The sequence below is a fragment of the Solihabitans fulvus genome, from assembly GCF_008386585.1.
Taxonomy (GTDB): domain Bacteria; phylum Actinomycetota; class Actinomycetes; order Mycobacteriales; family Pseudonocardiaceae; genus Solihabitans; species Solihabitans fulvus.
Genome location: NZ_VUOB01000041.1, coordinates 391616 through 440440 on the forward strand (window position 1 = coordinate 391616; position 48825 = coordinate 440440).

General features: G+C 68.8%; 38 protein-coding genes and 3 riboswitches. Of the genes, 24 read left to right on the top strand and 14 right to left on the bottom strand.

Features of this window, described 5'->3' with window-relative positions:
* Nucleotides 1–380: 380 nt before the first annotated feature.
* Entirely contained in the window at nucleotides 381–542 is a 162-nt protein-coding gene (locus F0L68_RS42585; protein ID WP_188316769.1) for a hypothetical protein, read from the top strand.
* 80 nt (nucleotides 543–622) lie between these two features.
* On the opposite strand, the gene F0L68_RS23670 is transcribed toward F0L68_RS42585, so the two are convergent.
* Complete coding sequence (locus F0L68_RS23670; RefSeq protein ID WP_149851850.1) at nucleotides 623–1012, bottom strand: VOC family protein; 390 nt, start codon at nucleotides 1010–1012, stop codon at nucleotides 623–625.
* A 317-nt stretch (nucleotides 1013–1329) separates the two neighbouring features.
* On the opposite strand from F0L68_RS23670, the gene F0L68_RS23675 reads away from it, so the two are divergent.
* The 3 genes from F0L68_RS23675 to F0L68_RS23685 all read left to right on the top strand — a co-directional run bounded on the left by F0L68_RS23675 (nucleotide 1330) and on the right by F0L68_RS23685 (nucleotide 3266).
* Nucleotides 1330–1818 carry a helix-turn-helix transcriptional regulator gene (locus F0L68_RS23675; protein ID WP_149851851.1) on the top strand — a complete coding sequence of 163 codons (489 nt, stop codon included), beginning with the start codon at nucleotides 1330–1332 and terminating at the stop codon, nucleotides 1816–1818.
* Nucleotides 1819–2117: 299 nt separating this feature from the next.
* The gene (locus tag F0L68_RS23680; protein ID WP_223199061.1) at nucleotides 2118–2609 is read left to right on the top strand and encodes a transcriptional regulator; all 492 of its coding nucleotides are present in this window, start codon (nucleotides 2118–2120) and stop codon (nucleotides 2607–2609) included.
* 351 nt (nucleotides 2610–2960) lie between these two features.
* Nucleotides 2961–3266, top strand: coding sequence for a DUF3817 domain-containing protein (locus F0L68_RS23685; protein ID WP_149851853.1), 306 nt, complete (start codon nucleotides 2961–2963; stop codon nucleotides 3264–3266).
* A 53-nt stretch (nucleotides 3267–3319) separates the two neighbouring features.
* Here F0L68_RS23685 and F0L68_RS23690 read toward each other — a convergent pair whose 3' ends face one another.
* On the bottom strand, nucleotides 3320–3859 hold the full coding sequence (locus tag F0L68_RS23690) for an EF-hand domain-containing protein (RefSeq protein WP_149851854.1): 540 nt from the start codon (nucleotides 3857–3859) through the stop codon (nucleotides 3320–3322).
* 339 nt (nucleotides 3860–4198) lie between these two features.
* Nucleotides 4199–5167: a helix-turn-helix transcriptional regulator gene (locus tag F0L68_RS23695; RefSeq protein WP_149851856.1), complete on the bottom strand. Its 969-nt coding sequence runs from the start codon at nucleotides 5165–5167 to the stop codon at nucleotides 4199–4201.
* 259 nt (nucleotides 5168–5426) lie between these two features.
* Between F0L68_RS23695 and F0L68_RS23700 the strand changes: the two genes are divergently transcribed.
* The 9 genes from F0L68_RS23700 to F0L68_RS23735 all read left to right on the top strand — a co-directional run bounded on the left by F0L68_RS23700 (nucleotide 5427) and on the right by F0L68_RS23735 (nucleotide 20215).
* Nucleotides 5427–6182 carry a G1 family glutamic endopeptidase gene (locus F0L68_RS23700; RefSeq protein WP_149851858.1) on the top strand — a complete coding sequence of 252 codons (756 nt, stop codon included), beginning with the start codon at nucleotides 5427–5429 and terminating at the stop codon, nucleotides 6180–6182.
* 188 nt (nucleotides 6183–6370) lie between these two features.
* Complete coding sequence (locus F0L68_RS23705) at nucleotides 6371–7474, top strand: S1 family peptidase (protein WP_149851860.1); 1104 nt, start codon at nucleotides 6371–6373, stop codon at nucleotides 7472–7474.
* Nucleotides 7475–7778: 304 nt separating this feature from the next.
* On the top strand, nucleotides 7779–9560 hold the full coding sequence (locus F0L68_RS43625) for a hypothetical protein (protein WP_223199062.1): 1782 nt from the start codon (nucleotides 7779–7781) through the stop codon (nucleotides 9558–9560).
* A complete protein-coding gene (locus tag F0L68_RS43630) occupies nucleotides 9557–12142 on the top strand; it encodes a LamG domain-containing protein (protein WP_223199063.1) in 2586 nt (861 codons plus the stop codon). Before F0L68_RS43625 ends, F0L68_RS43630 begins: the two co-directional genes overlap by 4 nt.
* A gap of 313 nt (nucleotides 12143–12455) precedes the next feature.
* Complete coding sequence (locus tag F0L68_RS23715) at nucleotides 12456–13250, top strand: hypothetical protein (RefSeq protein WP_149851862.1); 795 nt, start codon at nucleotides 12456–12458, stop codon at nucleotides 13248–13250.
* A 151-nt stretch (nucleotides 13251–13401) separates the two neighbouring features.
* Complete coding sequence (locus F0L68_RS23720) at nucleotides 13402–13935, top strand: hypothetical protein (RefSeq protein WP_149851864.1); 534 nt, start codon at nucleotides 13402–13404, stop codon at nucleotides 13933–13935.
* Between the two features lie 10 nt (nucleotides 13936–13945).
* Nucleotides 13946–19087, top strand: coding sequence for a polymorphic toxin-type HINT domain-containing protein (locus tag F0L68_RS23725; protein ID WP_188316770.1), 5142 nt, complete (start codon nucleotides 13946–13948; stop codon nucleotides 19085–19087).
* 64 nt (nucleotides 19088–19151) lie between these two features.
* Nucleotides 19152–19727: a hypothetical protein gene (locus F0L68_RS23730; RefSeq protein WP_149851867.1), complete on the top strand. Its 576-nt coding sequence runs from the start codon at nucleotides 19152–19154 to the stop codon at nucleotides 19725–19727.
* A 293-nt stretch (nucleotides 19728–20020) separates the two neighbouring features.
* Entirely contained in the window at nucleotides 20021–20215 is a 195-nt protein-coding gene (locus tag F0L68_RS23735; RefSeq protein ID WP_149851869.1) for a hypothetical protein, read from the top strand.
* 122 nt (nucleotides 20216–20337) lie between these two features.
* Here F0L68_RS23735 and F0L68_RS23740 read toward each other — a convergent pair whose 3' ends face one another.
* Complete coding sequence (locus F0L68_RS23740; protein ID WP_149851871.1) at nucleotides 20338–20823, bottom strand: GbsR/MarR family transcriptional regulator; 486 nt, start codon at nucleotides 20821–20823, stop codon at nucleotides 20338–20340.
* Between the two features lie 100 nt (nucleotides 20824–20923).
* On the opposite strand from F0L68_RS23740, the gene F0L68_RS23745 reads away from it, so the two are divergent.
* Together F0L68_RS23745 and F0L68_RS23750 are read left to right on the top strand one after the other, a co-directional pair.
* Nucleotides 20924–21835, top strand: a complete 912-nt coding sequence (locus F0L68_RS23745; RefSeq protein ID WP_149851872.1) for an ABC transporter ATP-binding protein — start codon at nucleotides 20924–20926, stop codon at nucleotides 21833–21835.
* Nucleotides 21835–23430, top strand: a complete 1596-nt coding sequence (locus tag F0L68_RS23750; protein ID WP_149851874.1) for an ABC transporter permease — start codon at nucleotides 21835–21837, stop codon at nucleotides 23428–23430. The genes F0L68_RS23745 and F0L68_RS23750 overlap by 1 nt, the downstream gene beginning before the upstream one ends.
* A gap of 9 nt (nucleotides 23431–23439) precedes the next feature.
* On the opposite strand, the gene F0L68_RS23755 is transcribed toward F0L68_RS23750, so the two are convergent.
* The 3 genes from F0L68_RS23755 to wecB form a co-directional block, all read right to left on the bottom strand.
* A complete protein-coding gene (locus tag F0L68_RS23755) occupies nucleotides 23440–24063 on the bottom strand; it encodes a hypothetical protein (RefSeq protein WP_223199064.1) in 624 nt (207 codons plus the stop codon).
* A gap of 62 nt (nucleotides 24064–24125) precedes the next feature.
* Nucleotides 24126–25937 (bottom strand): DUF2334 domain-containing protein, encoded by a 1812-nt coding sequence (locus F0L68_RS23760; RefSeq protein WP_149851876.1) that lies wholly within the window; start codon nucleotides 25935–25937, stop codon nucleotides 24126–24128.
* Complete coding sequence (wecB, locus tag F0L68_RS23765; RefSeq protein ID WP_149851878.1) at nucleotides 25904–27106, bottom strand: non-hydrolyzing UDP-N-acetylglucosamine 2-epimerase; 1203 nt, start codon at nucleotides 27104–27106, stop codon at nucleotides 25904–25906. The genes F0L68_RS23760 and wecB overlap by 34 nt, the downstream gene beginning before the upstream one ends.
* Before the next feature lie 583 nt (nucleotides 27107–27689).
* Between wecB and F0L68_RS23770 the strand changes: the two genes are divergently transcribed.
* From F0L68_RS23770 to F0L68_RS23785, 4 genes are all read left to right on the top strand, one after another.
* Nucleotides 27690–28964 (top strand): glycosyltransferase, encoded by a 1275-nt coding sequence (locus F0L68_RS23770; protein ID WP_223199065.1) that lies wholly within the window; start codon nucleotides 27690–27692, stop codon nucleotides 28962–28964.
* Between the two features lie 54 nt (nucleotides 28965–29018).
* Nucleotides 29019–29109, top strand: a riboswitch (glycine riboswitch).
* A 1-nt stretch (nucleotide 29110) separates the two neighbouring features.
* A riboswitch (glycine riboswitch) is annotated at nucleotides 29111–29204 on the top strand.
* Between the two features lie 176 nt (nucleotides 29205–29380).
* Entirely contained in the window at nucleotides 29381–30490 is a 1110-nt protein-coding gene (gcvT, locus tag F0L68_RS23775; protein WP_149851880.1) for a glycine cleavage system aminomethyltransferase GcvT, read from the top strand.
* A gap of 34 nt (nucleotides 30491–30524) precedes the next feature.
* Nucleotides 30525–31790 carry a serine hydroxymethyltransferase gene (gene glyA, locus F0L68_RS23780; RefSeq protein WP_149851881.1) on the top strand — a complete coding sequence of 422 codons (1266 nt, stop codon included), beginning with the start codon at nucleotides 30525–30527 and terminating at the stop codon, nucleotides 31788–31790.
* Between the two features lie 108 nt (nucleotides 31791–31898).
* Entirely contained in the window at nucleotides 31899–32507 is a 609-nt protein-coding gene (locus F0L68_RS23785) for a malonic semialdehyde reductase (protein ID WP_149851883.1), read from the top strand.
* A 125-nt stretch (nucleotides 32508–32632) separates the two neighbouring features.
* On the opposite strand, the gene F0L68_RS23790 is transcribed toward F0L68_RS23785, so the two are convergent.
* Complete coding sequence (locus F0L68_RS23790; protein ID WP_223199066.1) at nucleotides 32633–33646, bottom strand: ribonucleotide-diphosphate reductase subunit beta; 1014 nt, start codon at nucleotides 33644–33646, stop codon at nucleotides 32633–32635.
* Nucleotides 33643–36114, bottom strand: a complete 2472-nt coding sequence (locus F0L68_RS23795; RefSeq protein WP_149851884.1) for a ribonucleoside-diphosphate reductase subunit alpha — start codon at nucleotides 36112–36114, stop codon at nucleotides 33643–33645. The genes F0L68_RS23790 and F0L68_RS23795 overlap by 4 nt, the downstream gene beginning before the upstream one ends.
* A gap of 130 nt (nucleotides 36115–36244) precedes the next feature.
* A riboswitch (cobalamin riboswitch) is annotated at nucleotides 36245–36489 on the bottom strand.
* 105 nt (nucleotides 36490–36594) lie between these two features.
* Between F0L68_RS23795 and F0L68_RS23800 the strand changes: the two genes are divergently transcribed.
* Complete coding sequence (locus F0L68_RS23800) at nucleotides 36595–38682, top strand: S9 family peptidase (protein ID WP_149851886.1); 2088 nt, start codon at nucleotides 36595–36597, stop codon at nucleotides 38680–38682.
* A 75-nt stretch (nucleotides 38683–38757) separates the two neighbouring features.
* Here the strand turns inward: F0L68_RS23800 and F0L68_RS23805 are convergent, their stop codons facing one another.
* The 4 genes from F0L68_RS23805 to F0L68_RS23820 all read right to left on the bottom strand — a co-directional run bounded on the left by F0L68_RS23805 (nucleotide 38758) and on the right by F0L68_RS23820 (nucleotide 42334).
* On the bottom strand, nucleotides 38758–39579 hold the full coding sequence (locus F0L68_RS23805; RefSeq protein ID WP_149851971.1) for a spermidine synthase: 822 nt from the start codon (nucleotides 39577–39579) through the stop codon (nucleotides 38758–38760).
* Between the two features lie 47 nt (nucleotides 39580–39626).
* Nucleotides 39627–40046 carry an adenosylmethionine decarboxylase gene (gene speD, locus F0L68_RS23810; RefSeq protein WP_149851887.1) on the bottom strand — a complete coding sequence of 140 codons (420 nt, stop codon included), beginning with the start codon at nucleotides 40044–40046 and terminating at the stop codon, nucleotides 39627–39629.
* A 43-nt stretch (nucleotides 40047–40089) separates the two neighbouring features.
* Nucleotides 40090–41307 (bottom strand): type III PLP-dependent enzyme, encoded by a 1218-nt coding sequence (locus F0L68_RS23815; protein ID WP_149851889.1) that lies wholly within the window; start codon nucleotides 41305–41307, stop codon nucleotides 40090–40092.
* Between the two features lie 256 nt (nucleotides 41308–41563).
* Nucleotides 41564–42334: an SDR family oxidoreductase gene (locus tag F0L68_RS23820; RefSeq protein ID WP_188316771.1), complete on the bottom strand. Its 771-nt coding sequence runs from the start codon at nucleotides 42332–42334 to the stop codon at nucleotides 41564–41566.
* A 151-nt stretch (nucleotides 42335–42485) separates the two neighbouring features.
* Between F0L68_RS23820 and F0L68_RS23825 the strand changes: the two genes are divergently transcribed.
* From F0L68_RS23825 to pabB, 3 genes are all read left to right on the top strand, one after another.
* Nucleotides 42486–43340: a helix-turn-helix transcriptional regulator gene (locus F0L68_RS23825; protein ID WP_149851890.1), complete on the top strand. Its 855-nt coding sequence runs from the start codon at nucleotides 42486–42488 to the stop codon at nucleotides 43338–43340.
* 61 nt (nucleotides 43341–43401) lie between these two features.
* Nucleotides 43402–45189 carry an MFS transporter gene (locus F0L68_RS23830; RefSeq protein WP_149851891.1) on the top strand — a complete coding sequence of 596 codons (1788 nt, stop codon included), beginning with the start codon at nucleotides 43402–43404 and terminating at the stop codon, nucleotides 45187–45189.
* 38 nt (nucleotides 45190–45227) lie between these two features.
* Nucleotides 45228–47294 (top strand): aminodeoxychorismate synthase component I, encoded by a 2067-nt coding sequence (gene pabB / locus F0L68_RS23835; RefSeq protein WP_149851893.1) that lies wholly within the window; start codon nucleotides 45228–45230, stop codon nucleotides 47292–47294.
* A 103-nt stretch (nucleotides 47295–47397) separates the two neighbouring features.
* Here the strand turns inward: pabB and F0L68_RS23840 are convergent, their stop codons facing one another.
* On the bottom strand, nucleotides 47398–47739 hold the full coding sequence (locus F0L68_RS23840; protein ID WP_149851894.1) for a histone-like nucleoid-structuring protein Lsr2: 342 nt from the start codon (nucleotides 47737–47739) through the stop codon (nucleotides 47398–47400).
* 381 nt (nucleotides 47740–48120) lie between these two features.
* Between F0L68_RS23840 and F0L68_RS23845 the strand changes: the two genes are divergently transcribed.
* Nucleotides 48121–48402 (top strand): metal-sensitive transcriptional regulator, encoded by a 282-nt coding sequence (locus F0L68_RS23845; RefSeq protein WP_149851895.1) that lies wholly within the window; start codon nucleotides 48121–48123, stop codon nucleotides 48400–48402.
* Nucleotides 48403–48825: the final 423 nt, after the last annotated feature.

Sequence of the window (48825 nt, forward strand, 5' to 3'; positions counted from 1 at the left end):
CCCGGCGAACACACGGAGGCCGTGCTGACGGAGGAGCTGGGCATGTCGGCCGAGGACATCGAGAGGCTGCGGACGGCCCGGGTCATCGCCTGAGTCGACCCGGAATCGCCTGAGGCGACCGGGAAAGGGTTCTCGCGCTGGGGATACCTAGATCTTCGACAGTCGCGAGGGCAGTCTTGAGCGGCCGATCGGGTGATCCACGACGTCGCACCCCGTGATCCACGAGGCCCTTTGCCGGGTGTTGACCCCCGCGGGTGCGGCCACTCGTGGGACTCCGGCGTGTTTGCGTCCCACCGGACGGGTGAATGAGGGACCATGTCGGGGACGTGTCTGCCCTGAGGTCGGCACGCCCGGCTTGTGGACCAACGGAGAGGGTTCCCGTGAACACGAAGAAGGTGGTGGTGCTGGCGGTGGTTGCGCTGGCGCTCTTCCTCCTCATCACCCGCCCGCAAGAGTCGGCCAGTGGTGTCCACAACGTGCTGAACGGGCTCAAGCAGGGTGCCGAGGCGATCCTGACGTTCATCAAGAGCCTGTTCGCCTGACCTTCCCCGTCGGCCGGTCACCGCGTCGGTGACCGGCCGTCTCGACTGTGTCGACCGCGCCTGGTCGGTCGACCGGAGCGTCAGTACGACTGGAGTTCGACCAGGTTCCCGTCGGGGTCGCGCAGGTGCGCCGTGCGGATGTTCGGGCCCCACTCCGGGCGGTCGGTCGCCTCGACGACGACCTCGACGCCGTGCGCCCGCAGCGCGGCCAGCCTCGCGTCCACGTCGTCGACCCGCAGCACCAGCATCGTGCGGTCCTGGGCGGGCGCGTCCGCCGGCAGGCCGTCGGTGCCGACCGTGCGCGCCAGGAAGCCCCGGTCTATGAGCACGAAGGCGGCTTCGTCCGCGATGTCGAAGTTCGCGTAGTAGTCCCCGATCACCTTGGTCGGTTCGAAGCCGAGTTGGTCGCGGTAGAACCGGACACACTCCGCGAACCTGGACACCAGCAGTCTCGGGTAGATCGCATCCACGTGCTTGCTCCTTGCCGTCGCGCCGCCGCGTGGCCGGTTTCCCGGCCTGCCAACGGATCTCCGAAAAACAGTGGGATCCTACCCATTATTGGACGGCCCCGCGTTGAGTGGCCGGCCTCGCGGGCACTTGTTGACTCGGCGGTAGCTAGGGGTGACGCAGCGTGAGCGAGACGTACTGTGCTTGGACCTTTCGGGTGGATGTGAGCCTATAACGCCCTGGTAACGGCAGTTACTCGAAAGCTGGGGCTAGCGAGTTGTCGGTGCACCGCAATACGGTGCGCTGCATTGGCTGATCTTCGGCCGACGAGGAGGCATGCATGGTCGAGGACTCCGGGGTCGACGAGCTGCTGAAGCAGTGGGCGGCCGAGCGGTCAGATGACGCCGAGTTGCAGGAGGTGAACCGGATCAAGAACGTGTGGCTCGCCGAAGGGCCGCCCGTGGCTCCGGGGATCCCGGTGCAGCGGGCGCGGGGCGGTGCGCGGGGCCTGGTCAAGGTCGAGTCGGCGGATCCCGCCTACCTGGCTGCGATGCGGCTGCGGGCCCCCGAGGTGCCGGTGGAGCTGCTGGCCGCCGCCGCGAGCTGGTGGCAGTTGGTCGGCGACGTCACCGAGGCGGCGCAGTGGTGGGACGCGGGAATCAGCCCGTTGGACCAGCGCGCGCTCGACTACCGGGCGGCCGGCCTCACGCCGGCGGACCTCGGGCGTCGGCTCGGCCCGATGACGGTGCTCCAGCACCTGCGTCGGGGCAGCGCGGCGGCGTGGTGCGTGGCGAGGCTCCAGCGGCAGCGTCGCGACGGCGTGGCTTGAGTTCGGCGGTACCCAGCTGGTGGTCGGAAGGCTCTGGCAGGGCTCGGCACGGTCGAGCCCGCCGGAACTCGTAGGGATTCCCGTTGTGGCGGGCCGCCGCTTCCCCCGGCGGCTCCAACGGCGCGGATCTGGGCAGGACCGGTCCGGCCGCGCGACTGTGGCGCTGGACACCGGTCACGTCCCACCCCGCGTGGTTGACGCCGTGCGTCGGTCCGGTCACCGCGCAGTCGGCCACTGCGCAGTCGGCGACGGCGCAGTCGGCGACGGCGCGTTCGGGCGGCGGTGTTAGCGTCAGGGACGTGCGCGGCAGTCTGGTCACCCCCAAGCGGCTCATGCTGGCCGCGTTGTGTGCCGTGTGCCTGCTCGCCTGCTGCGGGCTCGCCTGGTGGCAGTGGACCCGGTTCGAGTCCGCCAGCGGCACGTTCCAGAACCTCGGCTATGTGTTGCAGTGGCCCCTGTTCGGGCTGTTCCCCGCGTTCATGGTGTGGCGGATGCGCAGGCTCGCGGCCCAGAACCGGGCCAAGGACCAAGCCGAGGATCAGGCCAGGGATCTGGCCGAGGCTGCCGACAGGGCCGTCGCCGGTCCTGCCGAGTCCAGGGAGAACGCCGAGTCGCGGGAGAACGCCGTAGCGGCCCCCACGGCCTCCGTGTCGAGGCCCGCCGCGCCGTCCAAGGCGATCGCCGCCAGGGCCGCTGTCCGGTCCGTCACGGACGACGAGGACGCGGAGATGGCGGCCTACAACCGCTACCTCGCCGAACTCAACGCGCAGGACGAGCGCCGTGCGGGCTAGGCAGTACACATTGGTGCCCTGCACATCTGCGCGCCACACACCCGCGCACCACACACCCGCGCGCCACACATCTGCGCGCCACACACCTGTGCTCTGCACATCTGTTCGCCACACATCGGCGCGCTCCATACCTGTGCGCCACACATCGGTGCGGCACACACCTGCGCGCGCCACACCTGCGCGCTACATACCTGTGCACCACACACCTGTGCCCTGCACATCTGTGCCGAACCTGTTCGCAGGACACACATTTGCAGGACACACATCTGTACCGCGCGCGTCGTCCTGCCCAGCACAGCAACCAACAGCGCCGGCACGCACCGCGCCGGCCGGAGAAGCGGAGCACAGTCGATGAAGGGTGCGTTGAGCCGGTACCGGGTCATGGCCTACGTGGTCGGAATCGGCCTGCTGGTCCTCGTCCTGGTGGCGATGCCGCTGAAGTACTTCGCCGACGCGCCGCTGCTGGTGCAGATCGTCGGGCCGGTACACGGTCTGCTCTACGCCATCTACCTCGCCCTCACCATCGACCTGGCGCTCAAGTCGCGGTGGTCGATCAAGGGCACGATCCTGGTCGCGCTCGCCGGCACCATCCCGTTCGTGTCCTTCTACGCCGAACGCAAGGTGACCGAGCGGGCGCGCGAGGGCGTTGCCCTGTAGTCGTCCGCTCGGCCGTTGTCGTTTTCAATCGGACTGCTTACCGAATCGGATCGCTAACCGAGCAACGAGCTCGCCCTGTGCTGCGGGTCCTCGCTGAGGAAATAGGCCCGGAATGCGGCGACCAGCTCGTGCACGGACAGTTGACCGTCCTGGTCGACGTCGATCGCCTGGAATGCCTTCTCTGCGTCCGCTTCTGCGGTGCCCAGTGCGATCAGCAGCCGGATTCCTTCGGTCTTTTCGATCACGCCGTCACCGTTGGTGTCCGCGATGTCGACCAAAGCGAGCACGACCGGCTGGAACAGTTGGGTGTAGCCGTCGCTGTGGCCGAGGGTGTGCGCGGTCACCACGACCCGGAACTCCTCGACGCTGATCGGCCGGTAGACGTCTGGGTTGAGCAGGCCAGCCAGGCTGTCCCAGACGTTCAGGAGGTTGTTGATGAGCGTCGCGGCCTTCGGCGAGTCGGGCGACACGCCGAACTGCGCGAGGACGCCCCGAGCGGTGACGAACACGTCGCCCCGCTCGATCCAGCCGTTGTTGTCGTGGTCGAGGGTGTTGAACCGCTTGTCGAGTTTGTCGCTTGTCACAGTGGACATGGTTGAATTCCTAACCAGCTCGTCAAATAAAGGCAGGCATTGGTCACTCGCGGGAGTAGTTGCCCGGATTCGTTCGCAACGCCCGGCGGCAGCGCTGATGCAAGCGCATATCGGAGCTTAATGGAAGGCGTGATGTCGCGTCAGTACTCCATAGGAGTGCGGAGATAACAGGAATGCGGATACGGCAAATGCGCAATCCTATCGGTGGAATCGTTGGGCCGTCCGGTCGGAGAAATGCGTTCGCCGATGGCCGGCGTGCTGCGCGGGGTTGGCAGGCATGGGGCCGGCACCGCACCTATGCCGGAGGATCCGGCGCGTCCCACGTCACTGTGTGCTAGGTCACAGCCAGCCGGACCTGGCCGCCTGGATCCCCGCCTGGAACCGGGTCCGCGCCTCAAGCAGATCCATCAGCATCCGCACCCTGCGCTGCACCGTGCGGATCGACACCCCGAGCTGACGGGCCATGCTCTCGTCGGTGAGCCCGGCCGCCAGCAGCACCAGCAGGTCCCGGTCGAGGTGCTGCGGCAGGACGTCGCCCGGCAGCGCGTGCTGCGGGTCCGGAATCGGCATCGCCCTGCTCCAGTGCAGCTCAAAGGTGGCGACGAGGGCGTCGAGCAGCAACGAGGGGCGGACGATCAGCGCGGACTCCAGCTCGGCGCCCGAGTACATCGGCACGAGCGCCCACCGGCTGTCGACCACGGCGAGCTTGAACGGCAGCTGCGGCAGCATCGCCGACCGCTCGCCCGCCTCCATCAGCGCGCTGATTCGGCTCAGTGCCTCGGCGTCGCGGAACTGCGCGCACTCGTAGATCACCCGCCACACCACTCCCCGCGCGATCAGGTCGAACTCGAACTCGTCGTCCGCCCTGCTGCTCTGCACGTGCGGGGACCGGTCGAAGACCAGCACCTGGTCCTTGGCGCCCGCGCGCATCTGCGACCACGCGCCCGCGATCGCGTCGCGCCCCATCACCACCTCGACCAGCTCGCTGGACCCGGCGCCCTCCTGGCCACGGTGGTAGCTGCGCATCAGCTCGGTGATCCGGAGCCTGGTGCGGCGCAGCTCCTCCTCGCGGCGCTGGAGCAGCGGCTCGACGCCGATGTCCGGGGCGACGGCCGTCCACCGGCCCGAGAGCTCCGCCGTGGTCTGTTCCGCGAGCCCGCGGTCGGCGAGCTCGGCGAGCGCCCTGGTGACGGTGGCGCGGTCCTTCGCCAGCTCGTCGCACAGCTCCCCGGTGGTGCGGCCGGGATGTTGCAGGAGCCGGAGGTACACGCCTTCGGCAAGATGGCTGACGCCAAGGGCTTCCAACATGCGCCGCGCCTCCCGTCCATCGCACGCCGGCCGTCCGGCGCCAGGCTCGTCGGCGCCCGCTAAGCACGCCCGAGAAACGTCCCACTGTCCGTTTTTCGTTGACGTGTTTCGGCCACCTTCGTTAACCCGTCACCTGTGAGCATTCCCCCCTCGGCGTGCTTCTGGCCACGATTCGGTTGCCTCCCAACTACCCGGCCCGCCGCCGTCCCCTGCGATGTCCTCGGCGACGGGTCGCCCTGCGAATGAGGAGCAACAGTCGATGAGCAGCAGAACCGCACGATTCGCCAGGGTGATCGGGCTCGCCTCGGTCGCGTTGGCCTGCCTCACCTTCGTCTCCCCGGCGGCGTCCGCCTCCGGCTACAACTACCGGTCCTACGCGCCGGCCGACGGCGTCTGGGGCGGCTACGTCGCCCAGGGCTCGGGGTTCACCACCATCTCCGGCTCCTGGATCGAGCCGCAGGTGTCCTGCAACTCCGGCAACGACGTGTTCGCGCCGTGGGTCGGCGTGGACGGCTACGGCTCGGAGACCGTCGAGCAGACCGGCGTGGAGACCAACTGCTACAACGGTTCCCCGGCCTACCAGGCGTGGTACGAGATGTACCCGGCGCAGCCGGTGTACTGGAACGACCCAGTTGACGCCGGCGACCACATGACCGGCTCGGTCGTGGACAACGGCGGCGGCAACTACACGTTGACGCTGACCGACGACTCCAAGGGCTGGACCGAGACGACCCAGCAGTACCTCGGCGCGCAGGACGTCAGCGCGGAGGCGGTCATCGAGTCGCCGTCGCAGAGCTACCCGTCGTTCTCGTCGCTCCAGTTCGAGAACGTGACGGTCAACGGCCAGGCGTTCGACGCGTACAACCCGCAGGCGATCACCAGCGGCGGCTACGGTCCCGGCCCGATCAGCAACGGCTCGTTCACCATCACCCCCGGCGGGTTCGGCGCGCACGCCACGCACGCCAAGCACGGCGCGGGCACGCACCAGGGCGCCAGGCCGACGGTCAGGTACTAACCAACAGATCGCCAACTCCTTTAAGTGTTAAGGGCGTATTTGCCGAAGATGTGCCCTTGTGGCCTGCCGATCAGCCCAACAGGCTGGTCGGTAGGCCGGACAAGGACTCCGCCCGGCCCGCGCCGCCGATGCGTCCCTGCAAGCGAATCGGCGGCGTACGCCCCTTTCCCCTGCGAAAGAAGAGTCACATGACCAAGGCACACACCATTCGCTGTCTGGCCGTGCTCGCGGCCACGGCGACCTCGTTCGCGCTGGCGATCCCGGCCGCGAACGCCGCCGATGGCGCCGAGTACTCGCCGAGCGTGCAGCGCGCAGCGGTGAACGCGCTGAGCGCGCACGCCGGCATCGGCGGCGACCAGGCGCTTCGCCATCTCAAGGCACAGCCGGCGATCAAGGCGCTTGGCACGCAGCTGACCAGCAGGCTCGGTGACCGGGCCGCCGGGTTCTTCCTCGACCCGAAGTCGGAGAAGCCCGTGGTGAACGTGCTCGACCCCGCAGCGGCGCAGACCGTGCGCGCGGCCGGCGGCACGGCGAAGGTCGTCCACCACACCAACGCCGACCTCAAGGCGGCCAAGGCGAAGCTCGACCAAGCGGCCGGCGTGCCGAACACGGCGTGGGGTATCGACCCGTCCACCAACCAGGTCGTGCTGACCGTGTCCGACGCCGCCAAGGGCGCCGGGCTGACGTCGCTGCTCGCCACCGCGGCGAGCCTCGGTGACAAGGTGCGGATCAAGCACAGCACCGGCACGATTTCCACGCAGATCGCCGGCGGCGACGAGATCGACGCCCCGCAGTGGATCTGCTCGGCCGGCTTCAACGTGAACCGGGGCGGGCAGAACTACATCATCACCGCGGGCCACTGCACCCAGGGCGGCCCGAGCTGGTCGGGCATCGGCCCGTCGGTCGACTCCAGCTTCCCCGGCACGGACTACGGCCTGATCCAGAACGACTCCGGCGACGCGCCCGGTGTCGTCGACCTGTACAACGGCTCGACCCAGACCATCACCAACGCCGGCGACGCGCAGGTCGGTGAGCAGGTCTGCAAGAGCGGCCGGACCACCAACCTGACCTGCGGCACCGTGCAGGCCCTGAACCAGACCGTCGACTACGGCAACGGCGACGTCGTCAACGGCCTGATCCAGACCGACGTCTACTCCGACCACGGTGACAGCGGTGGCGCCCTGTTCGACGGCGGCACCGCTCTTGGCACGGTCTCCGGCGGCGACTCCACCACGGACTACTTCCAGCCCGTGACCGCGGCCATCGGCGCGTACGGCGTCAGCCTGAACTAGTTCCGCACGGTGTCCGGCCGGACCGTCCCTCGGTCCGGCCGGCCCACCGCAACCCCTCCTTCGTCTGTGATTCACGCCATGGCGGCGGCTGTAACGACACTGTGAGTGATCGAAACCGGAGCTGACGCCCACTCTCTCGCACGCTTCGTGACATTGATCATCACGCCAATGTCCCGCCAAGTGATCCCCTCCTTGTCTTTACGGATTACTCCGTTCGGCCTATATCGAGTTGGGGCTCGGTCGGGAACTCTCACCTGGGTTTACCGGCGGTCCGGTCGTGGTCCGCCCAGGTGAGGGGGGTTTGGTGGGGTCTTCTCGTGCTGTCCGAGGACGGCTGGTCTCGGCGTTGGCCGTGGCCGCGGTGGGGGTGTCGTTCCTGGTTCCGGCGCTGTCCGCGCCGACAGCCATGGCTGCACCCACGGCGCCGCCGGTGAGCGTGCCGGACGAGGCGGCCGACGAGGCCACCGCCGCGAGGTACGCCCACGACGGCCACAAGCAGGTCCGGCTGGCGTCGAAGACCAGCGAGACCTCCGAGACCCTGGCCAACCCCGACGGCTCCTGGACGTTGCGGGAGTACACGCACCCGGTGCGGGTCAAGCAGAACGACGCGTGGACGCCGGTGGACACCACGCTGGTCGCTCGACCTGACGGCGGCATCGCGCCCAGGGCCAGCGCGGTCGACGTCGTGCTCAACCCCGGCGGCAAGGCCTCGGCCGGACTGCCGATCGTGAAGGCGGGCCAGAGCGACAAGGAGGTCGGCCTGATCTGGCCGACCGATCTCCCGACGCCGACGCTGTCGGGCGACACGGCGACCTACGCGGAAGTGCTGCCGGGAGTGGACCTGAAGGTTCAGGCCGTGACCTCCGGGTACACCGAGGCGCTGGTGATCAAGACACCGCAGGCGGCCAAGGATCCGCGCCTCGCGAGTGTGACCTTCGGGCTGCACACGAAGAACACCACGGTGGAGGTCGCCAAGGGGGAGGGCACCGGTAAGCCGTCGTCGCCGACCGCACCCAAGGACGGGTTGGTCGTCAAGGACAACTCCGGTGCGGTGTTGTTCGACGGCAACGCCTCCCGCATGTGGGACTCCAGCGGCACGGGCTCCGACGCGGAGAAGCAGCTGGGGCCCGGTGGCGGTCGCCGGGAGGCGGCGATGGGCGTGCAGACCGGCCCGGACCACGTCACCATCGCCCCGGACCAGGCGTTCCTGGCCGATCCGACGACGAAGTACCCGGTGTCCCTTGACCCGGACACCTGGTGCACCTCGTGCGGCATCGCCCACCACGTCGTGGTGCAGGACGGGTTTCGCGACGCGCACAACTACGACGCGACCAGTGGTGACCTCACCGACCTCAAGGTCGGATACGAAAACTACGACAGGGCCGGCACATCGCGTTCCTACGTCGAGATGAACACCCAGCCGATCTGGGACAAGGTCATCAGCTCGGCGACCTTGAACACGACCCTGCTGCACACCTACACCTGCGACGGCACCAACGACGACGCCACGGAGCTGTGGTCGTCGTGGTCGCTGGACGGCAACACGACGTGGAACAACCAGCCGGGGCTGAACTACTACCTGTCGGCCAACAACTCCTTCAACTGCCACGACGCGCCGAACATGACGGTGCAGTTCGACGCCAAGCAGGTCGCGGTCGACGCGGCGGCCAAGCACTGGGGTCTGAGCGCGTTCATGCTCAGGACCTTCAAGGAACAGGGCAGGGTCAACAGCTGGCGGCGGTTCGGGCTCAACCCCTACCTCCAGGTGTCCTACAACTCCTATCCGAACGCCCCGACGAACCTGACCATGCAGAACGGCGCGCTGGGGTGTGTGCAGGTGCGGGTCGGCCGTGGGTGTTCACCAGGACCCCGCAGCTGGCGGCGCAGATCTCCGATCCTGACGGCGGCTACCTCCAGTCGTTGTTCGCCACGGATGTGGGCACGGCGGGGCAGTCCGGTGGCTACCGCGACAATGACGGGAGCAAACCCAGCTGGGGCACTCCCGGGCCGAACCAGGCTGCCACCGCCTTTTTCACGGTGCCGTCGGGCTGGATTCCCACAGACGGGACCTATCACTGGGCGATGAAGAGCTACGACGGCGCGTTGTGGTCCCCGCCCAGCCCGGTGTGTGAGTTCACTGTGGACAGTGCGACACCGCAGGCGCCGTCGGTCACCATCACTGGCAAGGCTCCGGTCAACCAGGGCGATCCAGTGGGCTTCGGTGTGTCGGTGGGTATGACCACACCGGGGTTCTACGACATCGACCGGTTCATCTACACCACCGACGGGTCGGAACCGCAACCGCAGGGCTCGCCCAGCGTGCCGGCGACCCAGGGCACCGACGGCGGCGGGAATCCGATCGCCACGGCGAGCATCTCGGCGGCCGCGGTGAGCAGCCTACAGAACTACATCAAGGTCAAGGCGGTCAACAAAGCCGGCACTCCTGGCCCGGACAGCACCTGCACCGGTACGGGTCTAGACCCCAAAGAGTGCTTCTACGTGGTGAAGCCCCTCGTGCCCACCACGGGCCTGGTCGCGGCATGGGGTCTTGACGACCAATCCGGGTCAACCGCCGCCGACACCGCCAACACGACCCCGGGCAACACGGGCCTGACCGCGCACCCGGCGACCCTGGTCGGCGGCACGCAGTTCGGGGCGGGCTACAACCACGGCAACTCCTGGACCCATCCCGACGCGACCGGCTACAGCGACGGTGTCAAGGGCGGGTTGACGCTGGATGGCACCAGCGGCTACGCGCAGACCACCGCGCCGGTGATCGACACAACCAAGTCCTTCAGTGTGGCGGCCTGGGTCAAACTCACCGACACAGGCGCCTATCACACCGTGGTGTCGCAGGACAGTTCCGGAGCCAGCGTGCCGATCCTGCATTACTCCAAGGACTCCAACACCTGGGCGATGAGCATGGCCACCGCCGACATCCCCCAGGCTCCCGCGGTGCGGGCGGTCTCGTTCAACCCGCCCGACCTGAACGTGTGGACGCATCTGGTGGGCACCTTCGACGCGTCGACGGGCACGTTGACGCTGTATGTCAACGGCGTCAGGCAGCACACCGCAGTGGCGCCGGGACTGGCCAGCAACGGCCCGACGTTCATCGGCGCGGGCAAGTGGAACAACAACCGCGTGGACTACTTCGCCGGCGCGATCGACGATGTCCAGGTGTGGCAGCGGACGCTGTCCACGCAGGACGCCCATGACCTGTCGGGAACCGCGGTGCCACTGGCGAAGTACAACCTGGCCGAGGGATGCGCGACGGCGTTGACCTCAACCAACTCCCCGGTGCCCTCGCTACAGAGCTACTGGGCGTTCGAGGACGGATCGGGGGCCTCGGTCCACGACTCCAGCATCTATCTCAACGACGCGACCTTGACCGGCGGCTACTCCTGGGCTCCCGGCCACACCGGCGGCGCCGTCCACCTGGACGGCACGACAGGCTTCGCCAAAGCCGGTGGCCCTTCGGTGGACACCTCGAACTCCTTCACCGTGTCGGCGTGGGCGAAACTGGACGACCTGAACGGGTACTACGCGGTGATGGCCCAGGACGGCACGCAGGTGTCAGGCTTCCAGCTGAGGTACTCCAAGGACGTCAACCGGTGGATCTTCGGCATGCCGACCGCCGACGACGGCGGCAAGTCCTACCAGTGGGCCATCGGCTACAGCGCCGGTGTTCCGCAGGTGGGGGCATGGACGTTGGTGACCGGCGTGTTCGACCGGGACGCCATGCAGATCAAGCTGTACGTCAACGGAACGCCGGTGGCGCAGGTGCCGTTCGTCGGCACGCCGTGGAACGCGGCCGGCTCGTTCAGCATCGGCCGCAGCCTGTGGACCGGCCAGAACTCCGGGTTCTTCAAGGGCTCGATCGACCAGGTCCAGGCGTGGGGTCGTGCACTGACCGACGACCAGATCGCCTCGCTGAACGGCAGCACGTACCTCGACACGGTCACCAACACCTCGGCCACTCCCTCCGGTGGCGTGGCGCTGGGTGCCGACCTGGACGCGAACGGGAATCCGGCGGGGTGCGCGGCGAAGTTCGACAAGTCCTGGACCGGCCAGGCCGAGGCGCCGCGCCCGACGAACCTGCGCACCGACCGCTCCTACACGATCGAGGCGTGGGTGAAACACACCTGGACTCCAGCCGATGCGGCGGCGCAGGGCGCGGTGGAGAACGCCGCGCGTGCCGCCGTCGGCGGCAACGACGCCCAGTTCTCGCCGTTCCTGTTGGGATACCGGAGCGTCACGGGTGCCGACGGCAAGCTGCACGGCAAGTGGAGCTTCCTGGTTTCCAGCTCGGCAACTCAGACTGGAGGTTGGACCGCGCTCAGCGACGGTGACGTGGTCGACAACACCTGGGTGCATCTGGTGGGGGTCTACGACGCCGTGACGGGTCGAAGCTCCATGTACGTCAACGGCGTCAGGCAAATATCTTTGTCCCTCAACACCGCCCCCGATGGCAGCGGCGTGGTCGGCTGGAACAGCACCAACGATCTGTTCATCGGCCGGGGTGTGTGGACAGGTCAGCGTTCCGACGTGTGGTACGGCGGCGTCGCCGGAGTCCGCGTGTACGCGGGCGTTCGAGATCCGGACAACATCCGGATCGACAAGAGGGCAGATGATCCAGGATCGCTGTTCGGAATCGGCCACTCCAGCTGACGGATTGGCCCGGTCGCCTGCTGCTCACCGGGCCCGAACGTGCGGTGTGTTCTGCCACGCGCTGTCGTGGCTTCAGACTTCAAGTTGTTGCGTGCGAGGGACGGGACTCATGATGGCTGTGCGGCGTAGGTGGTCGTGGCGTGGGAGATGGGCCAGAACGACGGCTGCGGCAGTGGTGATCACCGTGCTCGGGTCTGCGCAGGTGGCCCTCGCGGTCGCGCCAGCCGCATCCGGGTGGCACGGCCTGGGCTGGGACCTACCGCCGTTGCAGACACCGAAATCCGTAGCCGGCAGTGCGGACAGGCCGGGGGCGGTGCCGCACACAAACACCAAGGACGACGTCCTCACGAAGCCGGCTGCGGTGGCGTGGCCGGGCACGGCCAGCGCGACGGTGGACCTGTCCGCCACCACTGCGGGGAGCAGGCCTCCCGCGCATGCCCCGGCGGGCACGCTCCCTGTCACGATTGCCCGTGGCCACGAGACAGCCACTGACACGATCACGACCCAACACGGCTCCGGCCAGGTGAAGGTCGAGACGGTCGACCACGCACTGGCAGACAGGGCCGGTATCCGGGGCACCCTGCTCCAGGTCACCCCGACTGCCGGCGACACCGAGGGCCCGATCTCCCTCTCGCTGGACTACAGCGCGTTCGCCGCCGCCTACGGTGCGGACTTCGGACAGCGCCTGCACCTCGTGCAGTATCCGGTCTGCGTTCTGTCCACTCCGGACAAACCGGAATGCCGGCAGGCCACGCCCGTTGAGTCGTCCAACACTCCCAAGACCAAGCACGTCACCGGTCAGGTCACCCTTCCTCGGTCGACCAACAGCATGACGACGCACCCGTCAGCGGCGGGTGCCTCGTCCAGCGCGGTCGTCGCTGCGGTGTCGGGCAGCAACGGTGGTGGTGGCGACTTCACCGCGACGAGTCTCGCGCCGACCGGGTCGTGGACCTCGGGTGGTTCCAGCGGCGATTTCGGATACTCCTACCCGATCACACTGCCTGCTGCCCCAGGAGGCAAGGCTCCCGGAGTGTCCCTGGGGTACTCGTCGGGCAGTGTGGACGGGTTGACCTCGGCCACCAACAACCAGCCCCTCCTGGGTCGGTGACGGGTGGGGCCTGTCCACGGGCGGGTTCATCGAGCGGTCCTACAAGCCCTGCTCGCAGGATCTGGGCGGCAACAACGGACAGACCAAGACCGGTGACCAGTGCTGGGCCACCGACAACGCCACGCTGTCCCTGAACGGCAGCAGCCTCCCGTTGGTCAAGGACACCACGACAGGGCTGTGGCACCCCCGCAACGACGACGGCTCCCGCGTGGAGAAGCTGTCCGGTGCGAGCAACGGAACGTACAACGGGGAGTACTGGAAGGTCACCACCACCGACGGCACGCAGTACTTCTTCGGCTGGAACCACCTGCCGGGGTGGCAGAGCGGGAACGCGGAAACGCAGTCCGCGTGGACGGTCCCGGTCTATGGCAACAACCCTGGCGAACCTTGCAACCAGGCCACCTTCGCGGCCTCGTCGTGCACCCAGGGGTGGCGGTGGAACCTGGACTACGTGGTGGACCCGCACAACAACGCGACGGTCTACTACTACCAGCCAGAAACCAACTCCTACGCCCAGAACCTGACCACCACCAGCCCCGGCACCCAGTACACGCGCGGCGGATACCTGCTGCGCATCGAGTACGGCCTCAACACCGGAGTCGGTGGCCTCTATGCGCAGCCGCCCGCGCGGGTCACCTTCGACATCGCCGAGCGCTGTCTGCCCAGTGGTGCGGTCACCTTGTGATCCAGGTCAGTTGTCCAAGGACACCGCCACCTCGTGGCCGGACGTGCCCGTCGACCAGATCTGCGCGCAGGGCACGAACTGCACCAACACTGCGCCAGCCTTCTTCACCCGCAAACGGTTGACCGTCATCACCAGTCAGGTCACCAATGGTTCGGGCGGGTGGAACAGCGTCAACCAGTGGTCGCTCAACCACACCTTCCCCAACACCGGCGACGGCTCCAGCCCCGCACTGTGGCTGGCCTCGGTCACCCACACGGGCTTGGCCGGTGGGTCGATCGCCTTGCCTGCGACCACCTTCAACGGCACGACGATGGCCAACCGAGTCGACGCGACCAGCAACTACACCGCCATCACCCGCAACCGCATCACCTCGGTGGTCAACGAGATGGGCGGCGTCACCGCGATCAACTACTCGGCTCCGGAGTGCGTGCCAGGCACGACCATGCCCGCCAACCCGGAGTCCAATCAGCTGCGATGCTTCCCGACCTACTGGACACCTGGCGGGGCGACCGCTCCGGTATTGGACTGGTTCAACAAGTACGTCGTCACCGACGTCACCGACGACGGCCGCACCAGTCTGTCCCCACAGGTGCGGACTCACTACGACTACCTCGGCGGCGGCGCCTGGCACTACGACGAGAACCTGTTGGGGGACCCGCAGTATCGGACGTGGTCGCAGTGGCGGGGCTACGGCACCGTCAGAACCACCAAGGGCCAGCCCTCCGGTGACCCCTCCGGTCCGCAGACGGTGACGCAGGCGCTGTACCTGCGCGGCATGGACGGTGACACGCTGCCCAACGGCGGCACCCGCAGCGCGTCGGTCACCAACGCCCTCAACGAACAGATCCCCGACTCCAAACAGCTTGTCGGCTACACCAGGGAATCCCTGACCTACTTCGGCACCCAGATCATCGCCGCGACAGTTGACGACCCGTGGATGTCCGCGGCCACCGGCACCGACAGCAACGGCATCGGGTCGTTCCTGACCGGCACGAGCGCGATCCGCTCACGGGTGTGGCTGGCCGCGTCGGGCACCTGGCGCAACACCCGCTCGACCAACGCCTTCAACGGCCAAGGCCTGTTGACCCAGACAGAGGACGACGGCGATGTCGCCGACCCGTCGCAGGCGACCTGCACCCGGTACACCTATGCGCAGAACCCGACCGCGTGGCTGCTGACCTACCGCTCGAAGGTCGAGAAGATCTCGGGCACCTGCGCGAACACCGCGTCCAGCACCACCATCGTGGCGCAGAGCCTGGCGTACTTTGATGGCGCCACGGACTTGGCCAGCCAGCAGCCCAGCAAGGGCGACGTCACCCAGGCACAGACCATCGACACCTGGCCTGCGGCCGGCGGCCCCACCTACCTGACCGGCAGCAGCGGCTACGACCTTTACGGCCGGGCCACCAGCGTGACGGACACATTGGGCCGCACTACCACGACCGCCTACACCCCGACCACAGGCGGCCCCGTCACCCAGATCGCAGTCACGACACCGCAGATCAGCGCCAGCAACACCACCAAGCTGACCTCGACCAAGACCCTGGACCCGGTCTCCGGCGCGTTGGTGACCGCGGTGGACGGCAGCGGGCTGCGCACCGAGGCGACCTACGACGCGCTCGGCCGGCTGAGCGCGGTGTGGAAGCCAGGACAGAACAAGGTGCAGAACTGGCCGGCCAACACGACCTACAGCTACACCGTCAACACGGGCAGCCCGAGCGTGGTCGCCAGCAGCACGCTGCTGTCCCACGGCGACTACGCCACGTCCTACGCGTTGGTCGACGGCCTTGGCCGCACGGTGCAGGCGCAAGCTCCGACCCCGTACGCGCAGGGCGGTCGGCTGGTCACCGATACCCTGTTCGACACCCAGGGTCGCACCTGGAAGACCCACAGTCCGTACTGGAACAACGATTCCGGGCCCAGCGGCACTCTGCTGGTCGTGCAGGACAACGCCGTTCCCAATACCACCGTCGCCAGTTTCGACGGGGCCGGCCGCGCCATCGCTTCGGCCTACCAGCTCTATGGCACCGAGCAATGGCGCACCACCACGACCTACGACGGCGACCGCGTCACCACCGTCCCACCCACCGGTGGCACCGCGATCACGGTCGTGTCCAACGGCCTGAAGCAGAAGACCCAAACGGTGCAGTACAAGGACCCCACCCAGACCGGGCCGAGCGCGGCAGCAGACGTAACCAGCTACACGTACCTCCCCTCGGGTCTGCCGGCCACGGTGACCGACCCGACGGGCAAGAACGTATGGAGCTACACCTACGACCTGCAGGGCCGCAAGGCGTCCTCGACCGACCCGGACTCGGGCACCAGCACCTTCAGCTACGACAACGCCGGCCAGCTACTGGCGACTACCGACGCGCGCGGCAAGTCGGTGGCCTACACCCACGACAACCTGGGGCGTAAGACCGCCGAGTTCGACGGCTCCACCACCGGCACCAAGCTCGCCGCCTGGAACTACGACACCGTGGTCAAGGGCCTGCCGACTAACTCCGTGCGCTACATCGGCGGCAAGCCCTACATCAACGCGGTGACGGCGTATGACACCGCAGGACGTCCCACGAACACACGGGTGACGATTCCGCTGTCGGAGACCGGGCTCGGCGGTTCCTACCAGTTCGCGACCGGCTACGACCAGTACACCGGGTGGGTGAATACGACCGACAGTCCGCAAGCGGGTGGGCTCTCGGGTGAGACGATCTATCAGGACCGGGACAGGCTGGGCAATCCGACCGTGCTGACCGCCGTGGACACGGCCAAGGCGACCAAGCTTGTTTCGGAGACCGACTACAACCCCTATGGACAGGTGCTGCGCACCAACTACCAGTCGGCCACCGACCCCAACCAGGTCTCGGTCACCAGCACCTACGCAGACGGAACCAATCGTCTTGCCGGCACATTGGCGGTGCGGGCGACCAGTTCCAACTACGTCATCGGCAACAAGGCCTACGCCTACGACGCGGCCGGTGACATCACGTCGATCGCCGACACCCCGCTGGCCGGCACGGCGGACACGCAGTGCTTCGGCCAGGACTACCTCCAGCGCCTGACCCAGGCGTGGACCCCGGCTTCGGGCGACTGCACCGTCGCGCCGACCGCTGCGGGGTTGGGCGGTGCGGCGCCGTACTGGACGTCGTGGACGTTCGACCAGACCGGCAACCGCCGCACCCAGGTCCAACACGCCACCGCAGGCGACACGACCAACACCTCCGCCTACCCCCAACCCGGTCAGCCGCAGCCCCACACGCTCCAGTCGGTGGCCACCGCAGGCCCGACAGGCACCGGCCAAAGCACCTACACCTATGACCCGGCCGGCAACACGCTGACCAGGACGCTGCCCTCGGGCGGGCAGACCTACACCTACGACAGCGAGGGCCACGTCGCCACGGCGACCGACGCGACCGGCAAGGTCAGCACGTACGTCTACGACGCCGACGGCACGCGGCTGCTCACCAAGGACCCCACCGGCAGCACCCTGTCGATCGGGGACGTCGAGTTGTTCGTCGCCGCAGGCACGACCACGGCGGTGGGCACCCGCTTCTACACCCACAACGGCAAACCGGTCGCCGAACGCAACGCCAACACCGGCCTGAAGTGGCTGCTGACCGACCATCAGAACACCACCTACGCGTCGGTCGACGCCGGCAACCTTGCGGTCACCCAACGCCGCCAGGATCCTTACGGCAACCCGCGCGGCACCGCCCCGTCGAACTGGCCCGACCAGCACGGGTATCTGGGCGGCTACCAGAACACCACCGGCCTGACCCATCTCGGCGCCCGTGACTACGACCCGATCATCGGCCGTTTCACTCAGGTGGACCCGGTGCTGGATACCGCCAGCCCGCAGCAGATGAACGGCTACGCCTACAGCAACAACACTCCCGTCATCGCCAGCGACCCCTCCGGCCTGCTTGTCAATGCCGGTCCCGACGGTGCGTGGTACCCGGGTATCGCCCACGGTGTCGGCACCACCAGCATCAATGATGCCGGCGGGTCGCCCGAACGGCAGGGAATCTCCGCCGCGGGCCCGAGCGACGTCAACACCCATCCGCACGGGACCGTGTCGATCGATCACGGTGGTGACGGGCAGTACATCAATGATGTGCGGATTCCGAAGTTCGGCCCTGATTTTGGGCAACTTGCGGCCAGGATCGACGCCTGGACGCAGGCCTGGAAGAAGGAGCGCTTCAACGACGAGAACTATGATATCTCGGACAATCTTTCCTCTTACACTCAGGATCTTATTTATTCGTACTGTGAAAACCATCGGTCATTCTGTGGAGGCGACTATACCGATAAGCTGAGCTTCTGGCATGACGCAGGAGTCGGATGGGGTGCGGACTCGCCTCATCACGGAGTCTCGGTGCAGAATTCCGGACAAGGCTCACCCGGTGTAGCTCGCGGTTCGGAAGGTTGCAACAGTTTCGCTGCCGGCACACCAGTGCTGATGGTTGATGGAAATTCGAAGCCGATTCAGGATGTTGCGGTAGGCGATACCATCACCAACAGTGAGCCAGACAGTGAGGTCGTTGAGCGGCACGCAGTCACGGAAATACATATCACCGACGACGATCGCGCCTTTGTGGATCTAACGATTGCCGCCGGTGCTGATAATCGGTCGATAACGTCGACGGCGCACCACTTATTCTATTCCGCAACCATGCACGCCTGGGTTGACGTCGAGGACGTCAAGGTTGGCGACCAACTGGAAACTCCTGGCAATGGCCGAGCGACGGTTACGGCTAGTCGCCATTATGTAGCTGCAATTCGTACGTATAACCTGACGGTCGACGATGTTCATACGTTCTATGTGCTGGCAGGTTCGAGCGCTGTCCTTGTTCACAACTGCGCTAAGAATGCGCCAAAGGCGCCTCAGTCAACACCTAATGTTATTCATGATGGTGTTAATAAAATTCTGAACAATGAACGCGCGCAGCGAACGAACCCTGATGGGACTCTGGATTTCTATGAAGGTCGCGCCAGTACTCCGGCCGCAGTGGCGAGGAAGTGGGTCGGTGCGAGGATTTACGATATCCCCGGCGGTGGCAACAGGTATCGTGTGTTGATCAACGGTTACGGTGACGTCGGCTGGATTGACAACCATAACTACGACAAGGTCTTCGCCTATCAGCCTCGGTAGACTATACTCGGTAGTCTTCATCGGATGAATCGGCTATGCGGCAGAGATCTGAAGGGTGCTATCGGTGAAGAAAGCGGAGTTGGCGGAGTCTCTGGCCGAAGCGGGGCTGAAGTTGTGTGCTTCGGGAGATTCGCTTTCCGGGCAGCTGTCGGTCGACGCTGCGTGGCTCGCCACGAGTTGTAGTCAAGAGGACGGCAGACGCGATATTGTCGTGAGTCAGAGCGATCCAGATCTTGTCGAGAAAGCCAACGCGGCGTGGTTTCAACTGGCAAGCGATGGCGGGCTGCTGGGGGCGGATCGAGAATTCCTGGTCGGGGTCGACTTCGCTGATCGCGATGAGATTCCGATCCTGCGCTGGGTTCGGGTGCAATTGATGGATGAGTGGGATATCGTGGGTGCTGGAGCGGCATCCGGAATCCTTGGTTGGGCTTACGGTCGCCCAGGATTTGCTATGCTCTCACTCGACGGAAGCGTGGTGGTGCGGGGAACAGTGTGGGCGGAAGCCGTTGGCTTGCTCTTGGTTCCTTTTCCTCACCGCGTGCAGATAATAAGATCTTACGTAGAGCGGGTTGTCTTGAATCCGAACACCTCATCATACGATCGCGCGGTGGGGGAGACCTGGCTTCGACGTCATCCGTAGAATCGGACTGCAGTGCGAGATATAGGCTCGCAGTGCCTCATTATCCTGCGGCGATCATCGCGCCAGTCACGTTGACGAGGTGTTCTGTTCGCGCTGGCGTTACTATTAGCATCAGGAGCTCTCGCCAGAGGAAGTTCTTTCCGCGTTTCCGGTGGCTGACAACTTCGAGATCGAGCTTTACGTGGACCTAACCGCGAAAGGAAGGTCCATTAGGTTCGTCGACAACGAGTTGGAAGTGTCAGTCGAATTCCTCTGGTCGGGGGGATGTCGAGTCGGATCTGCGAGGTTGGACGATGTCGGACGTGCCACTGAGAAGTCTCGACGAACCTTTCTTCGACGGGGATCAGGGCTGGGCGATCGTGATCTGGAAAATCGCGGAGCACGTTTTTGTCATGCAGGGCGACGAAGACGCATTTGACACTTGGATCAAGATTCCGGTCGACCGCTACCTGTTGGCCTGGGAGGCTGTGTTGTCGGCATCCAGGTGATCGGAGCCCAGGTCGCGGCCGTTCGGGCCCGGCGGAATCCGATTCGAGCTAGGCGGTCCCGCTGCCGTGATGCTCGGTGTTCGACACCACTTCCGCGCCACGGGTTCGCGGACACCGCCCAGTCACGCCGACGACGCGTTCTCCTCCCGCCAGCGTTCCATCAGCAACGGCAGCTCTCGCCGGAAGAAGTCGAAGAAGCGCCTAGTCTCGTCGAGTCGCGCGCCTGCCGCCGTGTGCATGCCGACGGCCTCGGCTCCGCCGCGCATGGTGTCGGCGATCTGCTCGAGCATCTTGTCGCGGTGGCCGAACATCTCGTACCAGAGGTCATTGAACAGCTCGTACTGGTCGCGGCGGGTGCCGGGCTCGCGAACCCGAGCCACCATGCCGGCCTGGTCCAGGTAGCGCACCGCGCCGGAGATCGCGGCCGGGCTCACCTGGAGCGTGGAAGCCAGCTCGCCGGCCGTGTGCCTGGCGTCCTCCGCGCACAGCAGCGCCGCGAACACCCGCGCGGGCATCCTCGGCATCCCGTAGTCCGACAGCAGTAATCCGAAGCGCTCGACGAACCGGCGCACCGACTCCTCGTCGCGCCCCTCGACCACTCCGGTCATCGTCACGCCCTCTCGACCTGGGCCCCACCATGGGGTCGATCATCAATTTATACGCTTCACCAACTTCACGAAGTTGTGAAACAAGTGTAGCTTGCGATCCATGACAACCGCTATCTCGGTGTCCGGCCTGCACAAGTCCTTCGGCCGGACCCACGCGTTGGACGGTCTCGACCTGACCGTCAGCACCGGCGAGGTGCACGGCTTCCTCGGCCCCAACGGCGCCGGCAAGTCCACCACCATCCGCGTGCTGCTCGGCCTCCTGCGCGCCGACGCCGGCGAGGCCACCCTGCTCGACGGCGACCCATGGCGGGACGTCGCCGCGCTGCACAGCAGGCTCGCCTACGTGCCCGGCGACGTCACCCTCTGGCCGAACCTGTCCGGCGGCGAGGTGATCGACCTCCTCGGCCGGCTGCGCGGCGGCCTCGACCCGAAGCGCCGCGCCGCGCTCCTCGAACGGTTCGACCTCGACCCGACCAAGAAGGGCCGCGCCTACTCCAAGGGCAACCGGCAGAAGGTCGCGCTGGTCGCCGCGCTCGCCTCCGACGTCGAACTGCTCATCCTCGACGAGCCGACCTCCGGGCTGGACCCGTTGATGGAGGCGGTCTTCCGCGAGTGCATCGAGGAGGAGAAGCGCGCCGGACGCACGGTCCTGCTGTCCAGCCACATCCTCGCCGAGGTCGAGACCCTGTGCGACCGCGTCACGATCATCCGCAAGGGCAGGGCCGTGGAGACCGGCACTCTCGCCGAACTGCGCCACCTCACCAGGACGTCGATCTCGGCCGAGCTGGCCACCCCACCCTCCGGCCTCGCCGACCTGCCCGGCGTGCACGACCTCGACGTGCGGGGCACGCGGGTGCGCTGCGAGGTGGACACCGACAAGCTCGACGCCGTGCTCCGCCACCTCACCGAAGCAGGCGTGCGCAGCCTCACCAGCCAGCCGCCCACGCTGGAGGAGCTGTTCCTGCGCCACTACGAGGACGAGCTGACCGGCAAGCACGCGGTGGTGGCGTGATGGGAACTTTCGTCGGCACCGGATCGCTGGTGCGCCTCGCGCTGCGCCGCGACCGGATCATGCTGCCCGTGTGGATCGTGCTCTTCGTCCTGACGGCGTCGAGCTCCGCGTCCGCGACGGTCGGGCTGTATCCCACGATCTCCTCGCGCGTCGAGGCCGCCGGCACCTTCAACAGCACCCCCGCGCTGGTCGCCCTCTACGGCAGGATCTACGACCCGACCTCGTTGGGCGCCCTGGCCATGCTGAAGCTGAGCGCGCTCGGCGCGGCGCTGGTCGCGGTGCTCGGCTACATCGTCGTGGTCCGGCACACCAGGGCGGAGGAGGAGTCCGGTCGGCTGGAACTGTTGGGCGCCACCGTGGTCGGCCGGCGCGCGCCGCTGACCGCCGCGCTGATCGTGGCCGCCGGCACGAACCTCGTGCTCGGGCTGCTCACCGCGCTCGGCCAGATCGGCGCCGGGCTGCCGGCCACCGGCGCGGTCGCGTTCGGGCTGGCGTGGGCGGGCGCCGGGCTCGCCTTCGCGGCCGTCGGCGCCGTCGCCGCCCAGCTCACCTCCAGCGCCAGGGCCGCGAACGCGCTCTCCTCGGCCGTGTTGGGCCTGGCCTACCTGCTGCGCGCGGTCGGCGACTCCGCCGGACCGAACGGTCCGACCTGGGTGTCCTGGCTGTCCCCGATCGGCTGGGCGCAACAGCTTCGGCCGTTCGCCGGCGACCGGTTCTGGGTTCTGCTGCTGCTGGCCGGGTTCGCGGTCCTCGCGATCGGCGGCGCGTACGCGCTGGTCGCGCGCCGGGACATCGACGCGGGGCTGCTGCCGGACCGACCGGGCCCCGCCTCAGCAAGCGCGCTGCTGCGCAGCCCGTTCGCGTTGGCCTGGCGCCTGCACCGCACCGCGCTGTTCGGCTGGCTGGCCGGGTTCGTCGTGCTCGGCGCGGTGCTCGGCAGCATCGCCACCAACGTGGGTTCCATGCTGAGCAGCCCGCAGGCCAGGGAGATGATCGTCAGGCTGGGTGGCGAGAAGGGCCTCACGGACTCCTTCCTCGCCGCCGAACTGGGCATCACCGGGCTGATCGCCTCGGTGTACGCGGTGCAGGCGGCCATGCGGCTGCGCGCGGAGGAGACCGCCCAACGGGTCGAACCGCTGTTGGCCACGGCGACGGGGCGGATCAGGTGGGCCGCCGGCCACATCGTGATGTCGTTGCTGGGCACGGGTGTTCTGGTGGCCGCCACCGGTGTCGCGGCCGGACTGAGCTACGGCGCGGCGGTCGACGATCTCGGGCAGGTCGGCCGGGTGCTCGGCGCGGCGCTCGCGTACCTGCCTGCGATCTGGGTGGTCACCGCGGTCGTGGTGGCCGCGTTCGGGCTGGCCCCCCGCGCGATCATGGCCGGCTGGGCGGCGCTGGTGGCGTTCCTGGTGCTCGAGCTGCTCGGCCCGCTGCTGAAACTGGACCAGTGGGTCATGGACGTCTCGCCGTTCACCCACGTGCCCAAGCTGCCGGGGACGGCGTTCAGCGCGACACCGTTGGTGTGGCTGGCGGTGGTCGCTGCGGTGTTCACCTCGGCGGGGCTGGCCGCCTTCCGCCGCCGCGACATCGGCTGACACCTACCGTCAGGACGGCCCGGGTGCGGGGACGCGGACCACGGCCCCGACGAGGGTGGTGTACAGCGGACTGTCGATGAAGTCGGGGCCAGTTTCCTCGCCGAGGTAGAGGTCGATGTGCTTGTCGCCGCCCAGTCCCGGCGTGAAGGCGTCCCTGATCTGCCAGGTCGGGGCGCGCAGCTGCTGGCACACCTCGGCGGGCACCTCGGTGCCGTCGTCCTGGAGGCCGCAGTCCACCAGCGTGACCCACGTGCCGTCCGCGAGGCCGTCCGCCGCGGCCGAGCGGAACGGCGCGAGCGGCCGTCCGTTCGCGTCCCTCGGCGCGGTGTCCAGCCAGAAACCGGTGTCGTCCGACCAGTTCAGGTACTGGCCTGCGGTGGTGCGGCCGGCGCCCTCGTCGACCACGGCCTGCACGAAGTCCGCCGGATAGCTGCCGAGATCGTCGTTTCCGTTGTCGCACGACAGGTTCGGGCAACCGCGCACCGGTGTCGGCGGCTCGTGGTGCAGCGACTCGACCGCCGTGTAGTAGACGGTGACGGTCCAGCCCGGCGAGTCGAGGGCGGCCGCAGCCGGGCAGGCAGAGGCGAGCAGGGCGAGCAACGTGACACCGATTAGCGAGGCTGGACGCGACATGGTGGCCTCCTTGAAGGGGGTGACCGGGGGAGCGGGCGACGGCTCCGCTCCCCCGGTCGCGGTCAGCCGGCCGCGACGGTGGCCGCGGACACGAACTGGTAGCCCATGCCCTTGATGCCGGTCACGATCTGCTGAAGGTAGGCCGTACCCAGGTAGGGGTGGTAGAAGAAACTCTGCACGCCGTCCCGCACCACGGCCGCTGCCGCCGCGCTGGCCAGGATGTCGGCAGGCAGCCTTGGCGGATGGTTGTTGAACGGCTCGGGCTCGACGTTGCCGAGGTCCTCTGGCACCACGGCGGAACCGTAGATGTCCCTTACCAGGTAAGGGAAGTACTGCCCGTAGATCTCGGCGTAGTTGGGAGTCCCCGTGCCGCAGGCGCCTGCTGGGCACCAACCGCCGAAGTACAGCCCTCGGTCGTACCGGACGCCGAAGTTCGCGGCGAACACGGTGTAGTCGACGGCCGAGGCCGCGTAGTGCGGCGGCTCGAAGATCGTCGCCGCCGGCAGCCCCGCCATGAGGAAGTTCAGCTTGCTGCTGTTGACCCTGTTCTGTGCCCAGCTCGCCGAGTCCTCCGGCACGGGACCGTCGTAGATCACGTTGTTCGCGTCGTCGATGTGCGCCAGGTAGAACTCGAAGTCGTCGGCGCTCACCGCGTCGTAGGGGTTGGCGACGTTGGAGTACTGGTGGGTGTAGCCGTGCATCAGCAGCGTGCCGCCCCTGGCGCGCATGTACCTGAGCGCGCTGGCCACGTCGGGAGCCTGGGCGAGGGACGTGCTCACCGGCACGCCGTTGTTGTTCACGCCGTTGGGGTCGAGGTACTGCGAGATCACCGCGACGGTGAACGGAACCCGTTGCGAGTAAAGGTAGTCCGCGACCGCACGCAGGTCGGCGGGGTCGGCGTCCGCGCCGACGTCCTCGATCCGCACCAGGGCGCGCTTCCTGCTCGGGGTGGCGGGATTGGCGAGTTGGCTGGTCAGGTCGGCTGCGGCGAAGTACCGGTCGCTCGGGCCGACGTAGCTGAACGGAATCTCCCCGACATAGGTGAGGTTCCCGCCCCGGATCGCCCACGGCATCGTGCCGCCGGAACCGCCGCTCGCGGTGGCCAGCACGGTCGCCCTGGTCGCGTCGACGACCTGCGTCTGCAACAGGCCGGACGGCGCGGCGAGCGGATCCCTTTGCAGGGCAACGTTGTTGTAGGTGACGGTGGTTGAGTTGCCGAAGTCGAACTGCACCCAGTTCCAGCCGTACTGCGTGCTGAAGTTGGCGGCCCGCTGGGTGAGCTGCCAGATGTTGTCGTTCATCCACAGCACCGGGCGGCTGCCCGACAGCACGTCGTCGAGGAAGGCCAGGGGCAGCGGCTCGTCGTAGGTGGATCCCACGTAGACCGCGCCCGTGTAGTTGGCCAGTTCGCCTGCCGTGTAGGTGGCCACCGGGTGCAGCACGTACGCGCTGCCGTGCGAGACGAGGTTGGCCGCCTCCACGGCGTACGCCTCGCCGAGCCAACCCCACTGTCCGGTGGTGTCGTAGAGCACGAGGGTCCGCTGGGCGGCCGACGCACCGGGCGCCGCGTTGCTGCCGGCGGCGCTTGGCACCGTGCTCGTCGACCTGAGCTGGGCGAGGCTCGGCAGCGGCGCGGGCGCATCGGTGCGCTTCACCACGCGCGGGTTCGCCGTCGGCTTGCGCACCGGTGGCGGGGGCGGCGCGGGCAGCTGCCGCGTGAGGGCGGGCTGCCGCGCCGTCGACGCCGAGGGGACGCCGGCCGGTGGCGCGTGGTGCGGCGCGGCGCCCGCGCCGACGGTGGTGACCAACAGCGTCGAGACGCCGACGAGCGCGGCGGTGCTCAACCGTCCTGATCGGTGCGCGAGCCAACCCATGACGAACCTCCTGTGCGTCCTGCGTGGCCGGCCGAATGAAACTCGGTCGGGCGTTGCTGTTGCAGCCCGAGCAGCCAGGCGACCGCCTGCTCGGTGCGGCCGGCCGCCATCCCGTCCCCGAACGGGTTGGCGATGTCGGCCATGGCCCTCCTCGTCGCGTCGTCGCGCAGCAGCTCGGTGGCCACCTTGACGATCTCCACCCGATCCGTGCCGACAAGCCTGGCGCAGCCGGCCAACACCGCCTCGGTCCGCTCGGTGACCTCGCGCAGCACCAGGACCGGCACGCCGAAACTGGGCGCCTCCTCCTGGATGCCGCCGGAGTCCGACAGCACGAGCGTGGCCATCGACAGCAGCCTGGCCAACTGGCCGTAGGGCAGCGGCTCGGTGATGGTCACCCGTGCGAGCCGGCCGAGGACGTCGATCACCTGCGCCCGGACCGCCGGGTTCGGGTGCGCGGGCAGCACGACCTCGACGTCCGGGTGGTTCAGCACGAGTTCGGCGACCGCCCGCAGCACCCGCTCCAGCGGTTCGCCCCAGGACTCCCTGCGGTGCGCGGTGACGAGCACGAGCCGGGACCGTCCGGCGCGGACACCTGCCTCGACGTCGCGCAGGCAGGTGTCCTCGAAGTCCTGGGTCCGGCCTGCGATGTCCAGCACCGCGTCGACCACCGTGTTGCCGATGGTGAGCACGCTGCGTGCGCGGACGGCCTCCGACACCAGGTTGTCGGCCGCCGCCCAGGTCGGTGCGAGGTGCAGCGAGGCGATCTGCCCGACCATCCGCCGGTTGCCCTCCTCGGGGAACGGCGAGGCGAGGTCGTGCGAGCGCAGCCCGGCCTCGAGGTGCACCACGGGAACCTGGTGCCAGTAGCCGGTCAGGGCGCTGACGAGCGTGGTGGTCGTGTCGCCCTGCACCACCACGGCGGCGGGGTGGCGCTGGTCGAACAGCGGGTCGAGCCCGGCGACCAGTTGGGCCGTCAGCTCGGCCTGTCGCCCGCTGACCCGGTCGAGGGAGAGCGTCACGTCGGGGCACAGGCCGAACTCGGCCAGGGACTGCTCGACCATCACCGGGTGCTGGCCGGTCGCCACGAGCAGGGGGCGCAGCCGGCCCGCCGAGGACATGGCCGCGGCGACCGGGGCGAGCTTCACGGCCTCCGGCCGGGTGCCGACCATCAGGAAAACTTCAGGAGAGGTGCCGCTGACCCTCTTTTTGGCATCATTCTTGTAGCGCACGGGGACCTCATTTCTCGCGCGTGTTCCAAAATCACGCGAGGCCCATTACGGAGCGTCACACGTGACTGTTGTTCAGATATCTCGAACTGCTCTTCAGGCCCGTGGATGTCGATACTGAAGCTTTCCTGAAGGAAGAGTTCGGCACGCGTCGCGAATGGAGATCAAATATCCGTGGAGCGCGCTGTGTAACTGGTCTCCTACCTTCCGGTGGTTGGGTTGACGGTGTGTCTCACCAGGAGCTACCTTTTGTGACTGCACGGTTCAAGTCGGTCGACACCTAATTCGCGAATGTCGTGATCTGCGTTACAGGGAGTCGTGATGTATGCGTGCCGACCGACCTTGACGCCCATCGGGATGGGCATGGTTGACCTTTCTTCGTCGACCGGAGGGCTGACTGCGCTCTGTATTCAGACAGTCGCCGCCGTGGCAATTCTGCTGACGCTTCGCCGCATGTTCCTGGCGAGTAGGTCCTGGTTTGGGGGCGGTGGGCGTGATGCGCGGTAGTTCCGAATTGGCTGGACTGATGATCGTGTTGTTGGTCGCCTGGCCCGCCTACAACCTTGGTCTCGCGCTGTTCGCCTCGTGGCGTCCCCGCCGCGCCCCGCGCGGACCGGTCCCGACGCTCCAGTTCTGGATCGTGATCCCGGCCCTCAACGAGGAACGCGTGGTGGCCGCGACCGTCCGCGCCGCGCTCCTGCTGCACACCCCGTTCACCCCGGTCAGGGTGCTCGTGGTGGACGACGGGTCCGACGACGGCACGCTGCGGGTCCTCGAGGCGCTGGAACGGCCGAGGCTGCACGTGCTGCGCAGGCAGCCGCCGGACGCGCGCAAGGGCAAGGGCGAGGCGCTCAACGAGGCCTACCGGTACATCCGGGATCGCGCGGTCCAGTCCGGCACCGCCGACTCCTGCGTCGTCGGCGTCATCGACGGCGACGGCAGGGGCGCGCCCGGCATGCTGCACGAGATCGCCGGGTACTTCGCCGACCCCGGCGTCGGCGCCGTCCAGTGCCGGGTCCGCATCCACAACCGCGAGCGGTTGTTCGGCTTCCTCCAGGATCTGGAGTTCGGCTGCGTCGCCGACGGCGCGCAGGGCGTGAGGGACACCATCGGCTCCGTCGGGCTCGGCGGCAACGGCCAGTTCGTCCGGCTGCGCTGCCTGCTGCGCCTCGGCGACGCGCCCTGGTCGTCCTGCCTGGTCGAGGACCTCGAACTCGGGCTCCGCCTGCACGTGGCCGGCGAGCGGATCCGCTACGCCAAGGACGCCACGATCACCCAGCAGGGCGTCGTGGACCTGCGCAGCATCGTCCGGCAGCGGGCCAGGTGGGGCCAGGGCAACCTGCAATGCCTGCGGTTCGTGTCGAGGCTTCTCGGCGCGAGCACCGTCTCCGGGATAGCCCTGCTGGAGTTCCTGTACTACCTGCTCACGCCGTGGCTGATGGCGCCGATGTCGCTCGCCGTGCTCGGGCTGGCCGGGCTGCTCGGCTACGGCGCGGTCACCGGGCAGAGTCTCGGCGGGATCGTCGCGGTCGGGTCGTCCGCGCCGCTGGCCGGCGTGCTGGTGCTCGCCGCCCTGCTGCTGCCCGGCCTGATGTGGGGGCTGGTGCACTGGCTGCGGCACCGCGACGAGCCGCTGTGGCGCGCGCTGCTCGTCGGCCTGCTCTACCCGTGTTTCCTCCTCGTCGGCGTGGCCGCGTCCTGGGTGGCGCTCGGCCGGCACCTGTCCGGCCGGCGGTCCTGGGCGAAGACGGAACGGCTGCCCGACGCCGTCGCCGACCCCGCGCCGGCCGCGGCCGGTTGACCCCGCGGCTCACCAGCGCATAGCGTTCCCGACTACCTAACTGAACACGGCCGTCGATGCCGCGCGGGAGAGTCCCCACCAGATGGGGCGCCGAAGGAGCAAATCCTCCCCGGAATCTCTCAGGCACAGCTACCGCCCGGCGAAGGCAACTCTGGAAAGTAGGCGCACCCGCGCCTCGCCCACGGTGCAAACCTGCGCGTCTCGCGCCGGTGAAGCTCTCAGGCTCATGACAGAGGGGGAGGCTCGCTCCAGCCGGCAGTGACGCTGCCGGCATCATGTGAGGAGTCTCCGATGGTCCGTGTGCATCCAGCGCACCAACCGTGGCCGGCGGCCGGCGTCGTACCTCGACGCCCGGCCGCCGGTTGACGTTCGCACACACCGCCGAAACAGGCCGCCACCAGGGAGGAACACCCCAGATGTCATCGCCAGCCAGCCGCCGGACCCCGCTGTACGCCGAACACGAGTCCCTCGGCGCGATGTTCACCGACTTCGCCGGCTGGCGGATGCCGCTGCGCTACGACAGCGAGCTCGCCGAGCACCGCGCCGTGCGCGACACGGCCGGCCTGTTCGACCTCACCCACATGGGCGAGATCCGGATCACCGGCCCGCAGGCCGGCGAGGCGCTGGACTACGCGCTGGTCGGCCACATCTCGGCGATCAAGCCGGGCCGCGCCCGCTACACCATGATCGTCCGAGAGGACGGCGGCGTGCTCGACGACCTGATCGTCTACCGCCTCGCCGAGCAGGAGTACCTGGTCGTGGCCAACGCCTCGAACGTCGGCGTGGTGTACCCCGCGATCGCCGAGCGCGCCGCGAACTTCGACGCCGAGGTCGCCGACGTCTCGGCCGACTACGCGCTGATCGCCGTGCAGGGCCCCGCGTCCGTGGCGATCCTCGCCGGCCTCACCGAGACCGACCTGGCCGAGGTCAAGTACTACGCGTCCTACCCGACCGAGGTCGCCGGCCGTCCCGCGCTGCTGGCCAGGACCGGCTACACCGGCGAGGACGGCTTCGAGCTGTTCGTCGCGCCAGACGACGCGCCGGCCGTGTGGCAGGCGCTGCTGACCGCAGGACAACCGCACGGCCTGCGCCCGGCCGGCCTCGGCTGCCGCGACACGCTGCGCCTCGAGGCCGGCATGCCGTTGTACGGCAACGAACTCGGCGTCGAGCACACCCCGTACTCGGCCAACCTCGGCCGGGTCGTGAAGCTCGACAAGCCTGGCGACTTCGTCGGCCGCGCCGCGCTGGAGGAGGTCGCCGACGTCGAGATCGACCGCATCCTGGTCGGGCTGAAGAGCTCGGCACGGCGTGCGCCCCGGCACGGCTACCAGGTGGTCGACGCGGATGGTGTGACGGTCGGCGAGGTCACCAGCGGCGCGCCGTCGCCGACCCTGGGCTATCCGATCGCGATGGCCTACGTGAGCCGCGCGCACGCCGCGCCCGGCACCGAACTCGCCGTGGACGTCCGGGGCAAGCAGGAGCCCGTCGAGGTCGTCGCGCTGCCCTTCTACAAGCGCCCGCAGTAACCCGCCACGAACCACCGAGCTAGGGAGCACAAGCATGACCGACCTGTTCAACGCCTCGCTGCGGGAGTTCGACCCGGACGTCGCGGACGCCGTCGACGCCGAGCTGGCCAGGCAGCAGAACACCCTTGAGATGATCGCGTCGGAGAACTTCACTCCGGTGTCGGTGTTGCAGGCGCAGGGCTCGGTGCTGACCAACAAGTACGCCGAGGGCTACGCGGGGCGGCGCTACTACGGCGGCTGCGAGAACGTCGACGTGATCGAGCGGCTCGCGATCCAGCGGGTGAAGGACCTGTTCGGCGCAGGCTTCGCGAACGTCCAGCCGCACTCGGGCGCGCAGGCCAACGCTGCGGCGATGGTCGCGCTGCTCGAGCCGGGTGACACGATCCTCGGCCTCGACCTCGCGCACGGCGGGCACCTGACGCACGGCATGCGGATCAACTTCTCCGGCAAGCTCTACAACGTGGTGCCCTACCACGTGGCGGACTCCGACGGCCTGGTCGACATGGCCGAGGTGGAGAAGCTGGCGCTGGAGCACCAGCCGAAGCTGATCGTGGCGGGCTGGTCGGCCTACCCGAGGCAGCTGGACTTCGCGGAGTTCCGCCGGATCGCCGACGCGGTCGGTGCCTACCTGATGGTGGACATGGCGCACTTCGCCGGCCTGGTCGCCGCCGGGCTGCACCCGAGCCCGGTGCCGCACGCGCACGTGACCACCACCACGACGCACAAGACCCTCGGCGGCCCGCGCGGCGGCGTGATCCTGACCAACGAGGCCGACCTCGCCAAGAAGGTCAACTCGGCGGTGTTCCCCGGCCAGCAGGGCGGGCCGCTGGAGCACGTCATCGCGGGCAAGGCCGTGGCGTTCAAGCACGCGGCCGGCCCGGACTTTGCCGACCGGCAGCGGCGCACGCTGGCGGGCTCGCGGCTGCTGGCCGACCGGCTGGCCAAGGCCGACTGCGCCGAGGCCGGCGTCAAGGTGCTGACCGGCGGCACCGACGTGCACCTGGTGCTGGTGGACCTGCGGGATTCCGAGCTGGACGGCAAGCAGGCCGAGGACCGGCTGCACGAGGTGGGCATCACGGTCAACCGCAACGCCGTGCCGAACGACCCGCGCCCGCCGATGGTGACCTCCGGCCTGCGGATCGGCACGCCCGCGCTGGCCACCAGGGGCTTCACCGAGGCCGACTTCGCCGAGGTGGCGGACATCATCGCCGAGGCCCTGCTCGCGGAGCCCGACCTGGCCGCGCTGCGCGCCAGGGTGGAGGGCCTCGCGGCGAGGTACCCGCTGTACCCGGGGCTGTGAAGGCCCTCACTTCACGGGTGGCGAGGAAATAGTTGAAATCTGAACCAGGTTGTCCGGGTGCGTGGGGGAAGCGCTCGGACAACCTGGATTCGGAAGAGGTACCAACTCATGACCGCCGTACTGACTGACGCGCTCGCCCTGTCCAAGGACGCGCAGGACCTGCTGTTCCACGAGGCCCGCACGGCCAACGCGTTCACCGACGAACCGGTGACCGAGGACGAGGTCCGCGCCATCTACGAGCTGGTCAAGTGGGCGCCGACCGCGATGAACACCCAGCCGCTGCGCGTGCTGCTGGTGCGCAGCGACGAGGCCAACGAGCGGCTGTCCCGGCACATGACCGAGCCCAACCGCGCCAAGACGCTCAAGGCCCCGCTGACCGCGATCCTGGCCGCCGACACCAACTTCCACGACCACCTGCACCGGACGTTCCCGCACGTTCCCAACGCCAAGGACAAGTTCGCCGACGAGACCGGCCGCCGCGCCGCCGCCAAGCTGAGCACCGGCCTCCAGATCGGCTACTTCATCCTCGGCATCCGCGCCGCGGGCCTGGACGCGGGCCCGATGGCCGGTTTCGACGCCGAGGGCGTGCGCGCGGAGTTCTTCGCCGGCACCGGCATCGAGCCGCTGGTCGTGGTGAACATCGGCCACGTCGCCGAGGGCGGCTCCCGCCCCCGCAACCCACGCCTCGACTACGCAGAGGTCGTCAGCAGCGTCTGACCCGAAGCGGCGGCCCCTTCGCGCGAACGACGCAAAGAGGGATCCCGTGGCCGAGTCCACCGGCACAGTCATGACGGGACCCTTCAGGACACCAGACGTCCTGAAGGGTCCCTTTCATGACCCGGTCAGAACTCCTCGTCCAGAGACACCGAGCCCGGCACGGCCACCTGGTAGGCCGACACCCGCCGCTCGAAGAAGTTCGTCAGCTCCTGCACGTCCTGCAACTCCATGAACGGGAACGGGTTGCCCGCCCCGAACATCGGCTCCATGCCGAGCCGCACCAGCCGCTGGTCGGCGACGTAGCGCAGGTACTCGCGCATGTCCTCGGCGTTCATCCCGGCGAGCCCGTCGCCGCAGACGTCGGCGGCGAACTGGAACTCCGCCTCCACCGCCTCGGTCAGCATCAGCCGCACCTGGTCGCGCAGCTCGTCGTCGAACAGTTCGGGCTCCTCGGCGCGCACGGTGTCCACCACGCCGAACGCGAAGCTCATGTGCATCGACTCGTCCCGGAACACCCAGTTCGTGCCGGTGGCCAGCCCGCTGAGCAGGCCGCGCGAGCGCAGCCAGTAGACGTAGGCGAACGCGCCGTAGAAGAACAGCCCCTCGATGCAGGCCGCGAAGCAGATCAGGTTGAGCAGGAACGCGCGCCGGTCCGCCTTGTCCGCCAACCGGTCCAGCGCGTCGATGGAGTCGATCCAGCGGAAGCAGAACTCGCCCTTGGCCCGGATCGACGGGATGTGCTCGATCGCCGCGAACGCCTGCGCCCGCTCCGCGTGATCGGGCAGGTAGGTGTCCAGCAGCGTCAGGTAGAACTGGACGTGCACCGCCTCCTCGTAGAGCTGGCGGGACAGGTACAGCCGGGCCTCCGGCGCGTTGATGTGCTTGTACAGGTTCAACACCAGGTTGTTGGCCACGATGGAGTCGCCCGTCGCGAAGAACGCGACCAGCCGCTTGACCAGGTGGTGCTCACCGGCGCTCAGCTTGGCTAGGTCGGCGACGTCGGTGGCCAGGTCGACCTCCTCGACCGTCCAGGTGTTGCGGATCGCCGCCCGGTACTGCTCGTAGAAGTCCGGGTACCGCATGGGCCGCAGGGTGAGATCCATGCCGGGATCCAGCAGCAGGGGCTTGGGGACGGTCACTGGCAGGCCTCACAGGTCTCGGGGTTCTCCAGGGAGCAGGCGACGGCCGCGTCAACGATGCCCACACTGTCCACAGTGGACTTACCGGCGGCGACGGTGGTCATGGCGATCCTGGTCGCCGGCCGGGACCGCAGGTAGTACGTGGTCTTCAGCCCCGAACGCCAGGCGTAGGCGTACATCGAGGACAGCTTGCCGATGGTCGGCTCGGCCATGAACAGGTTCAGCGACTGGCTCTGGTCGATGAACGGCGTCCGCGCGGCGGCCAGGTCGATCAGCGCCTTCTGCGGCAGCTCCCACGCGGTGCGGTACAGCGTGCGCACGTCCTCGGGCACCTCGGCGAGGCCCTGCACCGAGCCGTCCGCCCGCTTGATCGCGTCCCTGGTCTGCTGGTCCCACCGGCCCAGCCGCTTGAGCTCGGCCACCAGGTACGGGTTGACCTGGAGGAACTCGCCGGACAGCGTCTCCCGCTTGAAGATCGTGGACACCACCGGCTCGATGCACTCCGAGCAGCCGGCGATCGACGCGATGGTCGCCGTCGGCGCGATGGCCACCAGCAGCGAGTTGCGCAGCCCGTCGCGGCCGATCCGCTCGCGGAGTTCCGCCCACCGCTGGGGATGGCGCAGCGTCGCGTCCGGGAAGTGGTCGGGGTGCAGCACGCCGCGGGCCGCCCTGGTCTCGCCGAACGCCGGGTGCGGCCCGTGCTTGGCGGCCAGCTCGGCCGAGGTCTCCAGCGCCGCCAGCGCGATCTCCTCGGCGATCCTGGTGGACAGCGCCAGCGCCTCGGGCGAGTCGAAGGGCAGGCGCAGCGCGAAGAACACGTCGGCCAGCCCCATCACGCCGAGCCCGACCGGCCGCCAGCGCAGGTTGCCGGTCGACGCCGACGAGGTGGGGTAGTAGCTCAGGTCGATGGTGCGGTCGAGGAACTTCACCGCGGTGCGCACGGTGTCCGCGAGCCGCGGCCAGTCGATGTCGCCGTCGACGACGTGCGCGGACAGGTTCACCGAGCCGAGGTTGCACACCGCGGTCTCGCCGTCGCTGGTGACCTCGAGGATCTCCGTGCACAGGTTGGACAGGTGGATCACGTTGCCGGGCAACGCGGTCTGGTTGCTGGCGCGGTTCGCCGCGTCCTTGAAGGTCATCCAGCCGTTGCCGGTCTGCGCGAGGGTGCGCATCATCCGGCCGTAGAGCTGCCGCGCCGGCAGCGTCCGCACGGCGAGGCCCGCGCGCTCGGCCTCCTGGTAGGCCGCGTCGAAGTCCGCGCCCCACAGGTCGGTCAGGTGCGGCACGTCCTTGGGGTCGAACAGCGACCACGGGTCGTCGAACTCGACCCGCCGCATGAACTCGTCCGGCACCCACAGCGCCAGGTTCAGGTTGTGCGTGCGCTGCGCGTCGTCGCCGGTGTTGTCCCGCAGTTCCAGGAACTCCTCGACGTCGGCGTGCCACGGCTCCAGGTACGCGCACGCCGCGCCCTTGCGCCTGCCGCCCTGGTTGACGGCGGCGACCGACGAGTCCAGCGTGCGCAGCCACGGCACCAGGCCGTTGGAGCGGCCGTTGGTGCCCCTGATCAGCGAGCCGCGCGAGCGGACCCTGCTCCACGAGACGCCGATGCCGCCCGCGTACTTGGACAGCCGCGCGATCTCGGTGTAGCGCTGGTAGATCGACTCCAGTTCGTCGCGCGGGGAGTCGAGCAGGAAGCAGGAGGACAGCTGCGGGTGCCGGGTGCCGGCGTTGAACAGCGTCGGCGAGCTCGGCAGGTACGCCAACCCGCTGAGCAGCCCGTACAGCTCGGCGACCTCGGCGACGGTGTCGGACAGGCCGCAGGCCACCCGCAGCAGGAAGTGTTGCGGCGCCTCGATGACGGTCCGGTGGTCGGGGTGGCGCAGCAGGTAGCGGTCGTGCACGGTGCGCAGCCCGAAGTACTCGAACCGGTCGTCGGCGGCCAGGTCGACGAGCGCGTCGAGCGCGGCGGCGTGCTCGGTGACGAAGCCGTGCAGCCGCTCGGACAGCAGCCCGGTGCGGAAGCCCAGCTCGACCGAGTCGGTGAACGACTCGACGCCGTGCGCGGCGACCTCGGTGTGGATCGCCCTGGTCAGCAGCCGAGCCGCCAGCTTGGAGTACTGCGGGTCCTCCGCGGTGAGCGACGCGGCCGCCCGCACCGCGAGATCGCGCAGCGCGTGGTGGTCGTCACCGCGCTGCTGTCCACTGTGGACCGATCGAAGGACGCGTTCCGTCCGCACGTCGGGCAGCCCGCGCGCGCTGGCCGTCACCTCGGCCGACAGCGTGTCGATGGCTGTCGCCTCGGCCGAAGGTGCGTCGCCGGCCGTCGCCTCGGCGAGCAGCGCGTCGTTCGCTGTCGCCTCGGTCGACGGGGTGTCGATGGCTGTCGCCTCGGCCGAAGGTGCGTCGCTGGCTGTCGCTTCGGCGAGCAGCGCGTCGATGGCCACTGGGGCGGCGTCGACTGTGGTCATGCCCTCTCCTCGTGAGCTTCGCGACCCTGGGGCGAAGCGCGCGAGGACGAGCGGCCTGCCCCGTGCCAGGCGGCAGCCGCTGGTCGTCCGCGTGCGCCCACCCTCGGGGCCCGGGACCGCGCGCAACCGTGTGGTGCGCGCGCCGGTGGCAGGTCTTCGGACTCGTGGGCGCCCGCCGGTCGAGGAGACCTGCGGATCTACTGGCCGTCGCTTCCCGGGCACACCCAGTGCTTGACCGCGCCTCCGTGGGGAGGGCGGTGACGGCGTTCGTTCCCACTTACCGCTGCGGGGCAGTCCCGGAGTCACACCGGGTTCCCTGTTGCCTCGTTCCGGACCGCTGTGCGGGCCGGCCGAACCACCAGCGCGCCGAAGACTACATGTTGTGGTGCGATCATGAAAGCGCCCCTACATGTGTCGGCGAGTCGCCGGGTTTGTGGAGCTGACTAGGAGATGCGAACACCCATCTGCGAAGGTCTGCGTGTGGGCAACGAGACCTCTTTCCCCCGTCAGCACGCGCGGACCCAGCGGTTCACCCTCGGCGCGCCGAGGACCTTCGCCGTCGCGCCCGACGGTTCGCGCGCCGTGTTCCTCCGTTCCTCCTCGGCCACCAGCCGGGACAACGGGTTGTGGGCCGTGGACACCGCCACCGGCCAGGAGACGCTGCTGGTCGACCCGGCCACGCTGCTCGCCGACGCCGAGAACCTGTCGGCGCAGGAGCGGGCGCGGCGCGAACGCACCCGCGAGTCGGCGTCGGGCATCGTCGGCTACGCCGTGGACGCCGAGCTGCGCCTTGCCGCGTTCGCCCTGTCCGGCAAGGCGTTCGTCGCGGACCTCGGCACCGGCGAGACCCGCGAGCTGCCCGTCGATGGCGCGGTGCTCGACCCGAGGCCGGACCCGACCGGCCGGCACGTCGCCTACGTCTCCGGTGGCGCGCTGCGCGTGGTCGGCGTGGACGGCTCCGGAGGCCTCGCGCTGGCCGAGCCGGACGGCCCCGAGATCACCTGGGGCGTCGCCGAGTTCATCGCGGCCGAGGAGATGGACCGGTACCGCGGCTACTGGTGGTCCCCGGAAGGCGAGCACCTGCTCGCCGCCAGGGTGGACAACGCGCCCGTCGCCCGCTGGCACATCGCCGACCCGGCGAACCCCGCCACCCTCGCCGCCGAGGTCGCCTATCCCGCGGCCGGCACGGCCAACGCCGAGGTGTCCCTCGCGGTGCTCGGCCTGGACGGGTCGCGGGTCGACATCGAGTGGGACCGCGCCGCCTTCCCGTACCTGAACTCCGCGCACTGGTCCGCCGGCGGCTCGCCGCTGCTGGCCGTGCAGTCCCGCGACCAGCGGACGCTGCGGGTGCTCGCGGTCGACCCCGGCACCGGGCAGACCCGCCTGCTGCGCGAGGAGACCGACCCGCACTGGGTCGAGGTCATGCCGGGCGCGCCGGCCTGGACCGCGGACGGCCGCCTGGTGATGATCGCCGTGCGCGACAACGCCTACCGGCTGCTCGTCGGGGACGACGTGCTGACCGGCGACGACCTCCAGGTGCGGACCGTGCTGCACGTCGGCGACGCCGACGTGCTGATCTCCGCCTCGGCGCAGGATCCCACCCAGGTGCACGTGTACCGCGTGCCGCTGTCCGGAGCCCAGATCCAGCGTGTGTCCACTGTGGATGGTGTGCACAACGCGGTGCGGTCGGGCGACACCACCGTGCTGCTGTCCGCCGGGATGGACTGGTTCGGCTCGCGGGTCAGCGTGCTGCGCGGCGACGAGGTCGTCGCGCATGTCGCCTCGCACGCCGAGACGCCGTCGCTCGTGCCGAACGTGACGCTGCTGACCGTCGGCGAGCGCAGGCTGCGCTGCGCGCTGCTGCTGCCGACCGGCCACCAGCCGGGTTCGGCGAAGCTGCCCGTGCTGCTCGACCCCTACGGCGGCCCGCACTCGCAGCGCGTGCTCAGCGCGCGCAACGCCTACCTCGCCTCGCAGTGGTTGGCGGACCAGGGTTTCGCCGTGCTGGTGGCCGACGGCCGGGGCACGCCGGGCCGGGGTCCTGACTGGGACAGGGAGATCGCCTTCGACTTCGCCGGCGCCACCCTGGAGGACCAGGTCGACGCCGTGCAGGCGGTCGCGGCCGAGCACCCCGACCTCGACCTGAGCCGGGTCGGCATCCGGGGCTGGTCCTACGGCGGGTACCTGTCGGCGCTCGCGGTGCTGCGGCGGCCCGACGTGTTCCACGCGGGCATCGCGGGCGCGCCGGTCACCGACTGGCGCCTCTACGACACGCACTACACCGAGCGCTACCTCGGCCACCCCGCCGAGCGGCCCGAGGTGTACGACGGCAACTCGCTGATCGCCGACGCGCCGAAGCTGACCAGGCCGCTGATGATCATCCACGGGCTGGCCGACGACAACGTGGTCGCCGCGCACACCCTGCGGCTGTCCTCCGCGCTGCTGGAGGCCGGCCGCCCGCACACCGTCCTGCCGCTGTCCGGCGTGACGCACATGACCCCGCAGGAGCAGGTGGCCGAGAACCTCCTGCTGCTCCAGGTCGACTTCCTCACCAAGGCACTCGGGTAGGAAGCCCGCAACAGCACGAAGGACCCCGCCGGAACGAACGTCCGACGGGGTCCTTCGTGGTCTTGACTTCGTGGCTTAGCCGTTGTGCCGCACCGAATACGGCGGGATCGAGCAGCCCCGCAGCGCGTCCGCGTCGATCGACACCGGGCGGTAGCCGCTGGCGGGCAGCCGCTCGATCATCGTCGCGGTCGGGTCGGCGACCTCGTCGGCGCGGCCGAACAGGTACGCCCACTCGTGCTCGTCCGAGCCGTAGTAGGCGACCGTGCCGAACACGTCGGTGAAACGCTGCCAGGAACGCAACAGCGTGCCGTTGCGCCACATCGTCTGGCAGCCGGCCTGCGACACCACGACACCGCCAGGCGCGAGCACCGAGCGGCACATCCGCAGGAACTCCTCGCCGTACAGGCGGTTGTGCTGCGCGTCGTCCTCCCGCTCGTCGGGCAGGTCGACCAGCACGATGTCGTAGCGGTCGGTGCCCTCGGCGGCCTTGCGCAGGAACTCCCACCCGTCGGTGAAGTGCACCCGCACCGCGCCGTCGCCGCGCTCGGCGGCGGCCAGCTCGTCGTTGGTGTAGCCGTAGGGCAGGTGCTCGGCGCACAGCCGCACGGCCTGCTCGTCGATGTCGACGTGGTCGACCAGCGACGCGCCTGCGGCCGTGGCCATCTGGCAGACGACACCCTCGCTTGAGCCGATCACCAGCACCCGGTCGACGCGGTCGGCCAGCAGCAGCGCGGGCACCATCAGGGCCTCGTGGTACACGAGCTGGCTGAACTCGGTGCTCTGCCGGTCGTTGTCGCAGAACAGCGAGACGCCCTGCGACGTGCGTCCGATCAGCAGGTGCTGGTACGCCGTGTCGGTCTCGACCAGCACCTCGTCCAGATCCCACAGCCGCACCATGCCGTTGGCAAGCGGCTCACGGATGGTCTGGTGCTCCTGGGTCGTGGTCAACCCGTCTTCTCCTTCTCAGTCAACGGAATCGGCGGGAAGTCCCAGCCCCGCCGGATGGTCTCCACCCGGGTGGTGGTGGCGCCCAGCTCGCTGGCCAACAGTCGCACGGCCAGCTCCGGGTCCGCCCGGTTCCCGCAGGTGAACGCATCCACGAACACCGACCCGATCTCCGGGTAGGTGTGCACCGAGGCGTGTGACTCGGACAGCAGCGCCAACACCGTCACACCCTGCGGATCGAACCGTTTGGAGATCACCTCGCAGACCGTCGCGTCCGCTTGGCCGAGCACCCGCTCTAGGGTGCTCCTCAGGAACTGCTCATCATTGAGTAGCTCCTCGTCCACGCCAGCCAGCTCGGCCATCACGTGTCGCCCGGCGAACAGGCCGACCTCTGGCGCGGTGCCAAGGGCTTCGGACATCTATCACCCTCCCTGCTATTGAGTGCCGATCAGATTGCGGCGTTCATTCTGCGCCATCGACGCAGTAGGTACGCAACGGCTCGAAGCCGTTGAACTCCACCGAGGAGTAGCTGGCGGTGTACGCGCCGGTGCTGAGGATGTCGACGTGGTCACCTGCGGCCAGGTCCAGCGGCAACTCGTAGTGAGTGTGCTGGTACAGCACGTCATCGCCGTCGCAGGTGGGGCCCGCCAGCACGACCGGCCCGGTCGGCCCGCCGTCCCTTGAGGTCAGCACCGGGTACGCGATCGCCTCGCCCTCGGTCTCCACCAGGCCGCCGTACTTGCCGACGTCGAGAAACACCCATCGGGTGTCGTCCCGATAGGACTTGCGGGAGACCAGCACCACCTCGGAGCGAAGGACACCCGCCTCGCCGACGATGGACCGGCCCGGCTCGATCATGAGCCTCGGCCGGTGCTCGCCGAAGGACCGCGCCACGGCGGCGCGGATGGCCGCGCCGTACTCGGCCAGCGGGGGAGCCTGGGTGCGGTAGCTGGCCGGCAGGCCGCCACCGAGGTTCAGCGAGGTCAGCTCGACACCGCGGTCGCGCAGCGCGGCGGCGATCTCGGCCGCGGTGGCGATGCCGGAATCCCACCCGGCAGGGTCGAGCTGCTGGGAGCCGACGTGGAACGAGACGCCGCTCGCGTCGAGGCCCAGCTCGACGGCGCGCGCGAGCAGCTCGACGACCATCTCGGGCTCGCAGCCGAACTTCCGCCCGAACGGGTAGATGGATCCCTTGTCCCGCAACAGAGTCCGGCAGAACACCGAGGAGCCCGGCGCGTGCGCCGCGAGGTTGTCCAGGTCGGCCTCGCTGTCGCAGGCGTACATCCGCACGCCCCGCGCGTAGGCGTAGGCGACCTGCGCGGCCTTCTTGATGGGGTTGCTGTAGGAGATCGTCTCCGGCGCGGCGCCCTCGGCGAGGCACAGGTCGATCTCGGCAGGGCTGGCGACGTCGAAGGAACAGCCGAGCGCGGCGAGCGCGCGGACCACCTCGGGCGCCGGATTCGCCTTGACCGCGTAGTAGATGCCGGCCTCCGGCAGCGCCGAGGACACCTCGGCGAAGCGCCGCCGCACCGTCTCGAGGTCGATGACCAGGCACGGCGTCGGGGGCGGCGTCTCGGCGAGGAACCGGCGGACGCGGTCACTCACCGAGGGTGCCTCGGTGCCCTGTGTCAGCTGGACGGACGTCACGGTCGCCCGGTCGTCCGTGGTGGTGCTGGTCATGCCGCCGGTGCCTCCTCCCGAATGTGGTGCGCGGATGGCGCGGCCCGCCACTCTAGGTCGTCCGGAAGGCGCGTGACAGTCCCGTTTGCCTAGCTCTGACGTGTTAGTTCTGTCTCGTTGCCCGCCGGCCGGCCGAGGGTCGCCAGGACGGTCGAGCCGCCGGCTGTCGGAACGTCGTTGGGGCAAGGGGGAAACGGGACAGAACTGAGCCCCGAACTCGACCGAGTTCGGGGCTCAGCGCGCTGGGTGAGTGTAGTCACGCCTGCTGGGTCGGCAGAATCATCACGGTCGGCAGGTTGACGTGCTTGGGCCGGGACACGGTGTAGGCGATCAGGTCGGCGATGTCCTCGGCGGCGAGCGCGGGCACCGCCTCGAACATCCCGTCCAGCTGGGCGCTGAGCTCGGGGTGGTCGACGTGGTCGGCCAGCTCGGTCCTGGTCAGCCCCGGCTCGATGGCCGTGACCCGCACGCCCTTGCCGGCCAGCTCGCCCCGCACGGCCTGGGACAGGTAGCTCGCCGCCGCCTTGGTCGCGCCGTAGACGGAGTAGCCGGGGAAGGTGACCTTCGCGCCGAGCGAGGACACGGTCAGCAGGTCGGCGGTGCCGTGCTCGGCGGACTCCACCAGCGCCGGTAGGAACGCTGCGAACACCCGCAGCACCCCGGTGAGGTTGGTGTCGATCATGCGCTGCCACTGGTCCGCGCGCAGGTCGGTGATCGGGTCGGCGAGCATGACGCCCGCGTTGTTGACCAGCAGGTCGACCCGGCCGAGTTCGGCGGCCACGCGCTTGGCCGCGGCGGCGATCTGCTCGTCGTCGGTCACGTCGGCGGCGACGGCGATGGCCCTACCGCCCGCCGAGGTGATGGTCCGCACCAGCTCCTCGAGCCGGTCGGCGCGCCGGGCCAGCAGGGCGACGCTCGCCCCGTCGGCGGCCAGCCGCAGCGCGGTCGCCGCGCCCATGCCGCTGGCCGCTCCGGTCACGACGGCGACGCGGCCGGCGAGGGGCTTGGTGGCGATGGTGGTGCTCATGCTTCGTGCTCCAGACGATCGTTCGAACCTGATGGAACGAACTATCGGCGTCGCGCGACCGGCCAGGGACGCCCCGCTGAGACTGGTACTGGCGGAACCACCCAGCGGTCACGACCGGCCCAGCGGCCCACCCGTCCCCGATACTGGCGGCATGGCCCCGAACGTTGAGCTAGGCGAGTTCCTGCGCTCCCGGCGCGCCCGCGTCCGGCCCGACGATCTCGGGCTGCCCGACTACGGCTCCCGGCGTCGCGTGCCCGGCCTGCGCCGGCAGGAGGCGGCGCAGCTGGCCGGCGTGAGCGTCGAGTACTACGTGCGGCTGGAGCAGGGCCGCGCCGCGCACCCGTCCGAGCAGGTGCTCGACGCGATCGCCACCGCCCTGCGCCTGGACGCGGCCGAGCGCGCGCACCTGTTCAGCCTCGCCAAGCAGGCGCCGCCGCGCCGCCGCCAGGTGGTCAGGGAGAAGGTCCGGCCCAACATCCAGCTGCTGCTGGACTCGATGCCGAACGTGCCGGCGTTCGTGCTCGGCAGGCGGATGGACGTGCTGGCCTGGAACCAGCTCGCCGCCGCGCTGATCGTCGACTTCGGCGCGCTGCCGCCCGAGGAACGCAACATGGCGCGGCTGGCCTTCCTCGACCCGTCCGCGCGGGACTACTACCCGGAGTGGGCGAAGGTCGGGAAGGAGACCGCCGCGTACCTGCGGCTGGTCGCCGGCCGGTTCCCGGACGACCAGGGGCTGATCTCGCTGGTCGGCGAGCTGTCCCTGCGCAGCCCCGAGTTCCGCCGCTGGTGGGCCGACCACGACGTGCGGGACAAGGCGAACGGCGTCAAGAGGCTCAACCACCCGATGGTCGGCGAGGTCGTCGTGGCCTACGAGTCGCTCGCGCTGGCCGAGCCGGGGCAGACCCTGGTGACCTACACCGTCGAACCCGGCACGCCGTCGGCCGCCGCGCTCGCCCTGCTGTCCACGCTCACCAGCGACACTGCCTCCAACAAAATAGTTGTCTGATACAACGATTCACGTTAGTTTCAGACAAGCAAGTTGTTGTCGTACTCGGTGGAGGTAAGTGGTGGGGGCCGCACAGCCGAAGACCGACGCGCACGCGCCGGGCGGGCACTACAAGTGGTTAGCCCTGTCCAACACGACACTCGGGCTGCTGATCGTCACGATCAACTCCTCGATCGTGCTGATCGCGCTGCCCGACATCTTCAAGGGCATCGGGATCAACCCGCTCGATCCGAGCAACACCAGCTACCTGCTGTGGATGATGATGGGCTTCCTCGTCGTCACCGCAGTGCTGGTGGTCAGCTTCGGCCGGCTCGGCGACATGTACGGCAGGGCCCGCATGTACAACCTGGGCTTCGCCATCTTCACCATCTCCTCGATCCTGCTCGCCGTCACCTGGATGAACGGCGACGCCGCCGCGCTCTGGCTGATCGGCTGGCGCATCGTGCAGGGCATCGGCGGCGCGTTCCTGATGGCCAACTCCAGCGCGATCCTCACCGACGCGTTCCCGGCCAACCAGCGCGGACTCGCGCTCGGCATCAACGGCGTCGCCGCGATCGCGGGCTCGTTCCTCGGCCTGCTCGTCGGCGGCCTGCTCGCGCCGGTCAACTGGCACTACATCTTCCTGGTGTCCGTGCCGTTCGGCCTGCTCGGCACCGTGTGGGCCTACCTCAAACTGCGCGACACCGGCATCCGCCAGCGCGCCAGCATGGACTGGTGGGGCAACATCACCTTCGCCGTCGGGCTCATCGCGGTGCTGGTGGCCATCACCTACGGCATCCAGCCCTACGACGGGCACTCGATGGGCTGGACCAACCCGTGGGTGCTCAGCGCGCTGATCGGCGGCGCGCTCGTCCTCGTCGCCTTCGTGATCATCGAGGTCAAGGTCGACAACCCGCTGTTCAACCTCGCGCTGTTCCGGATCAGGTCGTTCACCGCGGGCAACGTCGCCAACCTGATGGCCTCGCTCGGCCGAGGCGGCCTCCAGTTCATCCTGATCATCTGGCTCCAGGGCGTCTGGCTGCCGCAACACGGCTACAGCTTCGAGTCCACCCCGCTGTGGGCAGGCGTCTACATGCTGCCGATGACCGTCGGCTTCCTCGTCTCCGCGCCGCTGTCCGGCGTGCTGTCCGACCGGATGGGCACCCGCGCGTTCGCCACCGGCGGCATGCTGCTCACCGCGCTCAGCTTCCTGCTGCTCAGCGAACTGCCGGTGGACTTCAACTACTGGGCGTTCGGCGGGCTGCTGCTGCTCAACGGGCTCGGCATGGGCCTGTTCGTCTCGCCCAACCGCGCCGAGGTGATGAACAGCCTGCCCGGCAACGCGCGCGGTGCCGGGGCCGGCATGACCGCGACGTTCCAGAACTCCGCGATGGTGCTGTCCATCGGTGTGTTCTTCAGCCTCATCATCGCCGGCCTCTCCGCGCGGCTGCCCGCTGCGATGAGCCAGGGCCTCACCGAGCACGGCGTCTCCTCGGCGGACGCGGCGCACATCGCCGCCCTGCCCGCCGTCGCCGTCCTGTTCGCCGCCTTCCTCGGCTACAACCCGATCCAGCAGCTGCTCGGCCCGGTGCTGCACCAGCTGCCCGCCGACCAGGCCGCCTTCCTGACCGGCCGGGGCTTCTTCCCGCACCTGATCTCCGACCCGTTCGAGCACGGGCTGACCGTCGCGTTCTGGTTCGCCATCGTGACCTGCCTGGTCGCGTCGGTGGCGTCCTGGCTGTCCGGCTCGACCAAGGCGGCCGAACCGGCCGAGCCCGTCGGCGCGGAACTCGCCGGAGTGGCCGGCGAGGCCGGCGCCGCCCCGAGCGAGCTGGTCGACGTGTCCCCGAGGCAGGGCAACGCGACCTAGGCTGCGTCCATGCCGCGTGACCTGCCAGAAAGCCGACGATGCGCACGCTGATCGTCGACAACTACGACTCGTTCACCTACAACCTCCACCAGTACCTGGCAGAGGTGAACGGGCAGGACCCGGTCGTCATCCGCAACGACGACCCGCACTGGGACGTCGCCGACCTGCGGCACTTCGACAACGTGGTGATCTCACCTGGGCCGGGCCGCCCCGACAACGAGACCGACTTCGGCATCTGCCGGTCGGTGATCGAGAACAGCGACATTCCGCTGCTCGGGGTGTGCCTCGGCCACCAGGGCCTCTGCCAGGCGTTCGGCGGCACCGTGGCCAGGGCGCCCGAACCCGTGCACGGCCAGGTGTCCGCCGTCACACACACCGGCGTCGACCTCCTCGCCGGCCTGCCGTCCCCGTTCCAGGCCGTCCGCTACCACTCGCTGACCGTCACCGAGCTGCCACCCGACCTCGAACCGATCGCCTGGAGCGAGGAGGACGGCCTGCTGATGGCGGTCCGGCACCGCACCAGGCCGCTGTGGGGCGTGCAGTTCCACCCCGAGTCGATCGGCACCGAACACGGGCTGCGCATCATGGCCAACTTCGCGACGCTGACCCGCCGCAGGACACCGCCGCCGGTCACCGTCGCGCACCGCCCCCACCCGGCCCCGGCGCCGACGGACCGCGAGGTCCTGGTCCGCAGAGTGTCGACCGAGGCAACGCCGGAACAGGTGTTCACCGCGCTCTACGGCACGTCCGACACCGCGTTCTGGCTGGACAGCAGCCTCTCCTCGGCAAGAGCCGCAGACGAAGCCACGTGGGACAACGCACGCTTCTCCTTCATGGGCGACGCGTCCGGCCCGCTGGCCAGGACCGTGGAGTTCGACGTCGCCACCCAGGCCGTCACCGTGTCCGGGCCCGGCGGGGTCGAGGAGCACGCAGGCTCGCTGTTCGACTGGCTCGACGAAGACCTGCGCGCCAACCGCGTGCCGGCGCCGGACCTGCCCTTCGACTTCGCCCTCGGCTGGGTCGGCTACCTGGGCTATGAGCTCAAGGCCGAAAGCGGCGGCGCGCCGGCGCACCGAGCCGAGCAGCCCGACGCCGCGCTGGTCTTCGCCGACCGGGCGCTCGCCTTCGACCACCTCGACGGCGTCGTCCACCTGCTCGCGCTCGCCGACCCCGAGCACAGGGCCGACCAGCTGCGCTGGCTCGACACCACCGCCCGCGCGCTGGCGGCCACCCTGCCGGCCGTCGCCGAGCCGTCGCCCCCGCCGCCGGGCGCGGTGCGCCTGCGGCACGACAGGTCGGCGTACCTCAAGCTCGTGGACACCTGCCAGGAGGCCATCGCGGCCGGCGAGAGCTACGAGATCAACCTGACCAACCAGGTGAGCTGGCAGGGGCGGCTCGACCCGCTTGCCGCCTACCGCTACCTGCGCAGACACAGCCCCGCGCCGTTCGCCGCCCTGCTGCGGTACCCGGCGTTCTCGGTGCTCAGCAGCTCACCGGAGCGATTCCTGCGGGTGTCGCGCGACGGTGTCGCCGAGTCGCGGCCGATCAAGGGCACCCGGCCGAGGGGCCGCACCGACGCCGAGGACCGGCTGCTGCGCGCCGACCTGGCCGGCAGCGTCAAGGACCGGGCGGAGAACCTGATGATCGTCGACCTGGTGCGCAACGATCTCGGCAGCTGTGCGGAGGTCGGCTCGGTCCGCGTTCCCTCGATCTTCCAGGTGGAGAGCTACGCGACCGTGCACCAGCTGGTCAGCACGGTGCGGGCCCGGCTGCGTGCCGACGTCTCCTCGGTCCAGTGCGTTCGCGCTGCCTTTCCCGGCGGTTCGATGACCGGGGCGCCGAAATTGCGCACCATGCAACTTATCGACGAACTGGAGGCCGGCCCGAGAGGCGTCTACTCCGGCGCGCTCGGATACTTCTCGCTGTCGGGCGCAGCGGACTTCAGCATCGTCATCCGAACCCTGGTGGCGACCGAGGACAAGGCGACATTCGGTGTCGGTGGCGCGGTCATCGCGCTCTCGGATCCAGAAGCCGAATTCGAGGAGACGGCCGTCAAGGCGACGGCGTTGCTCGGGTTGCTCGGCGCGACGTTTCCGAACGGATAGTTGCATTCGGGCCGGCGACCGGCGTCGCCGACGAGCTATTTCCCGCGATGTGGTCGACCAGAACGCCCTCCGGCGCGGCTCGTCGCGGGCGCCGTGCCGAAGTTCAGGACGCGTGGGCTTCCTGGAACTGCACGACCAGCTCCTGCGGAATGCGGCCCCGGTCGGAGATCTGCCGCCCCTGGCTGCGCGCCCAGTCGCGGATGGCCTGGGCCTGGGCCTTGTCGCCCGCCTTGACCGTGGGCTTGCCGGAGGCGCGACGCAGCTTGCGGCCGCCCGACTTACGCGCGTGCGTCATGAAGTCGGCAAGGGTGCCGCGCAGTTTGTCCGCGTTGGCCCTGGACAGGTCGATGACGTACTCAATGCCGTCAAGAGCGAAGCTCACGGTCTCTTCGGCCTCGCCACCATCGAGGTCGTCGATGAGCTGGACGACGGTCTGCTGTGCCACGGTTCCTCCGCGAGTTCTCGGATTGTGTGGTGCTCTCGACGGCGACTGTTGATGCTCGTGTCGATCACCATAGACGATGGTAGAGAATAGGTCTAACCATCGTTGCGCAAAAGTAGTTAGGCTGTCTAATACTGGACCCGGAATGGATGACGGCCCGCCTGAGCGCCCGATTCTGCCCAGACGGGCAGGCGCGTGCGTCCATGCCGATTTGCGACGCCCCACCGGGGGTCGAGCTTTCGCGGTCGCCGAGATTGTGCGGCCCGGCGTCGCGCTACGTGACGAAGTGACAGCCGACCGTGTCGCGCCGCGCCGTCAGGGAATGGCCGGCGCCGAGCTGCGGTTACCCTGGACGTATACCCACCTAAGGTATAGGAGCGAGCGATGCACGGATACACTGCGGACAAGGACGCCTTCCTCAAGCGGCTGCGCCGCGTGGAGGGTCAGGTCCGAGGCCTTCAGCGCATGGTGGAGGGCGACGAGTACTGCATCGACATCCTCACCCAGATCGCCGCGGCCACGAAGGCGCTCCAGGCGGTCTCGCTCGGGCTGCTCGACCAACACCTCAAGCACTGCGTGGCGGAGGCCGTCTCCGAGGGCGGCCCGGTCGCGGACGAGAAGATCCGCGAGGCGAGCGAGGCGATCGGCCGCCTGGTCCGCTCCTGACGCCGGCCCCGGCCCGACGCCCTTCGGCCGACAGGCGCCGCACCGCACCGCACCCCTCTCGCTCGCGGCGCGCCCACCTACTCCCTCCCACAGGGGGCGCGCCGAGCGGCGGTAGGCGAAGACAGGGGGGTGGTGCGAAGGGGCCCCAACGGAGTGCTAATCTCTTCGAGCACTTGGAACACCGGGTCGAGCGGAGTTTGACACCGCGACACGAACCGGGTAACTTGCTCCGGCGCACCTGATCTGAAGATCCAACGTCATACGCTCCTCGGGGCCAATTTGACACCGGGTTTTCGAATCGGATAGCTTTTCGAGGCTGAATCCGGCGGATTCCTTCGGCAAGTTGGCCCAGCGGGTCGATTTGACAGGGAAAAAGCGAATCGGATAGGCTGCGAAAGTCGAAAAACTGAATGCGAATCGGAG

Coding starts and splice junctions, on each gene's coding strand:
- F0L68_RS23815 (WP_149851889.1), bottom strand. CDS start 41,307: ATGACCAGCACCACCACGGACGACCGGGCGACCGTGACGTCCGTCCAG.
- gcvT (WP_149851880.1), top strand. CDS start 29,381: ATGTCATCGCCAGCCAGCCGCCGGACCCCGCTGTACGCCGAACACGAG.
- F0L68_RS23795 (WP_149851884.1), bottom strand. CDS start 36,114: ATGACCACAGTCGACGCCGCCCCAGTGGCCATCGACGCGCTGCTCGCC.
- F0L68_RS23805 (WP_149851971.1), bottom strand. CDS start 39,579: ATGGTGCGGCTGTGGGATCTGGACGAGGTGCTGGTCGAGACCGACACG.
- glyA (WP_149851881.1), top strand. CDS start 30,525: ATGACCGACCTGTTCAACGCCTCGCTGCGGGAGTTCGACCCGGACGTC.
- F0L68_RS23760 (WP_149851876.1), bottom strand. CDS start 25,937: ATGGGTTGGCTCGCGCACCGATCAGGACGGTTGAGCACCGCCGCGCTC.
- F0L68_RS23675 (WP_149851851.1), top strand. CDS start 1,330: ATGGTCGAGGACTCCGGGGTCGACGAGCTGCTGAAGCAGTGGGCGGCC.
- F0L68_RS23825 (WP_149851890.1), top strand. CDS start 42,486: ATGGCCCCGAACGTTGAGCTAGGCGAGTTCCTGCGCTCCCGGCGCGCC.
- F0L68_RS23785 (WP_149851883.1), top strand. CDS start 31,899: ATGACCGCCGTACTGACTGACGCGCTCGCCCTGTCCAAGGACGCGCAG.
- F0L68_RS23705 (WP_149851860.1), top strand. CDS start 6,371: ATGACCAAGGCACACACCATTCGCTGTCTGGCCGTGCTCGCGGCCACG.
- F0L68_RS23755 (WP_223199064.1), bottom strand. CDS start 24,063: ATGTCGCGTCCAGCCTCGCTAATCGGTGTCACGTTGCTCGCCCTGCTC.
- F0L68_RS23820 (WP_188316771.1), bottom strand. CDS start 42,334: ATGAGCACCACCATCGCCACCAAGCCCCTCGCCGGCCGCGTCGCCGTC.
- pabB (WP_149851893.1), top strand. CDS start 45,228: ATGCGCACGCTGATCGTCGACAACTACGACTCGTTCACCTACAACCTC.
- F0L68_RS23735 (WP_149851869.1), top strand. CDS start 20,021: ATGTCGGACGTGCCACTGAGAAGTCTCGACGAACCTTTCTTCGACGGG.
- F0L68_RS23740 (WP_149851871.1), bottom strand. CDS start 20,823: ATGACCGGAGTGGTCGAGGGGCGCGACGAGGAGTCGGTGCGCCGGTTC.
- wecB (WP_149851878.1), bottom strand. CDS start 27,106: ATGGTCGGCACCCGGCCGGAGGCCGTGAAGCTCGCCCCGGTCGCCGCG.
- F0L68_RS23770 (WP_223199065.1), top strand. CDS start 27,690: ATGATCGTGTTGTTGGTCGCCTGGCCCGCCTACAACCTTGGTCTCGCG.
- F0L68_RS23750 (WP_149851874.1), top strand. CDS start 21,835: ATGGGAACTTTCGTCGGCACCGGATCGCTGGTGCGCCTCGCGCTGCGC.
- F0L68_RS23690 (WP_149851854.1), bottom strand. CDS start 3,859: ATGTCCACTGTGACAAGCGACAAACTCGACAAGCGGTTCAACACCCTC.
- F0L68_RS23745 (WP_149851872.1), top strand. CDS start 20,924: ATGACAACCGCTATCTCGGTGTCCGGCCTGCACAAGTCCTTCGGCCGG.
- F0L68_RS23685 (WP_149851853.1), top strand. CDS start 2,961: ATGAAGGGTGCGTTGAGCCGGTACCGGGTCATGGCCTACGTGGTCGGA.
- speD (WP_149851887.1), bottom strand. CDS start 40,046: ATGTCCGAAGCCCTTGGCACCGCGCCAGAGGTCGGCCTGTTCGCCGGG.
- F0L68_RS43630 (WP_223199063.1), top strand. CDS start 9,557: ATGAAGAGCTACGACGGCGCGTTGTGGTCCCCGCCCAGCCCGGTGTGT.
- F0L68_RS23700 (WP_149851858.1), top strand. CDS start 5,427: ATGAGCAGCAGAACCGCACGATTCGCCAGGGTGATCGGGCTCGCCTCG.
- F0L68_RS23845 (WP_149851895.1), top strand. CDS start 48,121: ATGCACGGATACACTGCGGACAAGGACGCCTTCCTCAAGCGGCTGCGC.
- F0L68_RS23695 (WP_149851856.1), bottom strand. CDS start 5,167: ATGTTGGAAGCCCTTGGCGTCAGCCATCTTGCCGAAGGCGTGTACCTC.